General features: G+C 71.5%; 58 protein-coding genes and 1 pseudogene (1 of these 59 running past the window's edge). 34 read left to right on the top strand and 25 right to left on the bottom strand.

Features of this window, described 5'->3' with window-relative positions:
• Positions 1-189: 189 nt before the first annotated feature.
• The 3 genes from IF28_RS0132045 (at position 190) to IF28_RS0132055 (ending at position 2,177) form a co-directional block, all read left to right on the top strand.
• Positions 190-456 (top strand): hypothetical protein, encoded by a 267-nt coding sequence (locus IF28_RS0132045; protein ID WP_030227808.1) that lies wholly within the window; start codon positions 190-192, stop codon positions 454-456.
• A gap of 25 nt (positions 457-481) precedes the next feature.
• A complete protein-coding gene (locus tag IF28_RS0132050; RefSeq protein ID WP_030227810.1) occupies positions 482-1,723 on the top strand; it encodes a PP2C family protein-serine/threonine phosphatase in 1,242 nt (413 codons plus the stop codon).
• Positions 1,724-1,814: 91 nt separating this feature from the next.
• Complete coding sequence (locus IF28_RS0132055; protein ID WP_030227813.1) at positions 1,815-2,177, top strand: transglycosylase family protein; 363 nt, start codon at positions 1,815-1,817, stop codon at positions 2,175-2,177.
• A 105-nt stretch (positions 2,178-2,282) separates the two neighbouring features.
• On the opposite strand, the gene IF28_RS0132060 is transcribed toward IF28_RS0132055, so the two are convergent.
• On the bottom strand, positions 2,283-2,714 hold the full coding sequence (locus IF28_RS0132060) for a DUF7144 family membrane protein (protein ID WP_234325390.1): 432 nt from the start codon (positions 2,712-2,714) through the stop codon (positions 2,283-2,285).
• A gap of 87 nt (positions 2,715-2,801) precedes the next feature.
• On the bottom strand, positions 2,802-3,284 hold the full coding sequence (locus IF28_RS0132065; RefSeq protein WP_106982185.1) for an SRPBCC family protein: 483 nt from the start codon (positions 3,282-3,284) through the stop codon (positions 2,802-2,804).
• A gap of 187 nt (positions 3,285-3,471) precedes the next feature.
• Between IF28_RS0132065 and IF28_RS0132070 the strand changes: the two genes are divergently transcribed.
• A complete protein-coding gene (locus tag IF28_RS0132070; RefSeq protein WP_030227822.1) occupies positions 3,472-4,512 on the top strand; it encodes an NAD(P)-dependent alcohol dehydrogenase in 1,041 nt (346 codons plus the stop codon).
• A gap of 92 nt (positions 4,513-4,604) precedes the next feature.
• Positions 4,605-5,726: a hypothetical protein gene (locus IF28_RS38310; protein ID WP_051713951.1), complete on the top strand. Its 1,122-nt coding sequence runs from the start codon at positions 4,605-4,607 to the stop codon at positions 5,724-5,726.
• A gap of 276 nt (positions 5,727-6,002) precedes the next feature.
• On the opposite strand, the gene IF28_RS0132080 is transcribed toward IF28_RS38310, so the two are convergent.
• Positions 6,003-6,521 carry a hypothetical protein gene (locus IF28_RS0132080; protein ID WP_030227826.1) on the bottom strand — a complete coding sequence of 173 codons (519 nt, stop codon included), beginning with the start codon at positions 6,519-6,521 and terminating at the stop codon, positions 6,003-6,005.
• A 141-nt stretch (positions 6,522-6,662) separates the two neighbouring features.
• On the opposite strand from IF28_RS0132080, the gene IF28_RS0132085 reads away from it, so the two are divergent.
• The 3 genes from IF28_RS0132085 to IF28_RS0132095 are packed head-to-tail and all read left to right on the top strand — an operon-like array spanning position 6,663 to position 9,789.
• Complete coding sequence (locus IF28_RS0132085) at positions 6,663-7,196, top strand: PadR family transcriptional regulator (RefSeq protein ID WP_030227829.1); 534 nt, start codon at positions 6,663-6,665, stop codon at positions 7,194-7,196.
• Positions 7,193-8,026 (top strand): ABC transporter ATP-binding protein, encoded by an 834-nt coding sequence (locus IF28_RS0132090; protein ID WP_030227832.1) that lies wholly within the window; start codon positions 7,193-7,195, stop codon positions 8,024-8,026. The genes IF28_RS0132085 and IF28_RS0132090 overlap by 4 nt, the downstream gene beginning before the upstream one ends.
• 2 nt (positions 8,027-8,028) lie before the next feature.
• Positions 8,029-9,789: an FtsX-like permease family protein gene (locus tag IF28_RS0132095; protein WP_030227834.1), complete on the top strand. Its 1,761-nt coding sequence runs from the start codon at positions 8,029-8,031 to the stop codon at positions 9,787-9,789.
• Positions 9,790-9,797: 8 nt separating this feature from the next.
• Here IF28_RS0132095 and IF28_RS0132100 read toward each other — a convergent pair whose 3' ends face one another.
• The gene (locus IF28_RS0132100) at positions 9,798-10,484 is read right to left on the bottom strand and encodes an alpha/beta fold hydrolase (protein ID WP_030227836.1); all 687 of its coding nucleotides are present in this window, start codon (positions 10,482-10,484) and stop codon (positions 9,798-9,800) included.
• Positions 10,485-10,577: 93 nt separating this feature from the next.
• On the opposite strand from IF28_RS0132100, the gene IF28_RS0132105 reads away from it, so the two are divergent.
• Positions 10,578-11,540, top strand: coding sequence for a helix-turn-helix transcriptional regulator (locus IF28_RS0132105; protein ID WP_030227839.1), 963 nt, complete (start codon positions 10,578-10,580; stop codon positions 11,538-11,540).
• On the opposite strand, the gene IF28_RS0132110 is transcribed toward IF28_RS0132105, so the two are convergent.
• A complete protein-coding gene (locus IF28_RS0132110; RefSeq protein WP_030227842.1) occupies positions 11,524-12,735 on the bottom strand; it encodes an MFS transporter in 1,212 nt (403 codons plus the stop codon). The genes IF28_RS0132105 and IF28_RS0132110 overlap by 17 nt on opposite strands.
• A gap of 281 nt (positions 12,736-13,016) precedes the next feature.
• Here IF28_RS0132110 and IF28_RS0132115 point away from each other — a divergent pair, with 281 nt between their 5' ends.
• Positions 13,017-13,886, top strand: a complete 870-nt coding sequence (locus tag IF28_RS0132115; protein ID WP_106982186.1) for an alpha/beta fold hydrolase — start codon at positions 13,017-13,019, stop codon at positions 13,884-13,886.
• Positions 13,887-13,940: 54 nt separating this feature from the next.
• Here IF28_RS0132115 and IF28_RS0132120 read toward each other — a convergent pair whose 3' ends face one another.
• The 3 genes from IF28_RS0132120 to IF28_RS0132130 all read right to left on the bottom strand — a co-directional run bounded on the left by IF28_RS0132120 (position 13,941) and on the right by IF28_RS0132130 (position 16,730).
• Positions 13,941-14,549 (bottom strand): dihydrofolate reductase family protein, encoded by a 609-nt coding sequence (locus IF28_RS0132120; protein ID WP_030227847.1) that lies wholly within the window; start codon positions 14,547-14,549, stop codon positions 13,941-13,943.
• A gap of 92 nt (positions 14,550-14,641) precedes the next feature.
• Positions 14,642-15,961, bottom strand: coding sequence for a DUF5933 domain-containing protein (locus tag IF28_RS0132125; RefSeq protein WP_030227849.1), 1,320 nt, complete (start codon positions 15,959-15,961; stop codon positions 14,642-14,644).
• A gap of 463 nt (positions 15,962-16,424) precedes the next feature.
• Positions 16,425-16,730: a hypothetical protein gene (locus IF28_RS0132130; protein WP_030227852.1), complete on the bottom strand. Its 306-nt coding sequence runs from the start codon at positions 16,728-16,730 to the stop codon at positions 16,425-16,427.
• Positions 16,731-16,767: 37 nt separating this feature from the next.
• Here IF28_RS0132130 and IF28_RS0132135 point away from each other — a divergent pair, with 37 nt between their 5' ends.
• The 3 genes from IF28_RS0132135 (at position 16,768) to IF28_RS0132145 (ending at position 18,534) form a co-directional block, all read left to right on the top strand.
• The gene (locus IF28_RS0132135) at positions 16,768-17,364 is read left to right on the top strand and encodes an MBL fold metallo-hydrolase (RefSeq protein WP_030227854.1); all 597 of its coding nucleotides are present in this window, start codon (positions 16,768-16,770) and stop codon (positions 17,362-17,364) included.
• A 136-nt stretch (positions 17,365-17,500) separates the two neighbouring features.
• On the top strand, positions 17,501-18,199 hold the full coding sequence (locus tag IF28_RS0132140; protein ID WP_030227857.1) for a VOC family protein: 699 nt from the start codon (positions 17,501-17,503) through the stop codon (positions 18,197-18,199).
• A 92-nt stretch (positions 18,200-18,291) separates the two neighbouring features.
• Entirely contained in the window at positions 18,292-18,534 is a 243-nt protein-coding gene (locus IF28_RS0132145; protein ID WP_030227860.1) for a DUF5302 domain-containing protein, read from the top strand.
• 25 nt (positions 18,535-18,559) lie between these two features.
• On the opposite strand, the gene IF28_RS0132150 is transcribed toward IF28_RS0132145, so the two are convergent.
• Together IF28_RS0132150 and IF28_RS0132155 are read right to left on the bottom strand one after the other, a co-directional pair.
• The gene (locus IF28_RS0132150; RefSeq protein ID WP_030227864.1) at positions 18,560-19,060 is read right to left on the bottom strand and encodes a GNAT family N-acetyltransferase; all 501 of its coding nucleotides are present in this window, start codon (positions 19,058-19,060) and stop codon (positions 18,560-18,562) included.
• 151 nt (positions 19,061-19,211) lie between these two features.
• Positions 19,212-19,643, bottom strand: coding sequence for a nuclear transport factor 2 family protein (locus IF28_RS0132155; RefSeq protein ID WP_030227867.1), 432 nt, complete (start codon positions 19,641-19,643; stop codon positions 19,212-19,214).
• Between the two features lie 98 nt (positions 19,644-19,741).
• On the opposite strand from IF28_RS0132155, the gene IF28_RS0132160 reads away from it, so the two are divergent.
• Entirely contained in the window at positions 19,742-20,311 is a 570-nt protein-coding gene (locus IF28_RS0132160; RefSeq protein WP_030227870.1) for a PadR family transcriptional regulator, read from the top strand.
• Positions 20,298-21,098: an SGNH/GDSL hydrolase family protein gene (locus tag IF28_RS0132165; protein WP_030227872.1), complete on the top strand. Its 801-nt coding sequence runs from the start codon at positions 20,298-20,300 to the stop codon at positions 21,096-21,098. The genes IF28_RS0132160 and IF28_RS0132165 overlap by 14 nt, the downstream gene beginning before the upstream one ends.
• A gap of 181 nt (positions 21,099-21,279) precedes the next feature.
• Here IF28_RS0132165 and IF28_RS0132170 read toward each other — a convergent pair whose 3' ends face one another.
• A complete protein-coding gene (locus IF28_RS0132170) occupies positions 21,280-22,488 on the bottom strand; it encodes a S8 family peptidase (protein ID WP_030227875.1) in 1,209 nt (402 codons plus the stop codon).
• Positions 22,489-22,745: 257 nt separating this feature from the next.
• Here IF28_RS0132170 and IF28_RS0132175 point away from each other — a divergent pair, with 257 nt between their 5' ends.
• Together IF28_RS0132175 and IF28_RS0132180 are read left to right on the top strand one after the other, a co-directional pair.
• A complete protein-coding gene (locus tag IF28_RS0132175) occupies positions 22,746-22,988 on the top strand; it encodes a hypothetical protein (protein ID WP_030227877.1) in 243 nt (80 codons plus the stop codon).
• A 268-nt stretch (positions 22,989-23,256) separates the two neighbouring features.
• A complete protein-coding gene (locus IF28_RS0132180) occupies positions 23,257-24,501 on the top strand; it encodes an MFS transporter (RefSeq protein WP_037894467.1) in 1,245 nt (414 codons plus the stop codon).
• A gap of 16 nt (positions 24,502-24,517) precedes the next feature.
• On the opposite strand, the gene IF28_RS0132185 is transcribed toward IF28_RS0132180, so the two are convergent.
• Positions 24,518-25,228, bottom strand: a complete 711-nt coding sequence (locus IF28_RS0132185; protein ID WP_030227882.1) for an SDR family oxidoreductase — start codon at positions 25,226-25,228, stop codon at positions 24,518-24,520.
• Positions 25,229-25,372: 144 nt separating this feature from the next.
• Between IF28_RS0132185 and IF28_RS0132190 the strand changes: the two genes are divergently transcribed.
• A complete protein-coding gene (locus IF28_RS0132190; RefSeq protein ID WP_030227884.1) occupies positions 25,373-25,975 on the top strand; it encodes a TetR/AcrR family transcriptional regulator in 603 nt (200 codons plus the stop codon).
• A gap of 1 nt (position 25,976) precedes the next feature.
• On the opposite strand, the gene IF28_RS0132195 is transcribed toward IF28_RS0132190, so the two are convergent.
• Together IF28_RS0132195 and IF28_RS0132200 are read right to left on the bottom strand one after the other, a co-directional pair.
• The gene (locus IF28_RS0132195) at positions 25,977-26,888 is read right to left on the bottom strand and encodes an NAD(+)/NADH kinase (RefSeq protein ID WP_030227886.1); all 912 of its coding nucleotides are present in this window, start codon (positions 26,886-26,888) and stop codon (positions 25,977-25,979) included.
• A complete protein-coding gene (locus tag IF28_RS0132200; RefSeq protein WP_030227888.1) occupies positions 26,885-27,922 on the bottom strand; it encodes an SPFH domain-containing protein in 1,038 nt (345 codons plus the stop codon). Before IF28_RS0132200 ends, IF28_RS0132195 begins: the two co-directional genes overlap by 4 nt.
• Before the next feature lie 147 nt (positions 27,923-28,069).
• Here IF28_RS0132200 and IF28_RS0132205 point away from each other — a divergent pair, with 147 nt between their 5' ends.
• From IF28_RS0132205 to IF28_RS0132225, 5 genes are all read left to right on the top strand, one after another.
• A complete protein-coding gene (locus tag IF28_RS0132205) occupies positions 28,070-28,768 on the top strand; it encodes a S1 family peptidase (protein WP_030227892.1) in 699 nt (232 codons plus the stop codon).
• Between the two features lie 174 nt (positions 28,769-28,942).
• A complete protein-coding gene (locus IF28_RS0132210) occupies positions 28,943-31,066 on the top strand; it encodes a SpoIIE family protein phosphatase (protein ID WP_051713952.1) in 2,124 nt (707 codons plus the stop codon).
• Between the two features lie 103 nt (positions 31,067-31,169).
• The gene (locus tag IF28_RS40235) at positions 31,170-31,697 is read left to right on the top strand and encodes an ATP-binding protein (protein ID WP_106982188.1); all 528 of its coding nucleotides are present in this window, start codon (positions 31,170-31,172) and stop codon (positions 31,695-31,697) included.
• Positions 31,694-32,212 carry a Fur family transcriptional regulator gene (locus IF28_RS0132220; RefSeq protein ID WP_063829362.1) on the top strand — a complete coding sequence of 173 codons (519 nt, stop codon included), beginning with the start codon at positions 31,694-31,696 and terminating at the stop codon, positions 32,210-32,212. The genes IF28_RS40235 and IF28_RS0132220 overlap by 4 nt, the downstream gene beginning before the upstream one ends.
• Positions 32,213-32,222: 10 nt before the next feature.
• Entirely contained in the window at positions 32,223-33,335 is a 1,113-nt protein-coding gene (locus tag IF28_RS0132225) for a PP2C family protein-serine/threonine phosphatase (RefSeq protein ID WP_420713802.1), read from the top strand.
• Positions 33,336-33,377: 42 nt separating this feature from the next.
• Here IF28_RS0132225 and IF28_RS0132230 read toward each other — a convergent pair whose 3' ends face one another.
• Positions 33,378-33,776, bottom strand: a complete 399-nt coding sequence (locus IF28_RS0132230; RefSeq protein ID WP_030227902.1) for a winged helix-turn-helix transcriptional regulator — start codon at positions 33,774-33,776, stop codon at positions 33,378-33,380.
• A 181-nt stretch (positions 33,777-33,957) separates the two neighbouring features.
• Between IF28_RS0132230 and IF28_RS0132235 the strand changes: the two genes are divergently transcribed.
• Complete coding sequence (locus IF28_RS0132235) at positions 33,958-34,683, top strand: alpha/beta fold hydrolase (RefSeq protein ID WP_030227903.1); 726 nt, start codon at positions 33,958-33,960, stop codon at positions 34,681-34,683.
• 73 nt (positions 34,684-34,756) lie between these two features.
• Here IF28_RS0132235 and IF28_RS0132240 read toward each other — a convergent pair whose 3' ends face one another.
• From IF28_RS0132240 to IF28_RS0132255, 4 genes are all read right to left on the bottom strand, one after another.
• Positions 34,757-35,644 (bottom strand): septum formation family protein, encoded by an 888-nt coding sequence (locus IF28_RS0132240; RefSeq protein ID WP_030227904.1) that lies wholly within the window; start codon positions 35,642-35,644, stop codon positions 34,757-34,759.
• Between the two features lie 150 nt (positions 35,645-35,794).
• Positions 35,795-36,604, bottom strand: coding sequence for an SAM-dependent methyltransferase (locus tag IF28_RS0132245; protein ID WP_030227905.1), 810 nt, complete (start codon positions 36,602-36,604; stop codon positions 35,795-35,797).
• A 10-nt stretch (positions 36,605-36,614) separates the two neighbouring features.
• Positions 36,615-36,896, bottom strand: a complete 282-nt coding sequence (locus IF28_RS0132250) for a DUF397 domain-containing protein (protein WP_030227906.1) — start codon at positions 36,894-36,896, stop codon at positions 36,615-36,617.
• Positions 36,893-37,765 (bottom strand): helix-turn-helix domain-containing protein, encoded by an 873-nt coding sequence (locus tag IF28_RS0132255; RefSeq protein WP_030227908.1) that lies wholly within the window; start codon positions 37,763-37,765, stop codon positions 36,893-36,895. The genes IF28_RS0132250 and IF28_RS0132255 overlap by 4 nt, the downstream gene beginning before the upstream one ends.
• Before the next feature lie 285 nt (positions 37,766-38,050).
• Between IF28_RS0132255 and IF28_RS0132260 the strand changes: the two genes are divergently transcribed.
• Together IF28_RS0132260 and IF28_RS0132265 are read left to right on the top strand one after the other, a co-directional pair.
• Complete coding sequence (locus IF28_RS0132260) at positions 38,051-38,497, top strand: ATP-binding protein (protein ID WP_030227910.1); 447 nt, start codon at positions 38,051-38,053, stop codon at positions 38,495-38,497.
• A 313-nt stretch (positions 38,498-38,810) separates the two neighbouring features.
• Positions 38,811-39,392: a dihydrofolate reductase family protein gene (locus IF28_RS0132265; protein WP_030227913.1), complete on the top strand. Its 582-nt coding sequence runs from the start codon at positions 38,811-38,813 to the stop codon at positions 39,390-39,392.
• 48 nt (positions 39,393-39,440) lie between these two features.
• Here IF28_RS0132265 and IF28_RS0132270 read toward each other — a convergent pair whose 3' ends face one another.
• Positions 39,441-40,370, bottom strand: a complete 930-nt coding sequence (locus IF28_RS0132270) for a helix-turn-helix transcriptional regulator (RefSeq protein ID WP_030227916.1) — start codon at positions 40,368-40,370, stop codon at positions 39,441-39,443.
• A gap of 56 nt (positions 40,371-40,426) precedes the next feature.
• On the opposite strand from IF28_RS0132270, the gene IF28_RS0132275 reads away from it, so the two are divergent.
• Together IF28_RS0132275 and IF28_RS0132280 are read left to right on the top strand one after the other, a co-directional pair.
• Positions 40,427-40,999 (top strand): NIPSNAP family protein, encoded by a 573-nt coding sequence (locus IF28_RS0132275; RefSeq protein WP_051713955.1) that lies wholly within the window; start codon positions 40,427-40,429, stop codon positions 40,997-40,999.
• Between the two features lie 328 nt (positions 41,000-41,327).
• On the top strand, positions 41,328-43,160 hold the full coding sequence (locus IF28_RS0132280; RefSeq protein WP_030227922.1) for a glycoside hydrolase family 3 protein: 1,833 nt from the start codon (positions 41,328-41,330) through the stop codon (positions 43,158-43,160).
• A gap of 53 nt (positions 43,161-43,213) precedes the next feature.
• On the opposite strand, the gene IF28_RS0132285 is transcribed toward IF28_RS0132280, so the two are convergent.
• The gene (locus IF28_RS0132285) at positions 43,214-45,298 is read right to left on the bottom strand and encodes an NPCBM/NEW2 domain-containing protein (protein ID WP_030227925.1); all 2,085 of its coding nucleotides are present in this window, start codon (positions 45,296-45,298) and stop codon (positions 43,214-43,216) included.
• A gap of 197 nt (positions 45,299-45,495) precedes the next feature.
• The gene (locus IF28_RS0132290) at positions 45,496-45,936 is read right to left on the bottom strand and encodes a VOC family protein (RefSeq protein WP_030227927.1); all 441 of its coding nucleotides are present in this window, start codon (positions 45,934-45,936) and stop codon (positions 45,496-45,498) included.
• A 212-nt stretch (positions 45,937-46,148) separates the two neighbouring features.
• Between IF28_RS0132290 and IF28_RS39305 the strand changes: the two genes are divergently transcribed.
• From IF28_RS39305 to sigJ, 3 genes are all read left to right on the top strand, one after another.
• The gene (locus IF28_RS39305; protein ID WP_158713732.1) at positions 46,149-46,325 is read left to right on the top strand and encodes a hypothetical protein; all 177 of its coding nucleotides are present in this window, start codon (positions 46,149-46,151) and stop codon (positions 46,323-46,325) included.
• Between the two features lie 139 nt (positions 46,326-46,464).
• Positions 46,465-47,199 carry an SDR family oxidoreductase gene (locus IF28_RS0132300; RefSeq protein WP_030227930.1) on the top strand — a complete coding sequence of 245 codons (735 nt, stop codon included), beginning with the start codon at positions 46,465-46,467 and terminating at the stop codon, positions 47,197-47,199.
• Positions 47,200-47,282: 83 nt separating this feature from the next.
• Complete coding sequence (sigJ, locus tag IF28_RS0132305; RefSeq protein WP_030227931.1) at positions 47,283-48,251, top strand: RNA polymerase sigma factor SigJ; 969 nt, start codon at positions 47,283-47,285, stop codon at positions 48,249-48,251.
• A 127-nt stretch (positions 48,252-48,378) separates the two neighbouring features.
• Here the strand turns inward: sigJ and IF28_RS0132310 are convergent, their stop codons facing one another.
• Positions 48,379-48,561: a hypothetical protein gene (locus IF28_RS0132310; protein WP_030227934.1), complete on the bottom strand. Its 183-nt coding sequence runs from the start codon at positions 48,559-48,561 to the stop codon at positions 48,379-48,381.
• 307 nt (positions 48,562-48,868) lie between these two features.
• Here IF28_RS0132310 and IF28_RS0132315 point away from each other — a divergent pair, with 307 nt between their 5' ends.
• Positions 48,869-49,828 carry a hypothetical protein gene (locus tag IF28_RS0132315; RefSeq protein ID WP_030227937.1) on the top strand — a complete coding sequence of 320 codons (960 nt, stop codon included), beginning with the start codon at positions 48,869-48,871 and terminating at the stop codon, positions 49,826-49,828.
• Positions 49,829-49,871: 43 nt separating this feature from the next.
• On the opposite strand, the pseudogene IF28_RS36645 reads toward IF28_RS0132315, so the two are convergent.
• Positions 49,872-50,566, bottom strand: a pseudogene (locus IF28_RS36645) (type 1 glutamine amidotransferase domain-containing protein).
• A 362-nt stretch (positions 50,567-50,928) separates the two neighbouring features.
• On the opposite strand from IF28_RS36645, the gene IF28_RS0132325 reads away from it, so the two are divergent.
• Positions 50,929-52,653, top strand: a complete 1,725-nt coding sequence (locus IF28_RS0132325; RefSeq protein ID WP_030227941.1) for an MOSC and FAD-binding oxidoreductase domain-containing protein — start codon at positions 50,929-50,931, stop codon at positions 52,651-52,653.
• Positions 52,654-52,783: 130 nt separating this feature from the next.
• Here the strand turns inward: IF28_RS0132325 and IF28_RS0132330 are convergent, their stop codons facing one another.
• On the bottom strand, positions 52,784-53,497 hold the full coding sequence (locus tag IF28_RS0132330) for an SDR family NAD(P)-dependent oxidoreductase (protein WP_030227944.1): 714 nt from the start codon (positions 53,495-53,497) through the stop codon (positions 52,784-52,786).
• A 374-nt stretch (positions 53,498-53,871) separates the two neighbouring features.
• Between IF28_RS0132330 and IF28_RS0132335 the strand changes: the two genes are divergently transcribed.
• Positions 53,872-53,936: the beginning of a muconolactone Delta-isomerase family protein gene (locus tag IF28_RS0132335; protein WP_030227947.1), read on the top strand. Its footprint extends 238 nt past the window's final position; the window shows 65 of its 303 coding nt (coding positions 1-65); the start codon lies at positions 53,872-53,874; its stop codon lies off the right edge, out of view.

A 53,936-nucleotide genomic window follows, 5' to 3' on the forward strand; every position in this document is an offset into this window, starting at 1 on the left:
AATGCGGCACAGCAGCTCCGGCCGCCGCTACCGTGCTCACTCGTACACACCAAAACACCCTCACGCTCAGCAAAGTCCCAACAGCTCACCACCCCTCCATACCGCAGTGGCTCTGGCTGGTGATCAACATCGCGCTGGCCACCGCCGTCAACGTCATCGGCCTCGCGGTGGCCGACAAGGTCCAACAAGGTGCTGCTGATCGCCGTGACCGGCTGCCTGCTGGTCCTCGCCGTGCTCTGCGTCCGCCACGGTCTCGGCCACGGCGGAACCGCCGCGGCCGGCGAGGCGCTGTGGAACGGCGCCACCGGCATCTCCGCGGTCACCGCGGCCGCGACCGTCGCCGCCTACGCCATCCTCGGCTTCGACGCGGTCAGCACCCTAGCGGGGGAACGGCCCGGCCCCCTGAAGGGCCGACGCGGTGTCGCTCACGGCCGAGTCGGCATACCGTCGGGGTGAGACGACGCGGGACGGGAGACCGCACATGACCACACCGCGGATCGACTACCGGGCCCTGTTCGCGGTCACGCCCAGCCCGTACCTGGTGCTGGATCCCGACCTCGTGGTGGTGGAGGTCAACGAGGCGTATCTACGGGTGACGGGCCGGACCCGGGACGAGCTGATCGGTCACGAACTCTTCGAGGTGCACCCCGACAACCCGGGTGACCCCGAAGCCGACGGGGTGCGCAATCTCGGCGCGTCCCTGCGGCGGGTGCTGCGGTCGAAGGAACCGGAGTCGATGGCGGTACAGAAGTACGACCTCCCGGTCTCCGGCCGCCCGGACGTGTTCCAGGAGAGATGGTGGTCGCCGATCAACACGCCCGTCCTCGGACCCGACGGGGAGGTGGCGTGGATCATCCACCGGGTCGAGGACATGACCGAGTTCCTGCTGTCCCGCGCCGCGGCCGCCGGACCGGAGGGTGATCCGGGCGGGAAGTGGACGCTGGAGGCCGAACTGTACGCCCGGGCGCAGGAACTCCAGCTCCTCAACGAAAAGCTCCGCGAAGCCCATGAGTGGGAACGCCGGACCGCGCTGGCCCTCCAGCGGGCCATGCTGCACACCCCGGACCTGGAGGCCCACCCCGGCATCGCCGTGCGCTACATGCCGGCCGCCCGGTCGCTCAACGTCTGCGGCGACTGGTACGACGTGGTCGACCTGTCCGAGGACACCTTCACGGTCGCGGTCGGCGACGTCGTCGGGCACGGCCTGGAGGCCGCCGCCGTCATGGGCATGCTGCGCAGCGCCCTGTCCGCCGCCGTCCGCGCGCTCCACGAACCCGGCAGGGCGATGGACGTCCTGAGCCGCTACGCCCGCAGCGCCGAAGGCGCGCTGGCGACCACCGCCGCCAAGGCGGTCGTCGACACCCGCCGGCACAGCATCACCTACACCTGCGCCGGCCACCCACCGCCGGTGCTCTGCCGGCGGGACGGCACCGTGGTGCTGCTCGACCGGGCCACCGATCCGCCGCTCGGCGTTCTCGACGAGGAGACACCCCGCCCCGAGGCCTCGGTGCCGTACACGCCGGGCGACACACTCGTCCTGTACACCGACGGTCTCGTCGAGCGCCGTGGTGAGGACATCGACGCCGGCCTGCACCGCCTCATGGACGCACTCGCCCGCCACGCCGGCCTCGGCCCGGACCATCTGGCCGACACGCTCCTCAGCCGCCTCGGCGTGGCCGACGGCGGACGCGACGACATCGCCTTGGTCATTGTCCGCCTCTGACGACGGCCCGGTCCGCCCTTCGTCCCCCGTCCGGGGCAAGGAGACGGCGCTCGGCAGGTCACCGCGCGGTGACGTGATGTAGCAATTTCCTATGATCTCTTTCAGAAGTACCCATATACGCGGCCCGCGGGGCTCCCGCCGAACCGGGATCCGGGCCGCCGCGCTCGTCCTGATCGCCGCGACCGCCCTGGGCGCCACCGAGGCGACGGCGTCGCCGTCGAGTCCGCGCGGAACAGACTGGGACGCCATCGCCGCGTGCGAATCCGGTGGCGACTGGCAGGCGAACACCGGCAACGGCCACTACGGCGGCCTGCAGTTCGCCCAGTCGAGCTGGGTCGCGGCCGGCGGACTCGAGTACGCCCCGCGGGCGGACCTCGCCACCCGCGAGGAGCAGATCATCGTGGCCGAACGGCTCGCCCGGCTCCAGGGAATGTCCGCCTGGACCTGCGCCTGACCCGGCCGGTCCGATGTCCGCCGGCCCCGCCCGCAGGGTGGGCCGCCGGACATCGAAGGGGCGCGTCGGACGCGCCCCAGCGACGTGTACGGGCCGCGGCCGCGCTCATGCCCCGCTCGGCTCCCGCGCGCTGAACCGGGCCAGGGTCCAGATGGCGAGAAGGTCGAGCACCATCAGGGAGATCGCCCACAGCGGGTAGTACGGGACGAACATGAACTGTGTGATCAGGCTCGCCGCGCCCAGCGCCAGCCCGGCCCCCCTGCCCCAGCTCCTGCCGAGCAGCACGCCGAGGCCCGCGGCCACCAGCGCGATCCCGAGAGCGAGATGGAGCCAGCCCCAGGCCGTCAGGTCGAACCGGTAGACGTATCGGGGTGCGCTGAAGATGGTGTCCTGGGCGATGCCGGTGACGCCCATGAGAATGCTCAGCGAACCACTCAGCTCCAGCGCCAGGCCGGCGAAGAGATACGGGCCCATCGCCCAGTCGGTGGTTCCGGATCCTGCGGGGGCCCTGGGCACCGCGCCGCGTGTGTCTGCCATGGTCGACGCCTTTCCTCGGCCCTCAGCCTCGGTCGGCGGCACGCGCACCGCGACCGCAGCGAGCCGTCCGGGTGAGGCGGCGCGGTCCTAGGAGGTGTCAGACGCCCCCCGGACCCCCACGGAGCCGGTGTCGTGCTCTCGCTCCCGTACCGCGATGCGGGCCAGTTTCGTCAGCATCATGCCGTTGCGGATCGAGACGACGTAGTCCACCGGAAGCCCGTGCATCCGGATACCGGGACCCCGCAGGGGGTGCCACTCCAGAAGAAAAAGGGTGTGCTCGCCCCAGGGAATGAGGTTCATGGCGATGCGGGCCGCGCCGAAGGGTTCCGCCCGCGCTTCCAGTTCCAGACGACGGCGTGGTTCACAGATGCGTACGACACAGATGTCCTCGAGGGCCAACGGCCCCACACCCACGCGGACTTGAAGGCGGGCCCCGACGTCGGGCCAGTGCGGGTCCGCTGCGGTCACCCGTTGTGTTCCCGAGACCCATTCGCCGTAGCGGCGGCCGTCGGACAGGAGGTTCCAGACCCCGGACGGCGAGCTGAGGATCAGCCGGCGATTCCGGGCCACAGCGACCACACTCCTTCGTCTCCGGCGGGGTCCGCGCCCACGGCCAGCCCGACATTAACCGCGCCCCGCCCGCCCGGCATCCGCAGCACACGGCACCCCGTCCGGACCCGCCGGGCTGGGCATCCGCAGTGGTCGGGCCGAGGGTGGAGGCCACGTGACGAGGAAAGCCGCGAAGGGACTCACCCGTATGAAGGCACTCCGGTACCGCCGGATCGGCGCCGCCCCGGAGGTGGTCACCGTCCCCGACCCGGAACCGGGTCCGGGCCAGGTCCTGCTGAAGGTCACCGCGGCCGGGGTCTGCCACTCGGACATCGCGGTGATGAGCTGGCCCGCCGAGGGCTTCCCCTACGAACTGCCGCTGACCCTCGGCCACGAGGCCGTGGGCACCGTCGCGGTCCTCGGCGACGGTGTGCGCGGACTGAGGGAGGGCGACGAGGTGGCCGTGTACGGCCCCTGGGGCTGCGGCACCTGCGCCAAGTGTGCGGAAGGGAAGGAGAACTACTGTCTGCGGGCCGCGGAGCTCGGCATCTTCCCGCCGGGGCTCGGCTCCCCCGGAGCGATCGCCGAGTACCTCCTCGTCGACGATGCCCGGCACCTCGTCCCCGTCGACGGCCTCGACCCTGTCTCCACGGTGCCGCTGACGGACGCCGGACTGACGCCGTATCACGCCGTCAAACGGGCGCTGCCCCGCCTCGTACCGGGCTCCACGGCGGTGGTCATCGGTACGGGCGGGCTCGGACATGTCGCCGTTCAGCTGCTGCGTGCCATGTCCCCGGCCCGGGTGATCGCCCTCGACATCAGCGAGGAGAAGCTGGCGCTCGCGCGGACCGTCGGCGCGCACGAGACCGTGCTCTCCGACGGACGGGCGGTGGGGAAGGTACGGGACCTGACCGGCGGAACCGGAGCCGAGGCCGTGTTCGACTTCGTCGGGGCGGAGGCGACCGTGCGCACCGCCGGGGCCGTCGTCGCGGTGGAGGGCGAGGTCGGCATCGTGGGCATCGGCGGAGGCGCCCTGCCCGTGGGGTTCGGCAGCCTGCCCTTCGAGGTGTCGGTCACCGCGCCCTACTGGGGCTCGCGCGGCGAACTGATCGAGGTCATCGGCCTCGCCCGGGCCGGGGCCGTCGCCGTCCACACGGAGACGTACTCGCTCGACGAGGCACCGCGTGCCTATGAGCGTCTGCACGCCGGAGAGGTGAACGGCCGCGCCGTCATCGTTCCCCACGGGTGAGGCCGGGCAGGGCCGGGCCGGGCTGACCGCGCGGTGATCCTCGTGGCGCCGCAAGATGGAACGGAAGGAGCGGCGACCGGGGAGGTGCGGTGATGGACGACAACGCCGAGCAGGACGAGACACCCGTCGAGGAGGGTGTGTACGACGAGGAGAATCCCGACGTCTTCCTGGACGTTCCCCTGCTGAAGGTCGACGAGATCGACCTGGACGTCGAGAACCTGCGCGCACATGTCTCCCTGCAGACCGAGGTGCTGGATCTGCTGAGGCTGAGTGTCGGCGCCGACGTCACGCTCGGCCGCGTGCACCTGGGCATTTCGGGAGTGGAGGCACAGGCCCAGCTCAGGGTGCGGCTCGACAACGTCGCCGCGATCGTCAACCGGGTGCTCACCACGCTCGACCGCAATCCGGAGATCCTGCGCGACCTGGCGCGAGGCGTCGGTTCCGCCGTACAGGACGTGGGCGGGGGAGCCCGCCAAGCCGTCGGCGAACTGGGCACGGGCGCCGGCCGCGCCGTTCAGGACGTGGGTCAGGGTGCCGGGACTGCTGTGCGGGACGTGGGTCAGGGTGCCGGAGCCGCCGTTCAGGACGTGGGGCAGGGCGCCGGGACCGCTGTGCGGGACGTGGGTCAGGGTGCCGGGACCGCCGTTCAGGACGTGGGTCAAGGAGCGGGCAGCGCCGTCCACGACGTCGGTCAAACCACCGAGGCCGCGGTCGGGGACGTGGGCCGCGGTGTAGGCGCGGTGGCGGAGGACGTCGGCCGGCGGGCCGGCACGGTGGTCGAGGATGCCGGCGGGGAGGCCGGGCGTGTGGTCGAGGGCGCGGGCGGAAAGGCCGGGCGTGCGGTCGAGGATGCCGGCGGGGAGGCCGGGCGTGCGGTCGAGGATGCCGGTGGCGAGGCCGGGCGTGCGGTCGAGGATGCCGGTGGCGAGGCCGGGCGCGCTGTCCAGGACGCCGGCGGCGAGGCCGGGCGTGCTGTCCAGGACGCCGGCGGCGAGGCTAGCCGCGCGGCGGCAGCGGACGTGACGGGCGACGCCGTAGCCCCGGCCGGGCCGGCCGCACGGAGCCCGCGCAGGCCGGCGGAGGGCGAGGACCGGAAGCGGGCCGCCCGGCGCGAGAGCGCGACCCGCAGGCGCCGCGTCCGCTCCGAGGACGGGAAGCTGCCGTCGAGGCCCGCACGCCGCCGTGTCTCCGGCGAACGGGACGAGCCGCCCTGAACGGCCGGTGCCCCGCCGGCGGACGGCTCCGGCGGGGAGGGCACGGGCCCGGAGAGCACCCCGCAGGACATCTCGTTCCGGTCGACGCTTCGTATGGACCGCCTGCGCTTCGCCGAGCAACCCCGGACCGCCGTTCGCTTCCCGGGTACCGGAGAGCGGGAGTCGACGAGCCGCAGTGACCGCGACCGTCTCCCCGAGAACGTCGTACCGGGCGAGGACTACCGTGAGGTGGCCGTCGACTACCGCCTGGAAACCCGGCTCACCGGGGACGACCCCCTACTTGATCAGGGCGTTCGCCGAGATGATCACCAGGCCGATCAGCATGTCGGCGGCCCCGGCCCGCAGTGAGGCCGCCCACCCACGCCCCGCCCTGCGCGCCGTCCACGCGCCCCAGCCGGCCAGGAGCAGGGTGTTGAGCAGCAGGGCGGTTTCCACCGCCTGGCTCTCCGTCCACCAGGACGGCACCGCGGTCAGCAGCAGCGCGACGGTGGGGAGGGCCGCCACGACGACCGGCCACTCGGCGAGCATGGCGCGCAGCCCGACCCGGAGGCCGCCGCGCTCCGCCGACATCCGGTGCGCGACGACATGGGCGTAGCCGTGGGCGGCCGCGGAGGCGAGGGCGGTGAGCAGGATCCACAGCGCGTCGGAGCCGGGCTCGTCCGCCTCACCGGGGGAGTCGAGCGCGGCGGCCAGCGCACTGGCCAGGATCAGCCCGTAGACGCCGCTGAACAGGGCCGTCTCCGACGGCGGCCGGGGAACGGCCGCGCCACGGAGACGATGCGTGTGATCGGACATCGCTACCACTTTCACCGCGGACCCGGCACACGGCAACACGACGACACGGTGCCGACCCGTTCGGATCCCCGGCCGGCGGGCGCCGTTTGACGCTCATTTGGATAACCGCTATCTATTGAGGGTCGCAGGGGAGGGTGATCGGTGCAGGACGTGGTGCTGGCGCTGCTGGCCAAGGAGCCGTCGCACGGCTACGACCTGCGCGCGAGGCTGGTGGCGGCGCTCGGACCGCTGGGGGAGACGCTGAACGCGGGTCAGATCTATGTGACGCTCACCCGGCTCGAAAAGTCCGGCCTGGTCGTCCAGGAGCGGGAGGACGCGGGCATGCGCGGCCCGCGCCGCAAGGTGTACGGACTGACCGCCGCCGGCCAGGAGCGGGTGGCGGAGTGGATGACCGAAGGCGCAGGCCCCCGGGCGGATGTGACGGAGTTCCACCTGAAGCTGGTGGCCGCCGCCGAATCGGGCCGCGCCGACCCCCTCGCGCTCGTGGACGCGCGGCGGCGGGAGCTGATGCGAAGCCTCGCCGAGGCCCAGCAGGCGGCCCTCGCGCACGGCACGGACTCGGAGGCCGGACTTCTCCTGGAAGGCATCGCCCTCCGGTTGCAGGCGGATCTGCGCTGGTTGGAAGCGTGCGAGCGGACATGGGCCGCCCGCGGGAAAGGCGGGGAGAACGGATGACCAGAGACGGTCTGCGGGCCGGTAGCCGGTCCCGGCGCGGGACGGGCGACCGCGGCGCGGGTGCGGCCCCGGCGGGACGCCGGCCCGGTCGGACGACAGGGCCCGCGCTGCGAGCGGTCGGCCTGTCACGGGCGTACGGGCAGGACGAGAGCCTCGTCTGGGGCGTCGACGGCGTCGACCTCGAGGTGCCCGCCGGGCAGACGCTCGCCGTCACCGGGCCCAGCGGCTGCGGCAAATCCACGCTGCTGCAACTCCTCGGCGGCCTCGACCGGCCCACCGAAGGGGAGGTGTGGCTCGACGGACGGCGCGTCGACGACCTCGGCGAACGGGCGCTGGCCAGGATGCGGCGCCGCTCCGTCGGGTTCGTCTTCCAGTCGTTCCACCTGATGGACGAGCTGACCGCGGCGGAGAACGTCGAACTGCCCGCCCTGCTCGCCGGCGTCTCACCGCGCACCGCCCGCCGCCGTGCCGCCGCACTGCTCGACCGGGTCGGACTCGCCGACCGGGCCCGGCATCTGCCCGCGGAGCTCTCCGGAGGGCAACGACAGCGGGTCGCCATCGCCCGCGCCCTGGTCAACGAGCCGCTGGTGGTCCTCGCCGACGAGCCCACCGGGAACCTCGACAGCGCGGCGACCCATGACATCCTCCGGCTCTTCGGCGAACTCCGGTCCGCCGGCCAGACCCTGGTCATCGTCACCCACGACGAGCGCGTCTCCGCGACCGCCGACCGCGTCGTCTCCCTGCGCGACGGCACGCTGGCCGGCGACACGCCCCTGCCCGCGGACGGCGGCGCCACACGGCTCGGCGCGTTCCTCAGCTGGGAGGACTGACCGTGGGTCACCTGCTGCTGACCGGCCGTCTGATCCTGCGGGACCTGCGCAAGCGTCCGGGCGAGGCGGTCATGTTCCTGCTCGTCGTCACCGTCGCCACCACCTGCCTCACCCTCGGCGCCGCGGCCGGAAACGCCGTGAGCACCGGGTACGCGAAGACCCGCGCGGCCACCGCGGGACCCGACATCACCGCCGTCACGACGGCCACGGACCCGTCCGGCCTGGCCCGGCGGATCAAGGACACCCCCGGTGTGGCCGCGCAGTCCGACCCCTTCTTCGCGTTCGACACCACCGTCCGGGCCCATGGGAGGACCGCGCACTCCGCCGTCGAGGGACGCGGCGCCTCACCGTCCGCCGTGGACCGGCCGCTGGTGACCTCCGGCCGGTGGGTGCGCCCCGGCGGAGCGGTCCTGGAACGCGGCTTCGCCGAGGCGCTCGGCGTCCGCGTCGGCGACCGCGTGACCGTCGGCGAACGCCGCTACCGTGTCGTCGGCACCGCGATCAGCGCCGCCACCCCGGTCTACCCCTGGAGCGACAACGCCCAGGGCCCCGGACCGTCCGACTTCGGCGGCCGGATCTGGCTCACCGCCGCCGACACCCGCGAGGCGGCGGGGGACACCTCCGGCGTCCACCTGATCTACCTGCGACTGACCGACCCGCACGCGACGAAGCGGTGGCAGAACACCGTGTTCACCCCCGACCGCCGGGGCGAGGCATGGGTCAACACCCACACCTGGCAGGGAGTCCTCCAGACCGACACCGCCATGATCAGGAACACCCGGCCCGCCCTCGTCGTCGGTGGCTGGCTACTCGCCGTCGCCGCGGTAGTCACCCTCACCGCCCTCGCCACCGTCCGCGCGGCCCGGGACAACCGTCGTGCCGCGCTGCTCAGAGCCGTCGGCGCGGGGCCGGGCACCGTCACCGCGGTCCTGCTGGCCCAGTATCTGCTGCTGACCCTCCTGGCCACCGCGCTCGGACTGACCGCCGGAACGCTTGCCGCGCCCGGGCTGGTCGACCCCAGCGCCGGACTCCTGGACGCGGCCGGCCCACCCGATTCCGGCACCGTCGCCGCCGCCGTCCTCCTCGCCGTGGTGGTCGCCGCGACCGGGGCGGTCGGCCCGGCCGTGCGCGCGGTCCGCACCAGCACCGTCCGCGCGCTGGCCGGCCCGGCGAACCCGCTCACCCGGCACCGGCGTCTGAACACCCTGACCGCCCATCTGCCGACGCCGCTGCTGCTCGGAATCCGGCTGCTCGCCCGCCGGCCCGGCCGCGCCGTACTGGCCGCCACCACGATCATGGTGACCGCCCTGCTCACCTGGCACGCCGAGCTCGACAAGCGCCCCGACTTCAGCCGCTTCGGCCCCGTCGAAGTGCGCGCCGAGCAGACCGGCCAGGTGCTCGTCGCCGTCACGCTCGCCCTCGTGGCACTGTCCACCCTCAACACGGTGCTCCTCGGCTGGAGCACCGCCGCGCAGGTCCGCCATGCGCTGACCGTCGCCCGTACGCTCGGCGCCACCCCCGGTCAGGTCGTCTCGGCGCTCTGCGTGACGCAACTCCTGCCCGCCGTCCCGGGCCTGCTCGCCGGTGTTCCGGCCGGCCTCGGCCTGTACTGGCTGTTCGGCAGCACGGTCACACCTCCCGGAACGTGGCTCCTCACCGCCGTACTCACCGTCCTCCTGGCGGTGGGAGCGCTGACCGCCCTGCCTGCCTGGCTGCACACCCGCGGCCCGGCCGGACGTGTCATCGAGGCCGAGCCGGCGTGACACGTCCCTCAGGCCGCGTCGGCCGCCTCCGCCAGGATCCGGGCCAGATCGGCGGGACGGGTGACCATGGGCCAGTGGCCCGAGTCGATGTCGACGAAGTCGAGGTGGGCGGCACGGGCGAGTTCCGGGACGTCGCCGGCGCCGATCCACTCCCGGGCCTGCGCGGGAGTGAACTCCGGACAGACGAGCACGGCCGGGACGTCGAACCGCCGCTCGTCCGTCAGCCGCACCAGCCCCTTGGCCACACCGGACGGTACGGGGACGGCGTCGGCCTCGAACGCCCGCCTGGCCTCGCCGTCGAGATCGGCCGCGTCCGGCCCCTCGAACGGGCCCCAGCCGGGGAAGGGCACGACGCCGTCCCGGACCTCGAAGAAGTCGGCGTACGGCTGACCGTCGACGGTCGGGACACCGCCGATGAGGACGACCTTGGTGAGCCGCTCCGGCCGTCGGTCGGCGGCCAGCCAGGCCAGCGTGCACGCGGCGGAATGCCCGACCACCATCACCTTGCCCGGCGCCGCGTCCACCGCGGCGAGCACCGCCGCCTCCTGGTCGTCGAGCGTGGCGGACGCGGAGCCGGTGCCCTGGCCCGGCAGGGTGATGGGTACGGGACGATGGCCGAGCCCCTCCAGTTCGGACGCCACGCGGTCCCACGCGGATCCGTTCATCCACAGGCCACCGATCAGCAGGATGTCCATCATCAGTTTCCCTTCGGTCGTTCCGACACGGATCACCGTAGAAGGAGATCCGGACGATCCACTGCCGGATCATCCGGCGGCTAACCTGCTTCCGTGCCCCACGACCTCAGCCCGACCGCGCGAGCACTGCGCACCCTGGAGATACTCCAGGCCCGCCCCGGTACGACGGCCGGCGAACTCGCCGCCCGGCTCGGCGTCGCGGAGCGGGCCGCGCGCCGGTACGTCGGCATCCTGCGCGAGGCCGGCATCCCCGTGGAGTCCGCCAGAGGGCCGCACGGCGGATACCGGCTCGGACGCGGGACGAGGCTGCCACCCGTCCACTTCACGCAGTCCGAGGCCGTCGGCCTGGTGATGGCCGTACTCGGCGGACAGCCCGCCGCCGCCGACGCCGACGACCTGGTCGGCACCGCCCTTGGCAAGGTCGTCAAGGCGCTGCCGGAGCGCGTGGGGCAGCAGGCGGCGAGGCTGCGGGAGTACGCGGCGGCCGCCCCGGACCCGTACTCGGCCCGCCCCGACCCCGCCGTCACCAGCGAACTCGTCGACGCCGTCGCCTCCCGCCGCCGTGTGGCGGTCACCTACCGCGGCGAGGCCGGCCGCGAGTGGGAGGCGGACGTGGACCCCTGGTCCCTCGTGGTCCGTTACGGGCGCTGGTACCTGCTCTGCCACTCCCATCGCGCGGACGCGATCCGTACGTACCGGGTCGACCGGGTCCGCGCGGTCCGGCCGACCGGACACGGGTTCGAGCCGCCCGGGGACCTCGACGCGGTGGCGGTGCTGGAGGAGAACCTCGGCCTCGGGTGGGAGTTCCCCACCCGCGTGGTGTTCGACGCCCCGCTCGCCGAGGTCGCCCCGTGGATCAGGCCGCCCATGGGGCGGCTCGAACCCCTGGGTGAGGGATGCGTCCTGGTCGGCAGCACACGCAACCCCGCGATGTACGCGCAGGAATGGCTGACGACGGTGCCGTACGCCTTCCGCGTCGAAGGCGGGCAGGAACTGCGCGCCGCGGTCACGGAGCTCGCGGCACGCCTCGCCGCCGCCGTCACCGACGGTCCGTGACCTGCGCACGATGCCGCACGGGCAGGCCGCGATCGCCGTACGCGCGCATGGCGAGGGCACCGGCCAGGGGCCCCGGGGCGAGCAGCAGGAAGGCGTAGCGCCAGTCGACGGCCTCGGCCAGCAGCGGCGTGAGCTGGATGGTGACGACGGTGAGGGCGAACCCGATCGCGGTCTGGGCGGTGAGCGCCGTACCGATGTACCGGTGGTCGGCGACCTCGCTCAGCGATGTCGAGAACACCCCGGAGTCCGCGATCACGGCGGCCCCCCACAGGGCGCAGAACGCGAACAGCAGCGGCGGCGGAGCGTGGAAGAGGAGGGGGGAGAGCAGACAGCACAGACCGCTGAGAAGAAGCGCCGTCACGGCGGCGGGGGAGCGGCCGAAACGGTCCGCGCCCCAGCCGCCGAGCAGACAGCCGGCCGCGCCGCCGATGCCCATGGAGAGGAACACCGTGATCTCCACCGAGCCCGGGAGCCCGCGTGCGGCGGGCGCCGCCGACAGGAAGGCCGGGATCCAGGTCCACAGGGCGTAGAGCTCCCACATGTGCCCGAAGTAGCCGAGGTTCGCCAGCCGAGGCCCGCGTTCGGTGAACATGGTCAGCGCGTACCGGGCGTTGCGAACGGGAACGGTGAGGGTCGCGTGGGGTCCGGGCCGGACGAGGAGCAGGGCGACGCCGGAGCCCGCGAACCCGGCCGCCGCCGCGGTGAGCAGGACCCCGCGCCACGGCAGCGAGCCCAGCCCCGCGATGAGGTGGGGAAGCGTGGAGCCGAGGGTGAGAGCACCGATGAGGACGCCCATGGTCCTGCCCCGTCCGGCACTGCCCGCCCAGGACGCCATGAGCTTCATGCCGGTGGGGTAGACCCCGGCCAGGAACATCCCGGTCAGGAAGCGCAGCGGGGCGGCGGTGCCCAGCCGGTCCGCGAACACGGCCAGCACCACGGTACAGACGGCGGCCGCCGCGGCACTGGCGGCGAGCAGACGGTGCGCCGGCACCCGGTCGGCCAGGTTCAGCACGGTCGAGGTGACCGCCCCGGCGACGAAGCCGAGCTGAACCGAGGCCGTCAGCCACACCGCGCCGGCCGCCGTGAGCCCCCAGTCGCCGCGCAGACTCGGCACCACCGCCGACATGGAGAACCACACGGCGAGCCCGAGCACCTGTACGACGGCGATCGCCGCGCGCTGCACACCGACGTTCACACACGCTCCCCTGACCGAGTTCCTGCCGCCCCGACCTCGCACGTCGTGGCCGAGGGCCGACCCTAACCCCCGGCACCCGGGTCCGGTGCGCCCCCTGCCCGTCCCCGTCGCCGGCCGGGCCATGTGACCTGTTCCGACGGCTGTCACATATCCGGCCACGGTCCTGTCGTAGTGGACGACAGAGCGGATCGAACCGTTGCTGGAGCGAATGCGAGGCGCCGTACCCCCCGGGCCTCCGCGCGCTGAACCGAACAACCACCCCTCACGAGAGCAGGTACCCCATGACCGAGCAGAAGCCGACCGAGGTTCTCAGGACGAGCAAGCCGTCCCGTCGCCGTACCGCGGTCACCCTCGTGGCGAGCGGTGGCCTGGCGGCCGCCCTCCTCGCCACCACGATGGGCACGTCGAACGCCACCGAGGGACCGTCCGCGTCCCAGCACCGCAAGCCGACCGTGGTTCTCGTGCACGGCGCCTTCGCCGACTCCACCAGCTGGAACGGCGTCGTCGAGAAGCTGAAGAAGGACGGTTATCCCGTGGTGGCCGCGGCCAATCCGCTGCGCGGGCTGAGCAGCGACGCCGCGTATGTGAGGAACCTCGTCGCGAGCATCGACGGCCCGGTGGTCCTCGCCGGCCATTCGTACGGGGGTGCGGTCATCACCAACGCAGCCACCGGAAATCCCCAGGTCAAGGGGCTCGTGTATCTCGCGGCCTTCGTCCCGGACCAGGGCGAGAGCGCCAACGAGCTGGCGGCGCGGTTCGAGGGCAGCACGCTTCCCCAGGCCGTGCGGACCGTTCCCGTCGACAACGCCGACGGCACACAGGGCCAGGACGTCTACATCCAGGAACAGAAGTTTCCCCAGCAGTTCGCCCACGATGTCCCGCGGCGGGTCGCCGAGGGCATGGCGGTGACCCAGCGTCCGGTGACGCTGGCCGCCCTGGACGAGAAGTCCGGAGCACCGGCCTGGAAGAACGTCCCGTCCTGGGTCCTCGTGGCCGACGAGGACCGCAACATCCCGCCGCAGGCCCAGCTGTTCATGGCGAAGCGAGCCCATGCCCACGTGAAGAAGGTGGACGCCTCCCACGCCGTGACGGTGTCGGAGCCGAAGGTGGTCGCCGACTTCATCGAGGACGCGGCGCGGACGGTTCGCTGAACCGGGGCTCACGGTGACCGGCGGGGCCCGGTCGCCGTGAGCCCCCGGCCGTCGTCATTCCGGGAGCGTGGCGACGGCCTCCTCGTAGCCGCCCGTCGGCGGTGCGGTGTCGGGGCCGTACACGAGGTGCAGCACGCCCGTCGTGAACGTCCGCGACGTCAGCAGCTTCAGCGGGATCGACGGCTCGCCCTCGTCGAACAGCCGCATGCCCTTGCGTACGGCGATGGGGTGGACGAACAGGTGCAGTTCGTCGAGGAGGCCCGCGGCCAGCAGCTGCCGCACGACGGAGACCGAGCCGCTCAGCGAGATGTCACCGCCCGGCTCGCTCTTCAGCGCGGCGGCGACCTCGGCGACGTCACCGTGCGCCTGCTCGGAGTTCCGCCACTCGAGGTCGAGCCGCCCGCGGGAGAACACGATCTTCCGCATGTCGCCGAGCTGCTTGGCGAAGCCCGCGTCGTCGCCGCCCGCCGCCTCCCGCCCGGGCCAGGCGCCGGCGAAGCTGTCGTACGTCACGCGGCCGAAGAGCATGACCTCCGTGGCGTTCAGACTCGCGCCGACGGCGGCTCCCATCTCGTCGTCGAAGTACGGGAAGTGCCACTGGTCGGGCGCCTCGACGACGCCGTCGAGCGAGATGAACAGACTGGCGTTGATCTTCCGGGACATGGTGTCCTCCCCATCCGGGTGCGTGTACCGGACAAGACCGTGCCACCCACCGGAACTCATCGGTGGGCGGCACGCGGAAGTCGCGGACGGGATCAGATCAGTTCGGGCTGGGGCTCCGGACGCGGCGCCGGTTCGGTCTTCGGCTCCCACCGCGCGGTGGTCCGTACGTAGCCGTAGATCACCGAGACCATGGCCAGCAGGAGCAGCGGACCCGACACCCAGGGGTGTTCGGCCATCGCCAGCGGCAGGAACCGGTAGGACAGCAGGAGCGCGGCGAAGACCGTGGCGCCGTAGGCGACCAGCCGCAGTCCCGACCGGTCCCAGCCACGGTCGTACGCGCGCAGGGCCGCCTCGATCGTGATCACGAACACCACACCGGCGATGAGGTCGGCGCCGTAGTGGTAGCCGAATCCGAGCGTCGCGGCGAGCGTGGCGACCAGCCAGAACGTTCCCGCGAACCGCAGCGGGCGGGGGCCCTTGCGGGAGTGGATGAAGATCGCGGTGGCCCATGCCGTGTGCAGGCTGGGCATGCAGTTGCGCGGGGTGATCCCGTCGAAGGACATGGGGTGCGGGGTGTCGACCGGAGGCAGTGTCCGCGGCCAGATGTCGGCCACGGCCCAGGCCTCACTGGGCGGCATGTCCGGTGCCCAGAGGCTGACATCCGACCAGTGCTCGGTGCCGGTGCCGTAGGCGAAGAGCGGTCCGACCACCGGGTAGATCATGTAGAAGGCCGGCCCGACGAGGCCGATCACCAGGAACGTGCGCACCAGGTGATGGCGGGGGAAGCGGCGTTCGACGGCGACATGGCGCAGCTGGTACAGCGCGGCGATGACCGCGGCCACCGCGAGGTTGCCGTAGACGAAGTCGAGGAAATTGAAGCCGACGGGGCCGGTGGCCGTCACGATGCGGCCCGCCAGCCATGACGGGTTGCCCAGCGCGTGGTCGGCGGTGGCCACGTACTGGTCGAGCACCGTCGGACGGGTCTTGGAGGTGATGAGGAGCCAGGTGTCACCGGTCTTGCGGCCCGCCATCAGCAGCAGGGCCAGCGCGACGCCCTTCAGGAGCAGGACCCGTTCCCGGCCGGTGCGGCGGGTGACGGCGATGACCGCGAGGCCCAGGATCACCCAGAGGGCACCGTTGCCGAAAGGGTGGCCGCCGGCGGTGTCGGCGCCGGCCGCCCACCGGACCACGAAGAAGGCGATGTCGACACCGATCGCCGCGCTCACCGCGATCAGCCGTTCCCGCCAGGTGAGCACCACCATCATCAGCGCCATGGCCGCGTACAGCAGGCCACCCGACTTGGGGGCGTACACCACCTCGCGGACCTGGTTGGTGACCGGACCCGCGAAGCCGTAGTGCCGGGCGGCGAACTCCAGCGTGACGAGGAAGCCGAGGGTGACGACGCCCGCCACGGTCCACAGGATGGTGCGGGGCCGGCGCCGGGCGGGTATCCCGGCGTCACGGTTCGTTCCCGAAAAGTTCTGCGATGATATGTTTTTCAATTCTTGACTGCTTTGCTAGAAATGGGTGGTGTCGCCACGAGGCGGTCTGTCGGAGCAAGACGGACCGACCGCAACCCGGGTTCCGGCGCATGCGCCGTCGGCCGCGCGGGAAGTCAGCCGGTGACTGTCGTCCGTCCGCACGGCGGAGGGTCGGACGCCGTCGTGGACGACGGCCGTCGCTGCCGGGGCAGACCCCATCGCGGCGCACGCGGCTGCGACGCGGTCACCGGTCCGACGGCACCACCGCGTTCCCTGAGACCCCTCACGCCCTCCCCCTCACCACCCCAAGCCCCCGGGCTGAGCGAAGCACGCCGCATCAAAGCAGGTCAATAGCGCCGCGAGCATGTGAGCACCGTCGCGTCCGGCGGCATTCTCAGCGCCAGTCGCCGATGACCCAGGCGACAAGACGCGGACGGCCCGTCCACGGCTCGCACGACACGATCGCCTCGGTGGAGACGAAGTCGGCGGTGGCGACCTGAGAGAGCTGCCCCAGGGACCGGTACAGGTCGTCGGAGACGTCGCCGGGCTCCCCGATCACGGACGCCTCGTCAACGGGTGCGGGGCCGGAGGTGGAGCAGCCGACGTAGGGGAGGGGCTGACCGAGATACCAGCCGCCGGCGAAGACGGCGTACAGCACGGCGGCAGCGCCCAGACGGCGCGGAGTGATCCAGGTGGGCACGCCCGGCAGTGTTCCATACGCGGTACGTTGGGACGCCATGCGGATCACGAAGTACACCCACGCCTGTGTACGCCTGGAGCGGGAAGGCAGGGTCCTGGTCGTCGATCCCGGGGTGTGGAGCGAACCGGCCGCCCTGACCGGTGCGGACGCCGTCCTGGTCACGCACGAACACGCGGACCACATCGACGTCCTCCGCCTGGCGGGGCTCGGCGTCCCGGTCTACGCGCCCGCCGACGCGCACATCCCGGGGCTGGAGTTCAACGGGGTCCGGGCCGACGGGGAGTTGACCGTCGCCGGCTTCCGCGTGCGCCCGGTCGGCGGCCGCCACGCGGTCGTCCACGGCGGCCTGCCCGACTGCGCCAACCTCGGCTACATCGTCGACGGGACGGTCTACCATCCCGGTGACTCCCTGCATGTGCCCGATCAGCCCGTCGACACCCTCCTGGTCCCTGCCCAGGGGTCATGGATGAAGACCGCGGAGGCGATCGACTTCGTCAGGGCGATCGGACCACGGCGGACCTTCCCGATCCACGACGCCCAGATCAACAGCCGCGGCCTCGACAGCGTCAACGGCTGGCTCACCGAGACGACCGCCCACGGCTACCGCTGTCTGAGTCCCGGCGAATCGCTCTGACGGGACTCTGCCCTGCGCGGGCCACGGAATACTCGGCTGCGATCCGAACCCATCGGCCCCTAGGATCCCCGACCGCGGTGCCGAGACGGCGCCCTGCCGGCAGTGGACACTCAACGGACCGAGGACGGGTGGCGCAATGAGCAGCCGACTCTTCGCAATCTCCTTCGACGCGCATCAGCCCGAGCGACTGGCCCAATTCTGGTCCGGAGTGCTGGACCTGGAACGAGCCGGCGACGACGGCATCTCCCTGCTGTCCGGGAACGACGCCGGATACCGCCTCGGCTTCCGGCCCGCCCGCGCGCGGAAGACCGCCCAGAACCGGTTGCACTTCGACCTGACCACCACCAGCCCGGAGGAGCAGCGGGACATCGTCGACCGGGCTCTCGGACTCGGCGCGGAGCACGCCGACGTCGGTCAGGGGCCGGACGCCTCCCATGTGGTGCTCGCCGATCCCGAGGGCAACGAGTTCTGCGTCCTCGAACCGGGCAACTCCTTCCTCGCCGGCTGCGGCACCATCGGCGCGCTCGCCTGCGACGGTTCGCAGGCCGTGGGCTACTTCTGGAGCCGGGCGCTGGGCTGGCCGCTGGTCTGGGACCAGGACGAGGAGACCGCCGTCCAGTCACCGGACGGGGGCACGAAGATCACATGGGGCGGTCCGCCCCTGATGCCGGACGCCGGCAAGGATCTGCACCTCGACCTCGCGCCGGACGGCGATCCGCGGGCGGAGGTCGAGCGGCTGCTCGCCCTCGGGGCGAAGCGCCTCGACTCCGCCGACGGCGCGGTGCTGCTGGCCGACCCCGACGGCAACGAGTTCCGCGTGCTCACCCGCCGTTGACGCCGTCGCGGCCGGTGCCGCCGGAATTCGGAGGCCGCACGCTGCCCGGCATGACAAGCTGTGCTTTCACTGCCCGACCTCAGGAGGTCACCATGGCCGCAGAAGTGCCATCGCAAGAAGGTCCGGAGACCACTGACACCGAGAGTCGTGCGGTGGCGCCCGACGAGGACGGCCAGTACGACCTGAAGGGCAAGTTCCGGGAGGCTCTGGAGCGCAAGCGGGCCAAACAGGCGCAGGCCGCGGCGCTCGCCGCGAACACGGACGCTTCGAAGATCCGCGGCGCGCACGGCCCGGCCGCGAGCCAGCGGTCGTTCCGGAGGAAGAGCGGGGGCTGAGCCCGGCCGCGTCAGGGATCGCGGTCTACGGCCGCACCGACAGGTCGCGCTGAAACCAGGTGCCCGGCTCACCGCTGAGGTGGGCCGGGTCGGCCGGGCCGACGGGTACGAACCCGGCCTTGAGCAGCACCCGTTGGGACGCGGCGTTCGCATGGGTGGTGGCCGCCCGCAGCGTACGCAGCCCGTACCGGGCCGCCGCCAGCCGGCACAGGTCCCGGACGGCCGCGGTCGCCACACCGCGGCCGGACACATCCTGTGCGACCCGGTACCCGAGCTCCGCGGTGCCGTCCTCGATGTCGACCAGGTTGAACCTGCCGAGCACCGAGCCGTCCTCCGCGACCAGCACGTGGAACGCGCAGACGCCGGCGTCCTGTTCGGCGAGCAGGGCGCTGTACCGGCCGTCGAACCCGTCGAAGTAGGCGTCACCACGGTCGGGTACCGAGCCGGCGAAGTACGCGCGGTTCGCCAGCTCGAATACGAGGACCGCCGGCGCATGGCCGGCACCCAGCGGCTGCAGATCGGACACGCCCCGACTCTACTCGGACGAACCGCCCCCGGCGCAGACGTTTTCCGCCGGGCCCGACGCCGCTGCGGGACGACAGGCACACCGTGACGGCCGCGGCCCGCGCCCGGGCGGCCGCAGCGGCACCGCGGCGCACGCCCCGTCCGCCACCCGTCTACGAACGGCCGGCGTCCGGTACCAGGCCGTCCGCGACCAGTCCGGCGAGGACCGCCTCGCTGAGGGCGTGTACGGCGGACTGGGGGCGGACCATGACGGTGAACTCCTTGATGCGGCCGTCGTCGTCGAAGTGCAGCAGGTCGATGCCGTGGATCTCCTTGCCGCCCGCGCGGGCGCGGAAGAGCAGCACCGAGGAAGGGGTGGTGCCGGCATCCGTGCTGGTCTGCGCGGTGCCGCTGTGGTCGCCGATGTAGCGGAAGTCCTCGAAGGTCCGCAGCAGCACCCCGAAGAGCCCCATCACCATCGCCTTGCCCTCGAAGGGCGTGAACTTGACGGGGCTGAAGAAGCGGATGTCGTCGGTGAACAGGTCGTCCAGGGCCCCGAGGTCCTGGTCGGCGACAGCTGCGCGGAAACGGTCCGAGGTGTTCACAGGCGGGCCTTCCTGGTCAGGAAATTGAGTAGTCATTTTTATGACTATCATGGGTGCCTGGTGCGACGACAGAGGCATTCGAGGAGGGGGACCCATCCATGGCGCTACGGCACGCCGTGCTGGCGGCTCTGCTCGACGGCGAACTCAGCGGCTATCAGCTCGCCAAGGCGTTCGACGTCGGTGTGGCCAACTTCTGGTACGCCCAGCCACAGCAGCTCTACGCCGAGCTGACCCGGCTGGAGAAGGAGGGCCTGGTCGCGGGCCGGGAAGTGGTGCAGGAGAGCAGGCCCAACAAGCGGCTGTTCCACGTGACCGACCCCGGCCTGGCGGAGCTGGAGACCTTCACCGCCGCCTCCGCCAAGCCGGCCGTCGTCCGCGACGACCTGCTCGTCAAGGTCCAGGCGGCCGAGCGCGTCGACACCGACGCCCTCGTCGCACAGCTCACCGAACGCGCCCAGGTGGCCCGGGCCAAGATCGACCTCTTCGGAACGCTGCTGCGCCGCCTGCGGGGCGACCGCACGGAAGAGGACTTCCTCCGCCACGGCGACCGCATCGGCCCGTACCTGACCTGTCTGCGCGGCGTGGCCTTCGAGCAGGAGAACCACGACTGGTGCGTACGCACCGTCGCCATCCTCGAGGAGAGGCGGCAGGCCCATGCCCGGCACTGACGCGCCGTACCTGCGCTACGTCGCCCTGGGCGACAGTCAGACCGAGGGCGTCGGCGACGGCGACGAGATCACCGGCCTGCGCGGCTTCGCCGACCGGCTCGCCGAACACCTCGCCCGGCACGAGCCCGCGCTCCAGTACGCCAACCTCGCCGTACGGGGCCGTCTCGCGGCGCAGATCCACGCCGAGCAACTCGCCCCCGCCCTCGCCCTGCGACCCGACCTGGCCACCGTCCTCGCCGGCGTCAACGATCTGCTGCGGCCGCGCTTCGACGCCGACGAGGTCGCCGGCCATCTGGAGGCCATGTTCGCCGCCCTCACCGGCCAGGGCGTCCACGTGGCCACGATCACCGTCCCGGACCTGGCCCGTATCAGCCCGCTCGCGCGGCCCCTGATCCCACGCGTCACGGCACTGAACCAGCGCATCCGCGAGGCGGCCGGCCGTCACGGGGTCACCGTCGCCGACACCGCGCTGCACCCCGTGGCCGGCGATCCCCGTCTGTGGAGCACCGACCGGCTGCACGCCAGCTCCCTCGGCCACGAACGTATCGCCGCCGCCCTCGCCTACGCCCTCCGCGTCCCCGGCAGCGACGACACCTGGAGCCTTCCCCTGCCCCCGGCCCCCGTGGCCACCGGCCGGCACGTCGCCACCACCGAACTGCGCTGGCTCGCGGGCTTCCTGGGCCCCTGGCTGGTCCGCCGGCTGAAGGGCCGGTCCTCAGGAGACGGCCGCACCGCCAAACGCCCCCTCCTCCTCCCCGTACGGACGGAGAACGCCTCGCCGGCGTAGGCGGTCGCGGACCGCGGTTCAGCCGGAGGGCGCGAGCGTGACCGTACCCGCGGCCGTACGCGCCGCGGGCCGGCGGGGGCTGACGGACGCCGGTGCGCCCCGGGGCGGGCGGAAGGGCCGGCCCCGGGGCGCGTGCTTCAGGCGCGGCGGAGGAGGCGGTCCTCGCCGGACCGTGGAACCGTCAGGGTACGAGCTTCAGCAGCCGGTTCGGCGAACCCGAACCGGGGCCGGTCACCTTGCCGGTGGTCGCGCCGTTCACCAGGGCCGAGGCGACCTGCGCGGGGGTGGCGGAGGTGTGACCGGCGAGATGGACCGCCGCCGCTCCGGCGACGTGCGGGGTCGCCATCGACGTGCCGGAGATGGTGTTGGTCGCGGTGTCACTGGTGTGCCAGCCCGCCGTGATCGAGGAGCCCGGGGCGAAGAGGTCGAGCACCGAACCGTAGTTGGAGTAGCTCGCCCTGGCGTCCGTGCTCGTCGTGGCGCCCACCGTGATCGCCTCGGTGACCCGGGCCGGCGAGTAGGAGGACGCGTTGGCACTGCTGTTGCCCGCCGCGACCGCGTAAGTGACGCCGCTCGCTATGGAGTTGCGCACCGCCGTGTCCAGGGTGGTGGACGCGCCGCCGCCGAGCGACAGGTTGGCAACCGAGGGGCCGGAGTGGTTCTCCGTCACCCAGTCGATGCCGGCGATGACCCCGGCGGTGGTCCCGGACCCGTTGTTGTCGAGCACCCGGACGGCGACGATCTTCGCCTTCTTGGCCACTCCGTAGGTGGTTCCGGCGATGGTGGTGGCCACATGGGTGCCATGACCGTTGCCGTCGGCGGCGGTGGTGTCGCCGTCCACGGCGTCGTAACCGTAGGTGGCACGACCGGCGATCTGCTGGTGGGTGATGCGCACACCGGTGTCGATGACATAGGCCGTGACACCACTTCCCGCGCTGTCCGGGTAGGTGTAGGTCCCGGACAGCGGAAGCGAGGTCTGGTCGATGCGGTCCAGACCCCACGGTGCGTCGGACTGCGTGGTGTCGGTGACCCCCACCCGCTGGTTCTGCTCGACGGAGGCGACGGCCGGGTCGGCGGCCAGTCGCCTGGCCTCGGTGGCGGAGAGGGCGGCGGTGTAGCCGTTCAGCGCGCTGCCGAACGTCCTGTGCACATCGCCGCCGTACCGCTCGACCAGGTCCCGGCCCGCGGCCGAGGAGGCCTTGAACCCGGCGGCCTTCTTCAGCGTCACGATGTAACTGTCCGCTAGTGCGGTGGGGGAGCCGGCGGCGAGCACCGTGCCCTCGGCGGGGGCGGCCTGGACGGGGGTCGAGGTGAGCCCGCCGGCCAGGGCCGCCGTCGCGACGCCGGCGATCGCCGCGAACCGCATTCTCTTGCTGCGCAGTCGTGCCATGACGAGGGATTCCTCCTGTGGGCGGCGTGCCCGGGTGGGGCACGCGTCTGTGGGGGACGGGCGCGCGTGATCGCACACCCCTGCCCGGAGCGTTGTGTTCCGCTCCCGGCCGGAATCAAGGTTCGTCGCCGACTGGCCTACGGAACAAGGGAGTTGAACACCTGGCAACAAAGTCGTCATGGTCACGACATGTAGAGCTCCCGCCGGTGCGAAAAACGGGAGAGCCGGCCCGGCGACCCGTGCGACCATGCGGTGCCATGACCCCGTGCGACCCGCGGACCGAGGTCCGGCGACTCCTGTACGAACTCTGTGTCGAGCTCGGCTTCTGCCTGCCCGACCACGAGCGGCGACGTCTGGAGGACGCCCCGCCCCCGGACGCCGACCGCTTCACCGATGCCGTGTTCGCGGCGGAGGGAATGGACCCCGGCCCGCACACGCGGCTCAGGCGACAGGTGCGTGACACGGTCTCCCGGCACATGAGCGGGTGGGCCCGACCCTAGCCGGGCGGACGGTCGCCCCGTCCTCGCCCTGGAGGACGGCGGCGGCCGTGCTGTCGCGGCCCCGCGGCTCACCGGAGGGCTCCCCGCCCGCACCGGGCCGAGGATGATCTGACAGGCTGGTCACGCGGTCCCCGCGCTCGGACGACGACGACCGGAGCCGAACCGCCCGTACCGACAGAGCACCGCGCCACCGGCCCACGACCGGTACCGCGGTGCCCCACCGGCGCGCCCGAAACCCCGGCTCCTCCTGGGAAGGCTTTCCCCCGTCATGCCATTGGCTCTCCTGGCCCTGGCCGTCGTCGCGTTCGGCATCGGCACGACCGAGTTCGTCACCATGGGGCTCCTGCCCCAGATCGCCGACGGTCTCGGGGTGTCCGTGCCGCACGCCGGCAACCTCGTCTCCGCGTACGCCCTGGGCGTCGTCGTCGGCGCCCCGCTGCTGACCGGGATGGGCGCCCGCATACCGCACAAACGGCTGCTGCTGATCCTCTCCACCGTGTTCGTCGTCGGGAACGCCGCCTCGGCGCTCGCCCCGAACTACGCCCTGCTGTTCGCGGCACGGGTCTTCGCGGGCCTTCCGCACGGCGCGCTGTTCGGCGTCGGTGCCGTGGTCGCCTCCCGGCTGGTCGCGTCCGACCGGGCGGCCCGCGCGGTCTCGACCATGTTCCTCGGTCTCACCGTCGCCAACATCGTCGGCGTCCCGGCCGGAACCGCCCTCGGCCAGCAGCTCGGCTGGCGCTACGCCTTCGCGGCGGTGGCCGTCATCGGCCTCCTGGCCCTCGCCGCTCTCTCCCTGCTGATCCCGCACCAGCCCCGCGGCGCACACTCCGGCGTCATGCACGAACTGCGCGCCATGAAGAACCGGCAGGTGGTGCTGGGCCTGGTCACGGCGGTCGTCGGATTCGGCGGCTACTTCGCCTGCTACAGCTATCTCGTCCCCATGCTGACCCATCTCACGGGCCTCTCGGACGCCTCCACCACCCTGGTCCTCGCACTGTTCGGCGTCGGGATGACGCTCGGCACCCTCGTCGCGGGCCCCCTCACCGACCGGGCGCTGCGCCCGACGCTCTACGGGGGATTCGCCCTGCTCGCGACGGCGCTGGTGGCGCTGCACTTCGCGATCGAGCATCTGGTGCCCGCGCTCGTCGTCATCACGATCGTCGGCGGACTGAGCGCGCTGATCACCACCCCGGTGCAGATGCTGCTGATGGCCAAGGCGCACGAGGCGCCGACGATGGCGGCGGCCTCGAACCACTCGGCGTTCAACCTGGCCAACGCCGGCGGTGCCTGGCTGGGCGGCCTGGTCATCGCGGCCGGCTGGGGCTGGTCCTCGCCGACCCTGGTGGGCGCGGCCCTGGCCCTGGCCGGCCTCGCCCTCGCCCTGGCCGGCGGCTACCTGGACCGGGACGGGCGGGGTTCCAAGGTCGTCACCGGTTCCGCACCGGGCCACGGCCCCGGCGCCGAGGCGGACCGGCGGCCCGCCGGGGCCTGCGCGCGGGAGCCGGACTGCTGAGGACGGGCGGGTCCCGTCAGCCGCGGGCGGCGAGCTGAGGGTAGAGGGCCTCGACGCCGCCGGACAGGCCTGCCCGTACGTCCCTGCTGACGTCGTCGGCGATCACTTCGGGCAGTCCCTTCTCCAGCCCCTCGAGCGCGATCCTGGCGATCTCGGCCGGGTCGGACTTCGGCACGTCCAGCGAGGCGACCATGTCGGTGTTCATGTAGCCCACGTGCAGCGCGGTCACCCGCGTGCCCTGCTCCGCCAGCCGGACGCGCAGCGAGTTGGTGACCGACCAGGCGGCGGCCTTGGCCGCGCTGTAGGCCGCCGACTGCGGCAGGGACAGCCAGGACAGGACGGACAGCACGTTGAGGACCGCTCCGCCGCCGTTGCGGGCGAGGACGGGAGCGAAGGAGCGGGTGACGTCGAGCGTGCCCAGGACATGGGTGTCGTACTCGAGACGGAAGGCCGCGAGGTCGCCGTCGAGGATCTGGGCCCCCGTGGACGATCCGGCGTTGTTGATGAGCAGGTCCACGTCCCGCGCCTGCTCGGCGGCGGCGAGCACGGAGGCGTGATCGGTGACGTCCAGGGCGATCGGGACCACACCTTCGGTGGTGATCGTCCGGGGGTCACGTGCCGCCGCGTAGACCTTGCGCGCGCCGGCTTCGAGCAGAGCCCGGACGAACTTCTCGCCGAGGCCGCGATTGCCGCCGGTGACGAGGGCGACGGAGCCGTTGAGAGTCATGAGGGGGACCTTCTTTTCGGAACACGGCCATGACCGGGCACGACCGCACTGCGGACATGGAAACCGATCGGTTTCCACCGGGTACGTCTCCGAATGTAAACCGTTCGGTTTCCTCTGTCGAGTCCGGGAGGTAGCCTCACGGGTATGACCACGAAGAAGGCCGCGGCGCCAGGCGGGGCGACCCCGCGCGACCGTCTGCTCGACGCCGCGGGGGAGCTGTTCTACCGGGAGGGCGTCGGTGTCCCCACCGACGCGCTCTGCAAGGCGGCGGGTGTGTCGAAGCGTTCGATGTACCAGCTCTTCGACAGCAAGGACGCCGTGTTCGCGGCGGCCCTGGAGCGGGGCGAACCCGCGCTCACCGCCTGGCTGCTGCCCCCGCCCGAGGAGGAGCGCGGCCCGCGCGAGCGGCTGCTGTACGTCTTCGAGCGGCTGGAGGAGGCGGCGCGGGAACCGGACTACCTCGGCTGCCCCTATGTCGCCGCCCAGGTCGAGCTCAAGGAGCCGTCGCACGTGGCGAGCGTCGTCGCCGCCCGCGCCAAGCGACGGCTGGTGGACTTCTTCCGGACCGAGGCCGGACGGGCGGGGGCCGCCGACCCCGGTCTGCTGGCCCGGCAGCTGGCCGTGGTCTACGACGGTGCCGGTACCCGTGCCGGTATCGGCGCCGAGGATCTGCGCGGACTCGCCGTCACCATGGCCGCGACCCTTCTGGACGCCGCCGGCGTACCCGACGACGGCCCGCCGCGCTGAGTCACCGACGCCCCGGCACGCCGGTCACCAGCCGCAGCCGCTGTTCGCACCTGCCCACCCGCACCGTCTGCCCCCACGTCAGCTGCAGCGCGTCGCCCTCCACACCGTCCCCGAAGGCGACGAGGCGTTCCGACTCGACGGTCAGACACAGCCGGCCGGCGGCGGCGAGTTCGCCGGCCACCAGGGACGTCCCGGTGGCCGGCGACGGCCAGGCCTCGCGCACGAACCAGAGCAGCCGGTCCTCCTCGGGGCGCGGCAGACGCAGGGCGCTGCCCCGCTCCTGCCACACCGACCGCAGCCAGCCGGTCGCGCCGGTGCCGGTGCCCACCAGCACTCCGGAGGAGGCCTGGGCCTCGACGACACCCCCGTCGCCCTCCAGGCCCAGGCGGTATCTGGCCGTCTGGTGTCCGACGGCACCGAGGTAGATCTCGTTGAGCGCGACCAGCCGCTGGGTGTCGTCGGCGACCGCCTCGACCATGGTGAGTTCGTCCGCCCCGGCCGTGGACACGCCGCGCAGCAGCGCCGCCGCGTCGGCCGCCCGGTGCCGCACCAGTACGCCCGGATTGCGGCCCGGGTCGCCGTCGACCCCGATCACCGGCTGCCCGGCGAGGTATTTCGCCACGTTGGCCACCAGTCCGTCCTGGCCCACCACGACCACGACGTCCTCCGGGGCGAACAGGAAACGGTCCAGGTCGCTCCGCTCCACCCGGGCGTGGCGCCAGGTCGGCGGGACGGCGGCCGCGACCTCGGCCAGCGCCCGGTGGGCGCGCTGGTGGCGTTCGGCGACCTCCGCGAGGTCCCGGCCCCGGGAGGAGAGGAAGAAGGCGGCCTGACCGTGGGTGCCGTGCCGGGCCACCAGTTCCTCGTACTCCGTGATGCGGTGGACCAGCACGGCGCGCGGGGCGAGACTCATTCCCGTCCCTCGCCGCCGAGCCGGGCCAGCAGGCCGGTCAGCACGTCCGGCGAGACGGTCACGCTGTCGATGCGCGGCAGGTTCTCCGCCAGCCGCGTGCCGGTGAGCGCGTGTAGCGTCGCCACGTCGACATCTCCGTGCACGCGCAGCCAGGCCGCCTGGGCCTCGGCCCGTGCCTCGCCGATCTCGCGAGCCGCCTGCGCCTCCGCGTGGGCGAGCGCCACCGAGCGGGCGGCCTCGGCCTCGGCGACCTTGACCGTGCGGGCCGCCTCGGCCTGGGCCCGTATCCGGTCGGCCGCGGCGGCCTCCTCCGCCTCGCGGCGCGCGTTCGCCCCGCGCTGCTCCACCAGCCGCTCCTCGCGGCGGGCGAGTTCGATCTGGCTGGCCAGTTCGTTCTCGGCGATGGCGCGCTCGCGCTCGACGGCGACGGCCCGCCGTTCGTACGTCGCCCGGTCGGCCTCCTGCTGGATCAGCTCCCGGGCGGGCGTGCGCAGTGCGCGCTCCACCTCCGCCTCGGGCCGCACCGCCATGACGCGTACGGTCACCACCTCGATCCCGGTGGCCGGCAGCCGCGGCTCGGCACCGAGTCCCTCCGCGATCCGCTCGCGCACCGCGGCCACTCCGTCGACCAGCGCCTGTGCCAGCGGGGTGCGGGCCAGCACGTCCAGCGCGTGCTGCTGGGCCGTCTCGGTGAGCAGCGTGCCCAACTGCTCCAGCGGTGCCCCGCGCCAGGCCCCGGTGTCGGGGTCGACGGAGAAGTCCAGCCGGGCTGCGGCGAGTGCCGGGTCCCCGATCCGGTAGGTGACGGTGGCCTGGACCGACACGTCCTGGAAGTCGGCCGTACGGGCGCGGAAGGTCATGGCCAGTTCCCGGTCCTCGACCGGCACCTCGGACAGCGCGGCGGTCAACGGGCGGAACCAGAAACCGAGCCCCGTCCCGTCGTGCACCAGCCTGCCGCCGCGGTGGTGCCGGATGTGGGCGGTGGGCGTGGCACGCAGATGGCGCCAGCCCAGGCGCCGGGTGATGTCGGCCATGAGACGCTCCTTCTTTCTCGTCGTGATGACGATAAGGGAGGAACGTGTTTATCGTCAAGAGGACGATAAAAGGAGGTGGCGGCATTCGGACTGCCCGTCCGGGCGGGTGGGCTGCAGAATGGCAGGAACATGTCATAGGAGGCCGTGATGAGCACCGTACCTTCCGAAGGAAGATCCCTCCGGACCGTCCTGCGCGCCGTCGTCGCGCTGGCCCTGCTCCTGGGCTGGACCGCCGTGTCCGGATCCGCCGCGCACGCCGGACGCGAGGCGGCCGTCGAGGTCCGCGGAGGCGACACCCTCTACAGCACCGGCACCCGCTGCACCGTCGGCTTCAACGCCCGCTCCGGCTCCACGACGTACGCGCTGCTCTCGGGCCGGTGCGCCCAGGGTGCCCGCACCTGGTACGCCGACCCCGCGCTGACCGTCCCCGTCGGTGTCACCGCGGGCGTGAGCTTCCCCGGCAACGACTATGCGAGCATCCGCTACACCAATACGGCGGTGGTCTACCCCGGCGAGGTCTCGCTGGGGACGGGCGCGCGCGACATCACCGGCGCGGCGAATCCCGTCGTCGGCCAGCCGATCTGCCACGTGGGGCGGACCACCGGCTACCGCTGCGGAACCGTCCAGGCCGTGAACCTCACCGTCAACTACGGCGACGGCATCGTTTACGGCCTCTTCCGGTCCACGATCTGCTCCGAGCCGGGAGACGCCGGCGGCCCGGCCTTCTCGGGCGGCACCGCCCTCGGCATCATCGTGGGCAGCACCGGCACCTGCGCCTCGGGCGGCTTCACCTACTACCAGCCGGTGACCGAATGGCTGTCGGCCTACGGCCTGACCGTCTACTGAACGGCACCGTCACGCCCCGGCCGCCGGCGGAGCGTGCTGGTGCGGAACGATCCCGACCCCGGGTCCGGCGGGTACCGCCACCTCCCCCCGTACCTGGATGCCGCGGCGACGCATCGGGCGTAATGTCCGAATGTGGGGCAGTCGGGAAGTTGGTGAGGTTCGGGTGGGCCGCTGATGGAGAGCGTGATGGCTGCCGTGGTACGGGAGAGCGGTGCGTACGGCGGGCTGCTGTACGTGCTGCCACCGGGCGAGGACGCCCTGTGGCTGGCCGTGGTGGCAGGGACCCCGCACGAGTTCGCGACCCCGTGGCGGCGGGTGACGCTGACCGATCCGATGCCGGTCGCCGACGCCGTGCGCGAGCGGCGCCTGGTGTGGGTCCGCGGGCAGGAGGAGATGGCACGCCGGTACCCGCGGCCGGCCCTCGTGCTGCCGTACGACTTCGCCCTGGCTGCCGCACCGATCACCTCGGGCGACGGGCCGCGGGGCGGGCTGGTGCTGCTGTGGTCCGGGTCCCACCCGCCGCAGCTGAGCCGCGCCGAGCGCGACGCCGTCGAGGCCGGCTGCCACCGCCTGGCCGGCCTCCTCCAGCAGGCCGCGGACCGCGGCGACCCGCTGCTGCCCACCGGTCGCCCGCGGACCGTGCTGCAGCCGGCCGGGCGCGCGGTCCCGCCCGGCGAGGCGGCCGCGCACACCGCCTTCATCGACCGCCTGCCCGGAGGCTCCTGCGCGCTGGACACGAACGGCCGCCTGACCTTCGTCACCCCCGCCGCCGGCGACCTCCTCGGCCGCGATCCGGACGACCTCGTGGGCGCCCTGCCCTGGGAAGCCCTCCCGTGGATGGACGTCCCCCAGGTCGAGGACCGCTACCGGGCCGCGCTGGTCAGCCGGCGTCCGCAGACGTTCACCGTCCTGCGCCCACCGGATGTGGGGCTGTTCTTCGAGCTGTACCCGGACCCCACCGGCATCAGCGTCCGTATCACCGGCATCGACCCGTCCGGCGACGCGCCCGCCGCGCCCGCCGCGCCCGCCTCGCCCGCCGCACCGGCCGCCGGCCCCAGCCGCGCCATCCTGCTGTACAACCTGATGCACCTGGCCGCCACCCTGACCGAGGCCGTCGGCGTGCGGGACGTGTCCGACCTGGCCGCCGACCAGCTGCTGCCCGCCCTCGGCGCCCACGGCATGGTGCTGATGACCTCCGAGGAAGGCCGACTCAGGATCGTCGGCCACCGCGGCTACCGAACCGAGGTCATGGAGCGTATCGACGCCGTTCCCCTGGGCCTGGACATCCCCGGCACCAGGGTCCTGACCTCGGGCGTCCCGGCCTTCTTCGCCTCCTTCGACGAGCTGCGCCGCGCCTACCCGGGGACCGCGCACGAGGACGGGATGGCGGCATGGGCCTTCCTGCCGATGATCGCCTCCGGTCGCCCCATCGGCTGCATGCTCGTCGCCTACCGCAGGCCCCGCCCCTTCCCGCCCGGCGAACGCGCCGTCCTCACCTCCCTGGCCGGGCTGGTCGGCCAGGCCCTCGACCGCGCCCGCCTCTACGACACCAAGCACGACCTCGCCCACCGCCTGCAGTCCGCCCTGCTCCCGCGCACCCTGCCCCGCCTCCCCGGCCTGAAGGTCGCCGCCCGCTACCTCCCGGCCGCCCGGGGCCTGGAGATCGGCGGCGACTTCTACGACCTCATCCGTCTCGACGAGCACAGCGCCGGCGCCACCATCGGCGATGTACAGGGCCACGACGTGGACGCCGCGGCGCTCATGGGACAGGTCCGCACCGCCGTCCACGCCCACGCCACCGTCGGCTCGGCCCCCGATCAGGTCCTGGCCCACGCCAACCGCCTGCTCACCGACCTCGAACCGGGACTGTTCACCAGTTGCCTCTACGTCCACCTCGACCTCGCCGCCCGTCGCGCCTGCGTGGCCAGCGCCGGCCATCCGCCGCCCCTGCTGAGGCACGCCGACGGACGCGTCGAGGTCCTCCCGGTTCCGCCCGGCCTCCTCCTCGGCATCGAGCCGGACACCCGGTACCCGGCCCTCGACTTCGCCCTGCCGGACGGCTGCGTGCTCGCCCTCTACACCGACGGGCTCGTCGAGGCTCCCGGAGTGGACATCGGCGACGCCACCGCGGCCCTCGGCGGGCTTCTCGAAGCCGAGGACCCGGCCGACCTCGACGCCATGGCCGACACCCTCATCCGCCACGCCGCCGCTCCCGGCGACGACGTCGCGCTGCTCCTCATCAGCCCTCACGGCCGAAGCGGCGAAGCGGGAGACAGGCCAAAGCGGTCGGAACCATGAAAAAGAATGTCATCCACAGACTTGACCGATTCAAGAAAATGCGTACGGTCGTAGAGGACATCGCAATCATCCATCGCAACCGTCCTCGAAAGCGCCCCCCACCATGGATCGCACAGCAGCCCGGGACATCCTCCCGGGCGTAACGATCACCGACTCGGCCGGCCCCGGCCCTCGGCTTCCGGCTCCCGCGCTGCCGCCAGGTGCGGTGGCCGGGAGCCCCGTGGAGTCGTTCGTCGGCGGGCCCTGGTCCCTGCCATGGTCACCGACCGCGTGCTCCTCGGCGAGGAGCGTCATACGTGACGTGCTGCGGCAATGGGACCTGGACGACCTCGTACCGACCGCCGAACTGCTCGCCAGCGAACTGGTGAGCAACGCGCTGCGTCATTCCTCCGGCCCGCTGCGCCTCACCCTGGAGCGGGTGTCCGGCCTTCGCTGCCTGGTCAGCGACGGCACCGTGGATCTTCCCCGCCCGGCCGACGCGGGCCCGGACGACGAGAGCGGTCGCGGCCTCCTCCTGGTGGACATGCTGGCCGCCCGGTGGGGCTGCGAGGTCGGCCCCGAGGGCAAGAACGTGTGGTTCGAGCTCTCCGGAGACGCCGGTGACCCCTGCGCGCGGGGCGGGGTGGTATGACGACATCCGGCTCGACGGGCGAGACGATGGCGCGGGCGGCCGAACGGCTGCGTTCGGCGGGTATGCGTGTCACCGTCCCGCGCATGGCCGTGCTGATGGCCGTCTCCGACTCGGAGGGCCACCTCGACGCGGACAGCCTGCGCGGCCTCGCCCAGCGGATCACCGGCCGGCTGTCCCTGCAGGCCACCTACAACGTGCTGCGGGCCCTCACGGACGCCGGACTGGTGAGGACCACCCAGATCGCGGGCCACCCCGCCCGCTACGAGACCGAGCGGCACGACAACCACCACCATTTCGTCTGCCGCGCCTGCGGCTCCATCCGCGACGTGGAGTGCGCGGTGGGCGCGGCCCCGTGCATGGAGCCGAGACTGCCGGCGGACTACGACACCCAGGAGGCCGCGGTCACCTTCTGGGGCCTGTGCCCCGGTTGCCGGGCCGCGGCACCGCTCCCCGGCTTATCACCGCAACACGAGCACCTGCGCCGTCACGGATCAATGCCCGGATCATCCCGATAAAGTGCCCTGTGTGATCAGTTCAGCAGGGCACCGGCTCCGCCATCGTTCGTACGGAGGCCAGCGACTGGCCGTGCTTCTGTCGCCGGTGATCGTCACCGTCGTCATCGGCGGCCTGGCGTTCTCCACCCCGAGGGAGATCTCCTTCAGCCGTCTGCTGCCCGCGGCCCCGGCCCTGGCCGCCGCGCTGTGGCCCGTCCTCCCGACGGTCCTGCTGGGGACGTTCTGCCTGCTGATCATGACCGGCGTCAGCTTCTTCTACTCCGATCTGGGGACGCCGTACACGCTCGCCGCGATCGCCGCCGTCACCCTGGCGGCCGCGTACGCCAGCCATCTGCGCCTCCAGCGGGAGGAGACCCTCTTCCAGGTCCGGCTCGTGGCCGACGCCGCCCAGCAGGTGCTGCTGCGGCCGCTGCCCGAACGCGTCCGCGACGTCGAGATCGAGTCGTTGTATCTGGCGGCCCAGGAGCAGGCCCGGATCGGCGGCGACTTCTACGACGCGGCCGACACTCCGTACGGAGTCCGGCTGCTCATCGGCGACGTGCGCGGCAAGGGCCTGTCCGCGGTGGGGGCCGCCTCCGCGGTGATCAACTGTTTCCGGGAGAACGCGTACGACCAGCCCGACCTGAGGGGTGTCGTGCGCCGGATGCAGATCGCCGTGTCCCGCTACGGCGCCATGGTCCCCTCCGAGGACCAGACGGAGCACTTCGCCACCGCCCTGATCGCCGAGATCCCGCACGGCGGCGGGAACGTCAGGATCCTCAACTGCGGACACCCGGCACCGGTGTTCGTACGCGGTGGGGAGATCCACGTCCACGAGCCCGCCCTCGCCTCGACCCCCCTCAACCTCTCCGCGCTCCTCGGAGACCACTACTACGTGGACACGGTCGCCTTCGCCCCGGGCGACCAGCTCCTGCTCTACACCGACGGCGTGTCGGAGACCCGCGACCGGGCCGGCGAGTTCTTCCCGCTGGCGGACTGGGCGCGGCGGCACCATGACACACCGCCGCGTGACTTGCTGGACCGGCTGCACACGGACCTGCTCCACTACGCGGGCGGCAGGCTCGACGACGACATCGCGGCCATCGCCGTACGCTGCCGGCCCGCCGGGGCGCGAGAGCGCTGACCCGGCCACGGAGGCGGCGACGGTCCGGGGGCCGAGAGGCCCCTACGGGGCCGCCGAGGTGTCCGTGCGGGCGTCGTAGGCGGCGCGGGCGTCGTCGATCCGGGCGAGGTGCGCCACGCTCCATTCGAGCAGGGGTGCGGTGGCCGCACGCAGGGTCCGGCCCATCTCGGTGAGCTCGTAGCTGACGTGCGGCGGCATCACGTTGTGGACGGTGCGGGTCAGAATCCCGTCCCGCTCCAGACCGCGCAGCGTGACGGTGAGCATGCGCCGGCTGATTCCGTCGACGGCCCTGCTGAGCTCGGTGAAGCGGCGCGGCCCGTCCCTGAGGCCGCGCACGACCAGCAGCGACCACTTGTCCCCGACGATGTCGAGCACCACCCGGGTCCGGCAGGCGTCACCGGAGATCCCGGCCGGCCGCGAACCGCCACGTCCGGCGTCCATGGTTACCTCCGGAGAACCGAGGCACCGAAAAGTGCCTTATTGCCCTGAGCGCGCCGATCGCACCAGAGTGGTCCCGGTAAACAAACGGTACCGAGGCACCAATAGTAACCGCCGGGGTCGTGACGCGGCGGTACGCCCGTGACCGTGCCCCACTGCCTCTGTGAAGGAAGGCTGATTCCCCATGGCCACGTTTCTGCTCGTACACGGCGCCTGGCACAGCGGACGGAGCTGGGAGCGGGTGGTGCCGCTGCTGGAGACCGCCGGGCACCGGGTGTTCGCGCCGTCCCTGACCGGCCACGGCGACAAGGTCCACCTCGCGGGGCCCGGGGTGGGCCTCGACACGCACGTCGACGACGTGGTGCGTCTGATCACCGAGGAGGACCTCGACGACGTCGTACTCGTCGGCCACAGCTACGCGGGACTGGTGATCTCCTCCACGGCCAACCGGGTCCCGGAACGCGTCGCGCATCTGGTCTACCTCGACGCGATGGTTCCGGAGGACGGCGAGTCCGCCATCGACGTCCAGCCGGTCACCCGGCGGCTGGTCGAGCTGGCCGAGCGGTCCGAGAGCGGCTGGCGCGTGCCGCCGCTGCCCGAGCAGCCGGCGCCCTTCGGCCTGTTCGGCGTGACGGATCCGGCCGACGTCGCCTGGCTGCGCGGGACGCTCTCGGACCAGCCGGTGGGCTGTCTGCGACAGCCGGTGCGGCTGGACAACCCGGCCGTGGACGCGATCCCGCGCACGCACATCCACAACGTCGGCGCCACGCCGGCCGGCATCGTCCGCCGTCCCGTCCCGCCGGTGCAGCCCAATGGCACCGCCGCGCAGGTCTGGGAGCTGCCGACCGGCCACGACTGCATGATCACCATGCCGGCCGAACTCACCGGACTGCTGCTCAAGCTCGCCTGAGCGCGGGGAGCCGCCGGGTGGGCCGCCCGGATCCGGTGCCACCCGCCCGACGTGCCTCCCGCCCGACGGGGCGTCAGCCCGCCCAGACCTCCGCCTCGTCGGCCGGGACGGTGGTGGCCAGGCCCAGCTCCTTGCGCGCGGCGACCGACTCGTTCGGGTCGATGCCGGTGAACGCCGGGTCGTAGGCGATGTAGAAGGCGTCGGCGTCGGCGGCGTTCGCGGCCTTCCTCCAGTCCCCGGCCGCCTTCGTCAGCGTGGTGCGGAGCCTGCCGACCTCGGCGCCCTCGATACCGGCCAGGCCCTCGAGGTGCGTGTCGAGGGCGGCCGCGACGGCCTTCGCCTGTGCCTTGTAGCCGGCCAGGTCGTCCTCGACGGTGTCCGTCTCGGGCTGGTGCGCCCACAGGGCCTCGTAGAGCCCGTTCGAACCCTTCAGATACGTGGTCTGCTCGGGCTTTAGCGAGCTCGCGCCGGCCAGCGAGCCCTTCAGCGTCCCCGTGTCCGCGACGTAGGTGCAGCTCACCGCACGGTCGCCCGTCGTCCAGCTCTCACCCGTCGGGGTGTAGTAGAAGAGCGCGGCCTCCTTGGGCAGCCCCCAGGTGTCCGGCGCGTACTTCTGCGCCTCGACGGGGCACCGCTCGTCGGCGATCGCCGAGATCGCGTCGTCGCCGGGGAACGCCCCGTCCTTGTCGACCGCGAACTCACCGACGACCTGGCCCTCGTGCGCCTCGTCGCAGGGCACGATCTCCACGGAGTACGCTGTGCCCTCGGCCTTGCCGTTCGGGTTGTAGCAGTCGCCGATGTCCAGCGAGTACACCGAGCGCTGGCGAGCCACCTTCTTCGCGCCGTCCTTGGCGCCGTCGACGGCCTCGGAGACATCCGAGCAGCCCACCGCGCCGACCGCGAGCAGAACGGCGGCAGCGGACACACCGCGGAGCGAACGATATCGAGCGCGGATTTTCATGACGTATACATCCTCTTATGTGACCCATAGGAGGGTTCCGCGCGGCATGTGCCCTTTCCGGGGCAGGCCGCGCGAAAGCCCTTACCTCATCGCGGCGTCTGTGACTCGCGACGGGCCGCCAGGGTTGTACCCGCTCACGGCGGCGGTGGGTCACGGTTTGATGCCGACCCCTGTCCACAGGCTGACCTCGGCGTCCGTCGGGGTCTCGGGGCCGGCGGGCCCGGTGGGCCGCCAGCGGTGTCCGACGGCGACGCCGGGGTCGAGGAGGTCGAGCCCCTCGAAGAAGCGTGCGACGTCCTTCTGCGCACGGAACTGCACCGGCGTGCCCGCACCGGTGTAGATGGCCGTCACCTTCTCCCAGGTGGAAGGGTCGAAGTCGGGCGTGCAGTGACTCAGCGCGAGGGCGCTGCCCGAGGGGAGGGCCGCCATCAGCCGGCCGACGATGCCGTACGGGTCGGCGCTGTCGGTGATGAAGTGCATCAGCGCGTTGAGGGACAGGGCGACGGGCCGCGACAGATCGAGTACGTCGGACAGCTCCGGCGCGTTCAGCACCGAATCCGGGTCGTTGACGTCGGCCTCTATATAAGTGGTGCGGCCCTGCGGCGTGCTCCGCATCAGACGTTCGGCGTACTTGAGCACCAGCGGATCGTTGTCGGCGTAGACCACACGCGCCTCGGGAACCACGGACTGGGCGACCTGGTGCACGTTCGGTTCGGTGGGAATGCCGGTACCGATGTCGAGCCACTGCCGGATTCCGTGCTCCTGCGCCAGGACACGAGTGGCGCGGTGCATGAACGCGCGGTTCTCCCGGGCGCAGGTGAAGATGCCCGGGTAGGCCTCGGCCACCGCCTCGGCCGCCTGCTTGTCGACCGGGAAGTGGTCCTTGCCGCCCAGGTAGTAGTCGTACATGCGGGCCGAGTGGGGCCTGCTGGTGTCGAGGTCCCGCGAGGTGTTGCTCATCCTGTTCCCTTCAGAAGGTGCGCTGCGGTGCGCCGGGTGCCGTGAGATGGTCGGCCATGCCTTGCTTGACCCCGCGGACGAACGCGCCGATCTCCTCGGGCGTGTAGATGAGCGCCGGGCCGGCGGGGTCCGTCGACTGCCGCACGGCGACGCGTCCGTCGTCGAGCCGCTTCGTCTCGACGCACTGCCCCCCGTTGGGCCCGCTCCACGGGCGCTCCCAGCCCTGCTCGCCGAGATCGGCGGCGGGCATGCCGTTGTAGATGTGGACGGTGCCGTCGGTGTTCGTCGTCATGAGTACTCCTTGCGCATACGGTTCAGGAGTGCCTTGCCGGTCCGGGACGAGGTCATCAGGGACATCCTGTTGTGAGCCTCGAGGTGCGCGACGACGTCCTCGCGTTCGTCCAGGTACATCGAGGCCGAGAGGATCTCGCTGTAGACGATGTCGGGCAGTTCCGGTTCTTCGAACCTGAAGTAGGTGAAGGGGGCGCAGGCGCCGACGTGGGCACCGACCTCGAAGGGCAGGATGTCGATGCTGACATGGTCCAGCTCCGAGACCTCGAGCAGACGCTCTATCTGCTCCCGCATCACGTCGGGTCCCGCGACGACACGGTGCAGGACGGCCTCCTCCATGACCACCCAGAGGGTCGGGGCGTTCTCCCGTTCGAGAAGGCTCTGCCGGCGCAGCCGCAGATGGACCCGCCGCTCCACCTCGTCGTCGGTGCCGTTCGGTAATCCGCCGCTCAGTACCGCGCGGGCGTAGGCGGGAGTCTGCAGGAGGCCGGTGACGTAGTGGGGTTCGTAGGTGCGCAGGGTGCTCGCGCCGGTCTCCAGGCTGACGTAGGCGGTGAACCAGCCGGGCAGTACGTCGCGGTAGGCGTGCCACCAGCCGGGCTTGTTGGCCTGTTCGGCGAGTTCGACGAACTCGTCCGTCTCCTGCCGGCCGGCCCCGTAGGTCTCCAACAGCTTCTCGACGTACAGGGGTTTGAGGGCGACCTCGGCCTTCTCCAGACGGCGGATGGTCAGGGGAGTCACACGCAGCGCCTTGGCGGCGTCGGCCAGCGAGGCGCCCGCGTTCTGCCGCATCTCCTGCAGCCGCCTGCCGAGGATCATGCGCAGTACCGTCGGGGCGCTCGTACCGGCGCCGGATCGAGCCTCGCTCACGCCCTGCCTCCTCCGGGAACACCAACTGCCCTGATTCTGACAGGCACTTGATGATGGCACCAGCCTGATGACGTCTCGCTGAAATTATCAGGGAAGCGGTTGCAGTCTGAAGTGGCCTGCGAGCATAGTTGAGTCGTGAGGCAGCCCTCCCGACCGGATGGCGCACCGTCAACTCCTGCATGAGCGCGAGGAGTTACATTCCTCCGCACTCAGAAGAGCAGCCCGTCCCGTCCGCTCAGGTCCGCTCTCTGCGCCGCCGCTCGTACGCACTGGAAGGCGATCAACGTGACCCCCCACACGGCCTCCTCACTCGAACTCTTATCCGCCATGCCTCCGCACCGGGAACGCTGGTTCGACCTGCCGACGATCCGGTCGAGTGTGCGCACGGCCCGCGACACGGCCCGCCGGCAGCTCCGCACCTGGGGACTTCCCGGCGATGTGTGCATGGACGCCGTCCTGCTCGTCTCCGAGCTGACCACCAACGCCGTCGTCCACTCCACGGGGACCGGCATGCTGTGCGGGCTGTCGGTGACCTCCGGCGAGCGGCTGCGGATCGAGGTGCACGACGCCGGCCGTACGGCGGCGTCGCCGGCCGGCGCCCGGCCGGGCCCCGATGAAGAGAGCGGCCGGGGCCTGCTGATCGTGCAGCAGCTGGCGACCTCCTGGGGCACCGACTGCTCCACCCGTACGGGCGGGAACGCGGTGTGGGCCGTCCTGCGGATCGACCCCTGACCCGCGCTTTCGGCCCCGGTGCGGCCGAGGGCCGGCGGCGCGCTCGTCGACCGGGCAGCGCGCCGTCATCAGGGGCGACCCCGCGCTGTCCATCCGCGGCGCCGAGGCGACGGAATCCTGGTGCGTCCTCACCTCGGTCCCGGCGACGACGTCCGATCCCTCCGGAGGAGTACCCGGCAGGCTCCCCGTGCCGGTCGAAGGATCTTGGCGGAAGAGCCCGGGACACTCCGGTCACCCGCTCCTCGCGCGTCGCGGTGAGTTCTGCCCGCTCCGGCGGTCGTACTGTCGGGACCACGACCGAGGAGGACTTCTGATGCGTGACGTGACCTATTCGATGAGCGTCTCACTCGACGGCTACATCGTCGGCCCGGACGGCGGCTTCGACTGGACCGCGCCCGAGCCCGACGTCTTCCGCTTCTGGATCGACGAGATCCGGCAGGTCGACGTCCACCTGCTGGGACGACGGCTGTACGAGACGATGCTGTACTGGGAGACCGCCGACCAGGACAGGTCGCTCGACGACGCCGAACGCGAGTGGACAGCGCTCTGGAACCCGCTGCCGAAGGTGGTGTTCTCCACCACGCTGTCGACGGTGCGGGGCGGCAACGCCCGTCTGGCCTCCGGCGGTCTGGCACAGGAGATCGAGCGGCTGCGGGCCGAGCCGGGAGAGGGCGAGATCGCGATCGGCGGCGCGACCCTCGCCGCCGAGGCCGGCGCGCTGGGCCTGATCGACGAGTACCGGGTCATGGTCTACCCGGTGCTGGTCGGCGGTGGCATCCCGTTCTTCCCCCGGGACGAGCGCCGGGTGGATCTCGAACTCGTCGAGACGCGCACCTTCGCCTCGAAATTCGTCTACCTCCGGTACCGCGCACGCCGGAGCGCGGACACGGCCTGACCGACGCCGACGGTGTCGAGACCCGGCAGGCAGGCGCCGGACGGCGGCTCAGTCCGTGTAGCGCGCGGCCAGGGTTCGTACGGTGGCGGCGATACGATCGCGGAGTTCGGCCGGTGCCATGACGTCGATGTCGGTGCCCAGCCGCAGGAACTCCCCGTGGGCGTGGTCGATCGACTCGATCGGTATCCGCGCCTCGGTCCACCCGTCGCTCGTGGGAGTCACCCCGAGGCGGCGCGCACCTTCCGGGGTGAGCCGGACGAGAGCCTCCGCGGTGTGCAGCCGGGCTCGGAAGCCGGCCAGCTGGCTCGTCCAGTACGCGGCCAGGTCGAACCCGCCCGGCGCGGCGAACTCCTCCAGCGGCCGCAGGCCGAGGATCTGGTCGACCCGGTAGGTGCGTACCCCGGACGGACCGGCCGCGACGAGGTACCAGCGGCCCGCCTTGAGCACGAGCCCGTACGGTTCCACCCGCCGCTCGATCTCCTTTGGCGCCCGCCAGCGCCGGTACCGCAGGAGCAGCGCCCGCCGCTCCCATACGGCGGCGGCGACCGCGCTCAGGTGGGGCGTACGGTCGGTGCCGCCGCCGTACCAGCCGGGAGCGTCGAGCAGGAAGCGTTCCTGAATCCGCCCGGCGTGCTCACGCAACGGCTCGGGAAGGGCGGCCCGCAGCTTCAGCTGGGCGGCGGCGAGCGCCTCACCGAGGCCGAGTTCGGCGGCGGCACCGGGAACCGCGGCGAGGAATGCGGCCCGCGCCTCGCCCTCGGTCAGCCCGGTCAGCCGAGTCCGGTATCCGTCGACGAGTCGATAGCCGCCCGCATGGCCGGCGTCGCCGTACAGCGGGATACCGGCGGTGCTGAGCGCCTCGACGTCCCGGTAGACCGTACGGACGGAGACCTCCAGCTCCTCGGCCAGCTGTTGCGCGGTCATGCGCCCCCGGTCCTGGAGCAGCAGCAACAGGGTGACCAGCCGGCTCGCGCGCATGCCGTTCAGTATTCACTGACAGGGGATGTCAGGGGAGCGTCCCTAGCCTACGGGGCATGAGCATCGTCGAACTCCGGCAGTACACCCTCCGCCCCGGAGCCCGGGACACACTGATCGAGCTGTTCGAGCGCGAGTTCGTCACCGGGCAGCGGGCGGTGGGCATCACCGTCGGCGGCCGGTTCCGCGACCTGGACGATCCGGACCGCTTCGTCTGGCTGCGGATGTTCCCCGACATGGCGTCCCGCCGGCGCTCGCTGGAGGCCTTCTACACCGGCCCGGTCTGGCGGAAGCACCGTGACGCGGCCAACGCCACGATGACCGACAGCGACGACGTCCTGCTTCTGCGCGGCCCGGGCTTCACGCCCGCGCCCGGCACCCGCGAGGTCCTCGCGACCGTCTGCCACCGCCCGGACGCGTCGGCCTTCGACGCGTACGCCGCCCGCCACCTGAACCCGGCCCACGCCCTGCACCGCACCGAGCACGCCGAGAACGACTACCCCCGCCTCCCGGTCCGCACCGGGGAGGACGTCCGGGTGTGGTTCGGCCCGGCAAAACCACCGCCCTGGCCGGCCGCCGGCCTGCGGCTCGAACCGGTGACGGCCGTTCTGCCCCCCGCCGGTCGCGCCTAGAACGTTCGCCGCCGAGGTGGCGTCAGCGACCTGTGACGCACCACGACGGCTCCCGGCTCCCACGGGCCTCGCGCGCGGCACGTCCCGCGGCCCCGGCCTCCGCCTGCGCGCGACGTCCGGCACGGGACAGGTGCCAGAGCCGGCCCTCCCCCCGGATGTGGGCGCCGTCCCCCCGTAGCGAGAGCCCGCGAGAGCCGCTCCTTGTCTAGACCTACTTTGTCTAGACCTCTTGCCCCACTCGCCTCCGCGGGCTACGTTTCCCGCGTTCGGAGTACCGCACGTTCCCTTCAACTCCCGTACTGGGCAAGGCTGGAAGGAGCATGTCCGCATGCAGGACCGGAGTCTGTCCAGGCGTACCGTCCTCACCTCCGCCACCGTGGTCGCCGCGAGTGCGACCGGCGTCGTGGGCGTGGCGGCGACCCCCGCGGTCGCGCACCGGCGCGACAGCCGCCTCAAGAAGATCATCTCCAGGATGAGCATCGAGGCGAAGATCGGCCAGCTGTTCGTGCCCTACTTCCACGGAACGTCGGCGACTTCCCCCAGCCGGTCCGACCAGGACCGCAACCTCGCGGCCCTCGGCGTCCGCACCGTGGCCGAGCTCATCGCCAAGTATCACATCGGCGGTGTCATCTACTTCCACGGCTGGACGAACAACATCCAGGACCCCCGCCAGATCGCGGAGTTGAGCAACGGCGTGCAGCGGGCCTCGCTCGCCCTGCCCACGCCCATCCCGGCCCTGATCTCCATCGACCAGGAGCACGGGGTCAACGTCCGCATCGGCAGCGGCGCCACCCAGCTCCCCGGCGCGATGGCGCTCGGTGCGGGCGGCTCGCTCTCCGACGCGCGCACCGCCGGATGGATCTCGGGCACCGAACTCGCCGCCCTCGGCATCCATCAGAACTTCGCCCCGGTCGCCGACGTCAACGTCAACCCGGCCAACCCCATCATCAACATCCGCTCCTTCGGCGCCGACGCCCGCGACGTCGGCCGGATGGTGGCTGCCCAGGTGACGGGATATCAGCAGGCCGGCGTCATAGCGTGCGCCAAGCACTTCCCGGGGCACGGGGACACCGGCGAGGACAGCCACACCGGTCTGCCCGTGATCACCCACACCCGCGAGGAGTGGGACCGTATCGACGCCCCGCCCTTCAGGGCCGCGATCGCCGCCGGTGTCGACTCGATCATGACCGCGCACCTCCAGGTCCCCGCGCTCGACCCCAGCAACGACCCGGCCACCCTGTCGCCCGCGATCCTCCAGGGCGTACTGCGCGGCGAACTCGGTTTCGACGGTGTGATCGTCACCGACGCCCTCAACATGCAGGGCGTGCGCACCAAGTACGGCGACGACCGCGTCCCCGTCCTCGCCCTGAAGGCCGGCGCCGACCAACTCCTCTTCCCGCCGGACATCGCCGTCGCCTACAACGGCGTCCTGGCCGCTGTCCGCAGCGGGGAGATCACCGAAGCCAGGCTCGACGAGTCGGTCCTGCGCATCCTGCGGATCAAGGAGAAGGCCGGCCTGCTCAGCGGCAGCCCCTATGTCCCGCGGAAGGAGGTCGACCGGATCGTCGGCGCCCGCCGGCACCGGCACGCCGCCGCCCGCATCGCCGAGCGCACCACCACCCTGCTCGTCAACGAGGACAGGACGCTCCCGCTGCGCCGCAGCCAGAGGAAGCTGCTCGTGGTCGGAGCCAGCCCCGCCTTCCCGACCGACGACACCCGCACGACCGTGCCCGAACTGGCCGCGGCCTTCGACGACCTGGGCTACCGCACCACCCACCTCGCCACCGGCCGGACCCCCGACACGGCGAAGATCGACGAGGCGGTCGCCGCCGCACAGGGCCGCGACGCCGTGATCGTCACCACCGACAACATCAACGCGACCAGCCCCCAACGCACCCTCATCTCCCGCCTGCTCGCGACGGGCGTCCCCGTCATCCACCTCGCGGTGCGCAACCCCTACGACATCGCCCACCTCGCCGACGTCCGGGCCTCCTTGGCCTCCTACTGCTGGACCGAGGTCGAACTGCGCGCCGCCGCACGGGTGATCGCCGGCCGGGTCGAACCGCGTGGCAAGCTCCCCGTGCCCATCCAGCGGGCCGACGACCCGACCCGGTACCTCTTCCGCTCCGGACACGGCCTCTCGTACGACGGCGTCGACTGAAGCCGGACAGACGCCCGGCCGGGGGAGCCCCGGCCGGGCGTCACACGCACTGATCAGCAAGTGGCGTCGAGACCCGCCCAGTTGGCCCGGTCGTTGTAGCCGCCGTCGCCGCCGTCCCCGACCACCAAGTCGAGCACCCGGACACCACTCAGGTCGACATCGGCCTCGCGGACGTCGTCGCGGCCCAGCACGCCGCTGTCGTACAGCACCCGTCCGTCACCGATCACCTGGAACGTCGAAGTGCCGCCGTCCGGACCGACGTTGCGTACCGCGTCGTCGATGCCGACGGTCGTCGTCAGCCGGGTGCACCGGTCGCCGAGGTAGTAGCGGACGGTGGAGGGGGAGGCGACGCCGAGGCCGGTCGCATACTCCTGGCCGAGCATGCTGATCGGCGTCCAGCCACCGACGCTCCGGTCGACCGTCGGGCTCATCCACCCGCTGGTGGCGCTGATCCAGTCGTGGTGCGACAGCACGACGTCACCGTCCGGCGCCACCGGCGCCACCACCAGAGCCGCGGCCGTCTCCTGCTCCAGCCGCCCCTTGCCCGTCACCGCGTACGACGTCGTGGCGGTCAACGCGGTGCTGCCCGGAGCGGCGTCGGCCGGCAGAGTCACGTCGAAGGCCAGAGCCACGGAGCGCCCGGGCGTCAGCAGTTTCGGCGCCCTGCCGACCGGCCGGACCGTCCAGCCGTCCGGCACCGACAGTTCGACCCGCGGTGCGAACACCGGCCGCGCACCGTCGTTGCGCACGGTGACCTCGACCTGGGCGCTGTCGCCGCCGGCGGCCACCGGGGCGACCCCGGCCGGCACCGCGTCGCCGCCGACGTCCGTCACCTGCGGCAGACCCGCCACGACATGCGGAACACCGGGCTTGCCCGTCGCCCGGCCGACCCGGAACAGGGCCGCGCCATGGGCGGGGACGGCGGCACTGATGGTGCCGGCGCTCTCGGTGACCCGGTCGGTCCAGACGTCCTCGAGGGCGAACCGCTTCCCGGACAGCCCGACCGACCGGGCACTCGTGGTGAGCGTCGCCGGACTGTCACCGCGGTTCAGCAGCAGCACCGCGCGGTCACCGTCCGCCAGCCGCTTCACCCACGTCTCCGTCGTACCGGCAGGGCCGACACGTACGGCCTGGACGCCGGCGGTGTCCTGGTTGATCGCGAGGACGTCGCGGTCCTGGAGGATGCCGAGCGAGGTCTCGCTGAGCTCACGGATGTCGCTGCCGATCACCAGCGGTGCGGCCGCCACCGACCACAGGCTCATCTGCGTACGGAACTCCTCGTCGTTCATCCCGAGTTCGGGACCGAGGTAGTCGGGGTCGTTGAAGTGCCCCGGCCCGGCGACCTCCGGGTGCCGCGCGTTCGCGTCGTAGTTGCGCAGCACGTCCTTGAACTTGATCTCGCCGACGAAGCCGACGTCCGTGTACGTCCGCCAGGACTGCGCGATCCCGGGCGCGTACGACCAGGAGTGCGTCGACTGCTGCTCCTCCGGGTAGTCGCCCCAGTCCGGGGAGGTCACCGGGTTGCAGAGGTTGAAGAGCATGGGGCGCCGGCTGGCGTTGTTGCGCAGCGCCTTCGCGAACTCGGTGTACACCGTCTTCGGGTCGAGGTCCGCGGCGATCCCGCAGAGGTAGTCCACCTTGACCGCGTCGAACTCCCAGGCGGCGAACCGGTCCGCGTCACGCTGGTAGTGACCGTGGCTGCCCAGACCGCACTTGCCCGGAATGTAGGGACCGGCGTCGGTGTAGATGCCCGCCTTCAGCCCCTTGGCGTGGATGTAATCGACCAGCGGCTTCAGCCCGTTGGGGAACTGCTCGGGGTTGGGCACCAGGTCGCCGGCCGAGCTGCGCGGTGTCGGGGCCGCCCAGTTGCCGTCGATCCAGACGTACTCGTAGCCGGCGTCGCGTAGACCACTGCTGACCAGGAAATCGGCCGTCGACCTGATCTCCGCCTCGGTCGGATCGCCGCCCAGGGCGTAGTACGTGTTCCAGCCCATGTACGGCGTCGGGCTCAGCATCTGCCCGGCTCCCGCCGGTGCCGCGGCGGCCTCGTCACCGGCCAGGGGAGCGGCTTGGACGGGCGCCTGTGCGACCAGCAAGCCGGTCAGCAGAGCCAGCAGGACGGTGAGATGTCGTTTCACATCGGATCCTTCGCTGTCCGATCAGGCGTGCGACCCGTCCCTGCCGTGAGCGGTGATCGCGCCGCGGGCCCGGTCAACAGCCGCACGCCTGCGATTGTTTGCCAGGATCTTCCAGGGGCCGCCGCCGCGCGTCAATAATATTTCCTAAATTAAGATTTAGCGGTCAGGGGGCGCCTCCAGCGCCGAAGCGGCGGAACCTAGCCGATCCTTTCGGCCAGAGCGAGGATGATCCCCGACGGCCCACGGAGGTCGCAGAGACGGTAGAGGTCCTCGTACTGCGCCACCTCACCGAGCAGCTCGGCGCCATGACCGCGCAGGCGGGCGATGGTGTCGTCGATGTCGTCGACGGCGAACATGACACGGTGCAGACCCAGTGTGTGCGGTGGCGGGTCGAGCGGCCCGGCGGCGACCGCCTCGGGTGCGTGGAACTTCGTCAGCTCCAGCCTGCCGTGCCCGTCCGGGGTGCGCATCATCGCGACGGCACTGCGAACCCCGTCCAGGCCGAGCATCCGGTCCGGCGTGGCTCCCTCGATCAACGCCTCGCCCTCCAGCTCCATGCCGAGCTCGGTGAAGAAGGCGACGGCGGCCTCCAGGTCGTCGACGACGATGGCCACGTTGTCCATCCGCTGAATCGCCATGAGGTACTCCTGCTTCGTCGCGGGGTCGGTTCCGGCAACCCGACTATGCCGTACCACCCTCCGAAGCCACGTCACGTTCCGGCCGCCGGCCACGACGAGCGGACGCGGCCGCACAGGGCAACGACCGCGGAGATCGTCCATAGCGGCGGACGACACCTCACGGAGGACATGATGGGCAGGCTGGGCACACTACGGAGAAGGGGCGTGACACCATGCCGGACAGTGAACCGGACGTCATGTACGCCGACACCGCCACCGGCATCTCCTTCGCCCTGACCAAGACCCGCCTCACGCGCCACTTCACCACCGCACAACGACTCGCCGACCCGACGGCCGGCGGAGAGCGGCCCGGACGCGTGAGTCGCCGCTGTCTCCGGGCACCTCCTTGATCGGCCGCCGTCGGCCGACGGCCTCGCCCATGACCTGAGTCACTCCTGTCGCAAGCCTGCTCCGCCGCCTCACATTTTTCCTGCCTGCGTCGTCATGTCGGTGAGGGCGGCGACCGGCGCCCCGGAACGGAGTGAGGAAATGAAGGTCTTCATCGCTGGTGGGCGCGGCCGTGTGGGGTCCCGTCTCGCAGACAACCTGGAAGCCAAGGGCATCGAGGTGGTCCCGGGAGGACTCGAGGACGGGATCGACGTGATCTCGGGCAAGGGACTCGCCGAGGCTCTCGTCGGAGTCGACACCATCGTGAACGTCCTCAACACCCCCCGCTTCGACGCGGAGGGGGCGATCTCGTTCTTCGAGGGAGCGATCGGCAACCTGACCGCGGAGGGCGGGCGGGCAGGTGTGCGTCATCACATCGTGCTCTCCATCGTCGGCGTCGGCGAAGGGGACGCATCCGAGATCGGGTACTACCTCGGCAAGGTGGCGCAGGAGAAGGCCGTACGATCCGCGCCGATCCCCGCCACCATCATCCGGGCCACCCAGTTCCAGAGTTACATTCCTGTCCTCATCGACCAGCACACCGTGGACGGGAAGGTTCTCGCTCCGAGGTCGTTCATCCAGCCCGTCGAGCTGGACGAGGTCGTCGAACTGCTCGCCGAGGCCGTCACGACCCTGGAACCGGGAAGTGCGGTCGAGATCGCCGGACCCGACCGCTTTTACCACGACGACCTCTTCCGCGCCACCCTGGCCGACCGCGGAGACAGTCGTGAGGTTGTGACCGTGGAAGGGCAGGAGCCCCTCGAGGCCATGGTTCCGCGCGGCGCGCATCGGAAAGGCCTCGTGAGGTACCCGATTGCCGGGATCCCCACCGCCTGAAGGCGACAGTAAAAGGATGCGGGAACGTTCCACTATGTGCCGATAGTTCACGCGTGCCGCGCTCCAATGGGAAAGGGTGCCCCATGTCGGAAGATCTTCCCGCCGAATCCGCCGAATCCGGTCGCGCCGAGTGCGAGAAATCGCCGGCTCTCGATTCGGTCATGGCGGAGCGGCATCGTCTGCTGTCGCTGGCCTTTCGCATGATGGGCACCCTGGCCGATGCCGAGGACGTCGTGCAGGAGACTTATGTGAGGTGGTACCGCCTCGAGCCCGAGAAACGGGACGCCATTGCCGCGCCCGCGGCATGGCTGACGCGAGTCGCGAGCCGCATCTCACTCGACCTGCTGGGTTCCGCGCGGGCACGGCGGGAGACGTACGTCGGACAATGGCTGCCGGAGCCGGTTCCGGCCGACCTCTTCGCGGACACGGCGAAGGCGCCGCTGAACTCCGCTCGTCTCGCCGCTGACCCGCTCGAACGTGTCACCCTCGATGATGCCGTCAGCATGGCATTGCTGACGGTCCTCGAGTCCATGACGCCGGCAGAGCGAGTGACGTTCGTGCTGCATGATGTGTTCGGCGTCCCATTCGACGAGATCGCTGATGTCGTAGGCCGTTCAGCGGCGGCGACGAGGCAATTGGCGACGTCCGCGCGCCGCCACGTTCGCCGAGGAAGACGCGCACAGGTCGCTCCCCACCAGCATGACGAGGTCGTCCGGGCATTCCGTGGCGCAACTGTCGGAGGGAATATCGAGGAACTGCTCCGCGTGTTGGCTCCGGACGTCGAACTACGAGTGGACGGCGGCGGCTTCGTCAATGCGGCACCTCAGGTCATCCGCGGCTCCGATCATGTGGCCCGGTGGCTCATGGGAGTGATGCGCAAGCAGCCCGCCCTCCGTTTCGAGCGACGCGACACCGCGGACGGTCTCGGATACATTCTTCGAGACGAGGGGCGTCGGTACGGGTTGGCCACCTTCGACGTCGGTGACGAACGCGTCACGAGCGTGTGGCTGATGCTGAACCCCATGAAGCTGACGAATTGGCCACTCGACTGACAAGCCATTGCTCAACACCAGGCCATGCGGCTGATCGCCGCCGGACGCACCAACGACCTGGCGTACGACCACGGCTCGGTCCCCGGCCACCTCCACGGCCGAAATCCGTCCAGGACCCGCGGGGGACCTAGCGGCGGCTGTTGCGCAGTCGGGTGATGGCGGCCTGAAGGCCCTCGAAGGCGTGCTGCTCATGGCGTGGGGTGGTGCGCGCCGCCGGCAGCAGGCTGTCACGCGCTGCCCGCGCCCGGGCGTAGGCGTCGAATCGGACGAGGACCTCGTCGACGAGATCCGAGGGCGGGGGAGGGGGCATGTGAGGGTCGTCCTGGGACGGCATGGAGGGTCATTTCGGGGGAGGGGGTCGAGAACGCCAAGCGGCGGCACAGCCGCGGGACGCACAACCGTGCACGTCGCGGGGAACCATACGTAGCCACGTCACCCACCGGCAGGCACCGGGTTCGGCAACCTGGCGCCCCGCCACATTGCCGGAACCGGGCAAGGTGAGCCGGAGCCAGTGCGCCCGGTGCGAGCTCTGCCTTGCCCACCCGTTGTGCCACTACACTCGCCGTGGCACGACGGAACACGGTCAGTAACCGGCCGGAAACGAACGGGGGAGCGGTATGGCGACGGGGGGATGGGGTCCGGGAAACGGCCCAGGTCAACCAGGGGGCAACGGCCCGGGAGGCCAAGGCGGCTGGGGCGCTCCGTACGGACCACCGCAGGGCGGCCCCTACGGTCCACCGCCACCGAACCCGGCCGGCCCCTACCCGAACCAGCCGCCGTATCCCTACGGGCTCCAGCCCGCCAGGCGCCGCCGCGGCTGTCTCTCGCTGGCTTCCCCCTTCGGGCTCGTCGGCGCGATCCTCCGCTCCGCGCACCGCGCCGCCACCAGGCTCTTCGCACAGGACGGCGACGGCCGGATCGAAGACCGCACCGTGGACCGGGTCCAGCTGGCCCGCACGATACTCGGCGCCGCCGCCACCATCGCCCTGATCCTCGCCTACAACGTGAACCCGGACCGCTGGGAGGACGCGGCGTACGGCGGTGCCGCCCAGCTGCTCGTCGCCCCGTTCGTGCTGATCATCGCCGCACCGCTGGTGATCGTGGGCTTCATCTCCTACGCACCCCCGCACCTGCGGCCGCATCTCCGCTCCCGGCTGCGTACCCCGCTCAAGGCGGTGGGCTGGTACGTGCTGGCGCTGATCGTGATCGGGGGAGTCCTCGCCCTCACGGCCATGACGGTCAACGCCGACGACGGGAAGGACTGGTGGGAGTACGTTCTCGCCGTCGCCTCGCTCATCGTGATCGTGTGGGGCTTCCCCTTCTTCTTCATGGCGTCGCTCTACTCGGCCCGCAGCGCCTTCAACAGCGCCCAGGTCCACCCGATGCTGCCGCCCGTCCTCACCCTCACACTGGTCTGGGTGTTCGCGGCCTTCAGCCTGATCGGCGACGGCATGCCACCCGGCCCACCCCTCGTCCAGCTCTGCTCCACCCTCGGCGGCCCGCTGACGGTGACCGCCGTCTCCCTGTGGGAACTACGCCGGATGCGAACCCGCTTCGGCGTCACCCTGCGCACCTGATCCGGCCGGCCGGCACCCTTCCTGAGGGCGTGAACTCCCGCCCTCAGGAGAGGACTTCGAGCAGCCGGTTCGCGAGGACGTCGGCCGAGTGCGGGTTCTGCCCCGTGATCAGGTTGCGGTCCTCCACCTGTACGGCTCCCACATGGGGCCACGGCTGAACTCGACGCCGATCTTGTCCTTGAGTTCGTCCTCCAGCAACCACGGCGCCTTGGCCGCCAGCCCTACGGCTTCCTCCTCGTCGTTGGTGAAACCCGTGACCCGGTAGCCCTTGAACGGCGACTCCCCGTGGATCCTCGTGGCCAGCAGGGCCGAGGGGGCATGGCACACGATCGCCAACGGCTTGCCCGAGGCGAGCTGCGCGGTGAGAATCCGTCCGGCGTCTGCGTCCAGCCACAGATCCGACATCGGGCCATGACCACCGGGCAGATAGACCGCGTCGTAGTCCTCCAAGCGGACGTCCGACAACTTCAACGGGCGGCGCATGACCTCGGCGGAACGGATGATGGACTCCAGTTCAAGAGCCCCCTCCTCACCCCCGGCCATGGAGGGACGCAGGCTCATCATGTCGACACTGGGCGTCACACCGTTCGGTGTGGCGACCACGACCTCGTGCCCCGCATCGGTGACCTTCTTGTACGGGAGCGCGAACTCCTCGGCCCAGTAGCCGGTCGCGTACCGCGTACCGTCCTTGAGCACCCAGTACGTCGCACCGGACACCACGAAAAGTATCCTCGCCATCTGCATGCACCTTCTCTCCGCAACGGACATGTGCATCGGTTCGGAGGATCAAGACACGAGAAACCAGCCTAATCCCCTTGCCGCACAGGTGCATCCGCAGCCGGGGTCCACCGCGGCACCGACGTGAGCGAGACCGAGACCCGCAGACCTTCGAGCGCGACCACACGTGATGTCCCGCGGTGGTCCGGCCGTACGAGACCGTGTCCGGGTAGTGCTTGCGCAGGTCGGCCATCGTCATCCGGTCGAACACCCGGTCGGGAAGGACGCCGCGCGTGTGCAACCCGGATGCACCAGCGGCTCACCCGCGAAACGATGGGTGGACGCGGTGGCGAGTGAACCGGGCGCCGGAGAGGAGAACGTTCATGCCCTCGTTGCTGTCGGTGAACGTCGGAATGCCGCGGGACGTGTCCTGGCAAGGCAGGACGGTGCACACCGGCGTATGGAAGGAACCGGTATCGGGCCCGGTGATGGTCCGCCGCCTCAATATCGACGGTGACGGACAGGGCGACCGGGCGGGACACGGCGGTGAACAGCGTGCCGTCCTCGTCTACCAGGTGCAGTCCTACCGGTACTGGCAGGAGCATTTTCGCCGAAACGACTTCGTCCACGGTGAATTCGGTGAGAACCTGACCGTCGACGGCCTCGGTGACGCCGAAGTGTGCATCGGCGACCGTTACGCCATCGGAGAGGCGGAGTTCGAGGTCACCCAGCCCAGAGTCACCTGCTATCGCGTCGGGATGCGTGTGGGGGAGCCCGAACTGCCCGCCCTGCTGGTGAGTCACCACCGCCCCGGCTTCTACATGCGGGTGATCCGAGAAGGCCACATCCAGGCCGGTGACCCGATCGTGAAGACACGCACCGGACCGGGTCCGCTGAGTGTGGCCGACGCCGACGCCCTGCTCTACCTGCCCCACCGAGACCCCGACGAGCTCCGCCTCGCCCTGTCCATCCCCGCTCTGAGCCCCGGGTGGCGCAACTCCTTCCACGACCTGCTGGCCGACGCCGACCGCGGCACGGCGGCCCCCGGCCCGACCTGGACGGGCTTTCGCCCGCTGCACGTGGACGAGGTGGTCGCCGAGAACTCCTTCGTCACCTCCCTGTATCTGAGCTCGCCCGACGGAACCCCCCTGCCGGAAGTCCGGGCCGGCCAGTACCTCACACTGCGGCTTCCCTCGGTCGCACAGCCGGCGCCCGTACGCAGCTACTCCCTGTCCTCGACGCCGGTCGACGGACGGTACAGGATCAGTGTCAAGCACGAACCCCACGGCACGGTGAGCGGCTACCTGACCACGCGGGCGCATCCGGGGGAGTTGCTCGACGCCGCGGCGCCCCGCGGGGAGTTCGTGTTGACGGACGGCAGCGAGCCGGTGGTTCTCGTCTCGGCCGGTATCGGCCTGACGCCGGTGCTGGCCATACTCCACGAACTCGCCGCCCACCACCGCGAACGCGAGGTCTGGTGGATCCACGGCGCCCGCCGGCCCGAGGAGCATCCGCTCGCCACGGAAGCCCACGACCTGGTCACCTCGCTCCCGCACGGGCACGAGCACATCTACTACAGCTTGGCCGCACCCAGAGACCGACACGGCGGTGGCTTCTCGTACGGGCGGCTCACGGCGGACATCCTGACGGCCCTGTCCTTGCCGGCCGACGCCATCGCCTACCTCTGCGGACCCGCCGTCTTCATGGCGGACATGCGGCAGGCCCTCGAGTCCGCGGGTATCGAGGCCGACCGTATCCACGTCGAAGCCTTCTCCCCCCTGCCTTCCACGAACCCGGGCGTCACCCCGCGGTCCGCCGTATCGCCCCATCAGCCTGCGGGCGCGCCGGGTACCGGACCCCAGGTGTCATTCGCCCGCAGCGGCATCTCCACCCCGTTCCCCGATGACCGACGCAGCCTGCTCGAACTCGCCGAAGCCTGCGACGTCCCGACCCGCTGGAGCTGCCGTACCGGCGTATGTCACACCTGCGCCACACCGCTGTTGTCCGGCACGGTCACCTACGAGCCCGAACCGCTCGAATCGCCGCCGCCCGGCGAGGCGTTGATCTGCTGCGCCCGACCGGACGACGACATCGTCCTCGATATGTGAACAGCGGAAGACGCCCCAGTACAGCGGCAATGCGACGACTGCGAACACGTACCGGTCCGACCGGGGCCGAGACGGCAGGTCGTCCGGCACCGGGTGCGGGCGGCGACCGGTCGTCGCCCGCACCCGCCGATCAGTGACCGGCGCTCTGACCACCGTCGACGTGCAGTACCTCGCCGGTGACGAACGGCGCGTTCTCCAGGAACAGAACGGCGTCGACGATGTCACCGATCTCACCCATCCGCCCGACCGGATGCAGGGCGGCGAACGTGTCGAAGTTCTCCTCCGCATGCATCGGGGTCTTGATGACGCCCAGGGCGACCGCGTTGCTGCGGATGCCCTCGGACGCGTACTCGATGGCCAGCGCCTTGGTGGCCGACTGCAGGCCGCCCTTGGTCAGGGAGGCCAGCACCGACGGCACGGCGGACAGGGCGTGGTCGACCAGGCTCGTGCCGACCTGGACGACGTGGCCGCGGCCTTGGCGGAGCATCTGCTCGACGGCGAGCTGGGTGAGGCGGAAGAACCCCGACAGGTTGACTCCGACGACCGCGTCGAAGTCCTCCCGCGTGTACGCGGTGAACGGCTTGGCGACGAAGAGTCCGGCGTTGTTGATCAGGGTGTCGATGCGGCCGAACCGTTCGATGGCGGTGGCGGCGACGCGCTCGGCCGTGGCCGGGTCGGAGATGTCGCCCTGGACGGCCACGACGTCGGGTTCGTCCGAGGCGGCAATGGTCCGCGAGGTGGCGACCACGGCGTAACCGAGCTTGCGGTAGGTCTCGACCAGGGCGGCGCCGATGCCCTGGGACGCGCCGGTGATCACGGCGACCTTCTTGGCGGAGCTGCTCATGATGTCCTTCTTCGCTCTCGAGTGGGGGTGACGGTGCCGGCGCGTGTGCATCGGCCGGTCGTGAGCAAGAACCAGACGACCGGTCGTCTAATTTCCGGCCTTCCCGCCGCGAGTGTCGTCCCGGAACGCTCTGACCTGCGGTGAGAGGCTGAACCTCCCAGCAAGGAGGAAAGGGGTCATGGAGCGCGTCATGGAGAAGGCAGGCGTCGAACGGGCACGACTGTACGGTGAGCTAGGGAAAGGTGACCGGTCGTCTAGTCGGTTTCACCGTCATCCGCGCGCAGCCGCCCCCCTGGCGGAGCGTGCGACCCGATACCCCTCGCCGTCCGGCGACGACCGGCCGACCATGGACCCACTCACTCAGGAGGAACACGATGGACGAGTTCTTGGTCGTACTCACCACGACCGTGCCGCAGGGGACGGACCCCGCCGAGGTCGA

The organism is Streptomyces sp. NRRL WC-3626, assembly GCF_000718785.1.
Classification (GTDB): Bacteria; Actinomycetota; Actinomycetes; order Streptomycetales; family Streptomycetaceae; genus Streptomyces; species Streptomyces edwardsiae.

What these genes read in the sequence shown, in the direction of transcription:
- IF28_RS0132070 (WP_030227822.1), top strand. Translation starts at nt 3,472, where the DNA reads ATGAAGGCACTCCGGTACCGCCGGATCGGCGCCGCCCCGGAGGTGGTC.
- sigJ (WP_030227931.1), top strand. Translation starts at nt 47,283, where the DNA reads ATGTCGGAAGATCTTCCCGCCGAATCCGCCGAATCCGGTCGCGCCGAG.
- IF28_RS0132240 (WP_030227904.1), bottom strand. Translation starts at nt 35,644, where the DNA reads ATGAAAATCCGCGCTCGATATCGTTCGCTCCGCGGTGTGTCCGCTGCC.
- IF28_RS40235 (WP_106982188.1), top strand. Translation starts at nt 31,170, where the DNA reads ATGGATCGCACAGCAGCCCGGGACATCCTCCCGGGCGTAACGATCACC.
- IF28_RS39305 (WP_158713732.1), top strand. Translation starts at nt 46,149, where the DNA reads ATGCCGGACAGTGAACCGGACGTCATGTACGCCGACACCGCCACCGGC.
- IF28_RS0132195 (WP_030227886.1), bottom strand. Translation starts at nt 26,888, where the DNA reads ATGAGTCTCGCCCCGCGCGCCGTGCTGGTCCACCGCATCACGGAGTAC.
- IF28_RS0132210 (WP_051713952.1), top strand. Translation starts at nt 28,943, where the DNA reads ATGGAGAGCGTGATGGCTGCCGTGGTACGGGAGAGCGGTGCGTACGGC.
- IF28_RS0132220 (WP_063829362.1), top strand. Translation starts at nt 31,694, where the DNA reads ATGACGACATCCGGCTCGACGGGCGAGACGATGGCGCGGGCGGCCGAA.
- IF28_RS38310 (WP_051713951.1), top strand. Translation starts at nt 4,605, where the DNA reads ATGGACGACAACGCCGAGCAGGACGAGACACCCGTCGAGGAGGGTGTG.
- IF28_RS0132160 (WP_030227870.1), top strand. Translation starts at nt 19,742, where the DNA reads ATGGCGCTACGGCACGCCGTGCTGGCGGCTCTGCTCGACGGCGAACTC.
- IF28_RS0132135 (WP_030227854.1), top strand. Translation starts at nt 16,768, where the DNA reads ATGCGGATCACGAAGTACACCCACGCCTGTGTACGCCTGGAGCGGGAA.
- IF28_RS0132290 (WP_030227927.1), bottom strand. Translation starts at nt 45,936, where the DNA reads ATGGCGATTCAGCGGATGGACAACGTGGCCATCGTCGTCGACGACCTG.
- IF28_RS0132245 (WP_030227905.1), bottom strand. Translation starts at nt 36,604, where the DNA reads ATGAGCAACACCTCGCGGGACCTCGACACCAGCAGGCCCCACTCGGCC.
- IF28_RS0132280 (WP_030227922.1), top strand. Translation starts at nt 41,328, where the DNA reads ATGCAGGACCGGAGTCTGTCCAGGCGTACCGTCCTCACCTCCGCCACC.
- IF28_RS0132140 (WP_030227857.1), top strand. Translation starts at nt 17,501, where the DNA reads ATGAGCAGCCGACTCTTCGCAATCTCCTTCGACGCGCATCAGCCCGAG.
- IF28_RS0132060 (WP_234325390.1), bottom strand. Translation starts at nt 2,714, where the DNA reads ATGGCAGACACACGCGGCGCGGTGCCCAGGGCCCCCGCAGGATCCGGA.
- IF28_RS0132175 (WP_030227877.1), top strand. Translation starts at nt 22,746, where the DNA reads ATGACCCCGTGCGACCCGCGGACCGAGGTCCGGCGACTCCTGTACGAA.
- IF28_RS0132265 (WP_030227913.1), top strand. Translation starts at nt 38,811, where the DNA reads ATGCGTGACGTGACCTATTCGATGAGCGTCTCACTCGACGGCTACATC.
- IF28_RS0132115 (WP_106982186.1), top strand. Translation starts at nt 13,017, where the DNA reads ATGACCGAGCAGAAGCCGACCGAGGTTCTCAGGACGAGCAAGCCGTCC.
- IF28_RS0132100 (WP_030227836.1), bottom strand. Translation starts at nt 10,484, where the DNA reads ATGGACATCCTGCTGATCGGTGGCCTGTGGATGAACGGATCCGCGTGG.
- IF28_RS0132185 (WP_030227882.1), bottom strand. Translation starts at nt 25,228, where the DNA reads ATGACTCTCAACGGCTCCGTCGCCCTCGTCACCGGCGGCAATCGCGGC.
- IF28_RS0132170 (WP_030227875.1), bottom strand. Translation starts at nt 22,488, where the DNA reads ATGGCACGACTGCGCAGCAAGAGAATGCGGTTCGCGGCGATCGCCGGC.
- IF28_RS0132250 (WP_030227906.1), bottom strand. Translation starts at nt 36,896, where the DNA reads ATGACGACGAACACCGACGGCACCGTCCACATCTACAACGGCATGCCC.
- IF28_RS0132325 (WP_030227941.1), top strand. Translation starts at nt 50,929, where the DNA reads ATGCCCTCGTTGCTGTCGGTGAACGTCGGAATGCCGCGGGACGTGTCC.
- IF28_RS0132200 (WP_030227888.1), bottom strand. Translation starts at nt 27,922, where the DNA reads ATGGCCGACATCACCCGGCGCCTGGGCTGGCGCCATCTGCGTGCCACG.
- IF28_RS0132165 (WP_030227872.1), top strand. Translation starts at nt 20,298, where the DNA reads ATGCCCGGCACTGACGCGCCGTACCTGCGCTACGTCGCCCTGGGCGAC.
- IF28_RS0132235 (WP_030227903.1), top strand. Translation starts at nt 33,958, where the DNA reads ATGGCCACGTTTCTGCTCGTACACGGCGCCTGGCACAGCGGACGGAGC.
- IF28_RS0132190 (WP_030227884.1), top strand. Translation starts at nt 25,373, where the DNA reads ATGACCACGAAGAAGGCCGCGGCGCCAGGCGGGGCGACCCCGCGCGAC.
- IF28_RS0132330 (WP_030227944.1), bottom strand. Translation starts at nt 53,497, where the DNA reads ATGAGCAGCTCCGCCAAGAAGGTCGCCGTGATCACCGGCGCGTCCCAG.
- IF28_RS0132050 (WP_030227810.1), top strand. Translation starts at nt 482, where the DNA reads ATGACCACACCGCGGATCGACTACCGGGCCCTGTTCGCGGTCACGCCC.
- IF28_RS0132300 (WP_030227930.1), top strand. Translation starts at nt 46,465, where the DNA reads ATGAAGGTCTTCATCGCTGGTGGGCGCGGCCGTGTGGGGTCCCGTCTC.
- IF28_RS0132055 (WP_030227813.1), top strand. Translation starts at nt 1,815, where the DNA reads ATGATCTCTTTCAGAAGTACCCATATACGCGGCCCGCGGGGCTCCCGC.
- IF28_RS0132090 (WP_030227832.1), top strand. Translation starts at nt 7,193, where the DNA reads ATGACCAGAGACGGTCTGCGGGCCGGTAGCCGGTCCCGGCGCGGGACG.
- IF28_RS0132080 (WP_030227826.1), bottom strand. Translation starts at nt 6,521, where the DNA reads ATGTCCGATCACACGCATCGTCTCCGTGGCGCGGCCGTTCCCCGGCCG.
- IF28_RS0132315 (WP_030227937.1), top strand. Translation starts at nt 48,869, where the DNA reads ATGGCGACGGGGGGATGGGGTCCGGGAAACGGCCCAGGTCAACCAGGG.
- IF28_RS0132310 (WP_030227934.1), bottom strand. Translation starts at nt 48,561, where the DNA reads ATGCCCCCTCCCCCGCCCTCGGATCTCGTCGACGAGGTCCTCGTCCGA.
- IF28_RS0132180 (WP_037894467.1), top strand. Translation starts at nt 23,257, where the DNA reads ATGCCATTGGCTCTCCTGGCCCTGGCCGTCGTCGCGTTCGGCATCGGC.
- IF28_RS0132230 (WP_030227902.1), bottom strand. Translation starts at nt 33,776, where the DNA reads ATGGACGCCGGACGTGGCGGTTCGCGGCCGGCCGGGATCTCCGGTGAC.
- IF28_RS0132205 (WP_030227892.1), top strand. Translation starts at nt 28,070, where the DNA reads ATGAGCACCGTACCTTCCGAAGGAAGATCCCTCCGGACCGTCCTGCGC.
- IF28_RS0132275 (WP_051713955.1), top strand. Translation starts at nt 40,427, where the DNA reads ATGAGCATCGTCGAACTCCGGCAGTACACCCTCCGCCCCGGAGCCCGG.
- IF28_RS0132270 (WP_030227916.1), bottom strand. Translation starts at nt 40,370, where the DNA reads ATGCGCGCGAGCCGGCTGGTCACCCTGTTGCTGCTGCTCCAGGACCGG.
- IF28_RS0132145 (WP_030227860.1), top strand. Translation starts at nt 18,292, where the DNA reads ATGGCCGCAGAAGTGCCATCGCAAGAAGGTCCGGAGACCACTGACACC.
- IF28_RS0132120 (WP_030227847.1), bottom strand. Translation starts at nt 14,549, where the DNA reads ATGTCCCGGAAGATCAACGCCAGTCTGTTCATCTCGCTCGACGGCGTC.